Source organism: Pseudomonas corni, assembly GCF_057128765.1.
On sequence record NZ_JBSKHW010000021.1, the window covers coordinates 1 to 57,671 of the forward strand.

General features: G+C 58.7%; 48 protein-coding genes and 1 pseudogene (1 of these 49 running past the window's edge). 15 read left to right on the plus strand and 34 right to left on the minus strand.

Annotated features, from left to right (window positions below; all coding sequences use genetic code 11):
- Positions 1–618: 618 nt before the first annotated feature.
- Both ACWKV9_RS25170 and ACWKV9_RS25175 read right to left on the minus strand, forming a co-directional pair.
- Positions 619–915, minus strand: coding sequence for a DUF3509 domain-containing protein (locus ACWKV9_RS25170; RefSeq protein WP_483838926.1), 297 nt, complete (start codon positions 913–915; stop codon positions 619–621).
- 174 nt (positions 916–1,089) lie between these two features.
- Positions 1,090–1,269, minus strand: coding sequence for a hypothetical protein (locus ACWKV9_RS25175; RefSeq protein WP_483838819.1), 180 nt, complete (start codon positions 1,267–1,269; stop codon positions 1,090–1,092).
- 95 nt (positions 1,270–1,364) lie between these two features.
- On the opposite strand from ACWKV9_RS25175, the gene ACWKV9_RS25180 reads away from it, so the two are divergent.
- Positions 1,365–2,024, plus strand: a complete 660-nt coding sequence (locus ACWKV9_RS25180; RefSeq protein WP_483838820.1) for a response regulator — start codon at positions 1,365–1,367, stop codon at positions 2,022–2,024.
- On the opposite strand, the gene ACWKV9_RS25185 is transcribed toward ACWKV9_RS25180, so the two are convergent.
- From ACWKV9_RS25185 to ffh, 11 genes are all read right to left on the minus strand, one after another.
- Complete coding sequence (locus ACWKV9_RS25185; RefSeq protein WP_483838821.1) at positions 2,017–3,270, minus strand: EAL domain-containing response regulator; 1,254 nt, start codon at positions 3,268–3,270, stop codon at positions 2,017–2,019. The two genes, ACWKV9_RS25180 and ACWKV9_RS25185, sit on opposite strands and share 8 nt — an antisense overlap.
- An 84-nt stretch (positions 3,271–3,354) precedes the next feature.
- Positions 3,355–6,957, minus strand: coding sequence for a transporter substrate-binding domain-containing protein (locus tag ACWKV9_RS25190; protein ID WP_483838822.1), 3,603 nt, complete (start codon positions 6,955–6,957; stop codon positions 3,355–3,357).
- A gap of 139 nt (positions 6,958–7,096) precedes the next feature.
- Positions 7,097–8,506 carry a threonine synthase gene (gene thrC / locus ACWKV9_RS25195; RefSeq protein WP_483838823.1) on the minus strand — a complete coding sequence of 470 codons (1,410 nt, stop codon included), beginning with the start codon at positions 8,504–8,506 and terminating at the stop codon, positions 7,097–7,099.
- A gap of 105 nt (positions 8,507–8,611) precedes the next feature.
- A complete protein-coding gene (locus ACWKV9_RS25200) occupies positions 8,612–9,916 on the minus strand; it encodes a homoserine dehydrogenase (RefSeq protein ID WP_483838824.1) in 1,305 nt (434 codons plus the stop codon).
- A 134-nt stretch (positions 9,917–10,050) separates the two neighbouring features.
- A complete protein-coding gene (locus ACWKV9_RS25205) occupies positions 10,051–10,791 on the minus strand; it encodes a thioredoxin fold domain-containing protein (RefSeq protein WP_483838825.1) in 741 nt (246 codons plus the stop codon).
- 167 nt (positions 10,792–10,958) lie between these two features.
- Complete coding sequence (gene xerD / locus ACWKV9_RS25210; RefSeq protein WP_483838826.1) at positions 10,959–11,855, minus strand: site-specific tyrosine recombinase XerD; 897 nt, start codon at positions 11,853–11,855, stop codon at positions 10,959–10,961.
- A 229-nt stretch (positions 11,856–12,084) separates the two neighbouring features.
- A complete protein-coding gene (gene rplS / locus ACWKV9_RS25215) occupies positions 12,085–12,435 on the minus strand; it encodes a 50S ribosomal protein L19 (RefSeq protein WP_003175895.1) in 351 nt (116 codons plus the stop codon).
- Between the two features lie 43 nt (positions 12,436–12,478).
- Complete coding sequence (gene trmD, locus ACWKV9_RS25220) at positions 12,479–13,231, minus strand: tRNA (guanosine(37)-N1)-methyltransferase TrmD (RefSeq protein ID WP_483838827.1); 753 nt, start codon at positions 13,229–13,231, stop codon at positions 12,479–12,481.
- 3 nt (positions 13,232–13,234) lie between these two features.
- Positions 13,235–13,771, minus strand: coding sequence for a ribosome maturation factor RimM (rimM, locus tag ACWKV9_RS25225; RefSeq protein ID WP_483838828.1), 537 nt, complete (start codon positions 13,769–13,771; stop codon positions 13,235–13,237).
- A 5-nt stretch (positions 13,772–13,776) separates the two neighbouring features.
- Complete coding sequence (rpsP, locus tag ACWKV9_RS25230) at positions 13,777–14,028, minus strand: 30S ribosomal protein S16 (RefSeq protein ID WP_081565778.1); 252 nt, start codon at positions 14,026–14,028, stop codon at positions 13,777–13,779.
- Between the two features lie 247 nt (positions 14,029–14,275).
- The gene (ffh, locus tag ACWKV9_RS25235; protein ID WP_483838829.1) at positions 14,276–15,652 is read right to left on the minus strand and encodes a signal recognition particle protein; all 1,377 of its coding nucleotides are present in this window, start codon (positions 15,650–15,652) and stop codon (positions 14,276–14,278) included.
- Between the two features lie 263 nt (positions 15,653–15,915).
- Here ffh and ACWKV9_RS25240 point away from each other — a divergent pair, with 263 nt between their 5' ends.
- From ACWKV9_RS25240 to ACWKV9_RS25250, 3 genes are all read left to right on the plus strand, one after another.
- Positions 15,916–16,728 carry a cytochrome C assembly family protein gene (locus ACWKV9_RS25240; protein WP_483838830.1) on the plus strand — a complete coding sequence of 271 codons (813 nt, stop codon included), beginning with the start codon at positions 15,916–15,918 and terminating at the stop codon, positions 16,726–16,728.
- A gap of 12 nt (positions 16,729–16,740) precedes the next feature.
- Positions 16,741–17,985 (plus strand): transporter associated domain-containing protein, encoded by a 1,245-nt coding sequence (locus ACWKV9_RS25245; protein ID WP_483838831.1) that lies wholly within the window; start codon positions 16,741–16,743, stop codon positions 17,983–17,985.
- Positions 17,986–18,393: 408 nt separating this feature from the next.
- Positions 18,394–19,716, plus strand: a complete 1,323-nt coding sequence (locus ACWKV9_RS25250; RefSeq protein ID WP_483838832.1) for an MFS transporter — start codon at positions 18,394–18,396, stop codon at positions 19,714–19,716.
- A gap of 166 nt (positions 19,717–19,882) precedes the next feature.
- Here the strand turns inward: ACWKV9_RS25250 and purT are convergent, their stop codons facing one another.
- The 4 genes from purT to ACWKV9_RS25270 form a co-directional block, all read right to left on the minus strand.
- Positions 19,883–21,064 carry a formate-dependent phosphoribosylglycinamide formyltransferase gene (gene purT / locus ACWKV9_RS25255; protein WP_483838833.1) on the minus strand — a complete coding sequence of 394 codons (1,182 nt, stop codon included), beginning with the start codon at positions 21,062–21,064 and terminating at the stop codon, positions 19,883–19,885.
- A 218-nt stretch (positions 21,065–21,282) separates the two neighbouring features.
- Entirely contained in the window at positions 21,283–21,492 is a 210-nt protein-coding gene (locus tag ACWKV9_RS25260; RefSeq protein WP_483838834.1) for a DUF1289 domain-containing protein, read from the minus strand.
- Entirely contained in the window at positions 21,489–22,016 is a 528-nt protein-coding gene (locus ACWKV9_RS25265) for a gamma carbonic anhydrase family protein (RefSeq protein WP_483838835.1), read from the minus strand. Before ACWKV9_RS25265 ends, ACWKV9_RS25260 begins: the two co-directional genes overlap by 4 nt.
- Before the next feature lie 66 nt (positions 22,017–22,082).
- Entirely contained in the window at positions 22,083–22,694 is a 612-nt protein-coding gene (locus ACWKV9_RS25270) for a CoA pyrophosphatase (protein ID WP_483838836.1), read from the minus strand.
- 158 nt (positions 22,695–22,852) lie between these two features.
- Between ACWKV9_RS25270 and ACWKV9_RS25275 the strand changes: the two genes are divergently transcribed.
- The 7 genes and pseudogenes from ACWKV9_RS25275 to ACWKV9_RS25305 all read left to right on the plus strand — a co-directional run bounded on the left by ACWKV9_RS25275 (position 22,853) and on the right by ACWKV9_RS25305 (position 31,414).
- Positions 22,853–23,404 (plus strand): NUDIX hydrolase, encoded by a 552-nt coding sequence (locus tag ACWKV9_RS25275; RefSeq protein ID WP_483838837.1) that lies wholly within the window; start codon positions 22,853–22,855, stop codon positions 23,402–23,404.
- Between the two features lie 190 nt (positions 23,405–23,594).
- Positions 23,595–24,017 (plus strand): annotated as a pseudogene (locus tag ACWKV9_RS25280) (L,D-transpeptidase family protein); the annotation flags it as partial.
- A gap of 232 nt (positions 24,018–24,249) precedes the next feature.
- The gene (locus tag ACWKV9_RS25285; protein WP_483838838.1) at positions 24,250–24,981 is read left to right on the plus strand and encodes a GntR family transcriptional regulator; all 732 of its coding nucleotides are present in this window, start codon (positions 24,250–24,252) and stop codon (positions 24,979–24,981) included.
- A 27-nt stretch (positions 24,982–25,008) separates the two neighbouring features.
- Complete coding sequence (gene nagA / locus ACWKV9_RS25290; protein ID WP_483838839.1) at positions 25,009–26,115, plus strand: N-acetylglucosamine-6-phosphate deacetylase; 1,107 nt, start codon at positions 25,009–25,011, stop codon at positions 26,113–26,115.
- The gene (locus ACWKV9_RS25295; protein WP_483838927.1) at positions 26,108–27,118 is read left to right on the plus strand and encodes an SIS domain-containing protein; all 1,011 of its coding nucleotides are present in this window, start codon (positions 26,108–26,110) and stop codon (positions 27,116–27,118) included. The genes nagA and ACWKV9_RS25295 overlap by 8 nt, the downstream gene beginning before the upstream one ends.
- A 27-nt stretch (positions 27,119–27,145) precedes the next feature.
- The gene (ptsP, locus tag ACWKV9_RS25300; protein ID WP_483838840.1) at positions 27,146–29,707 is read left to right on the plus strand and encodes a phosphoenolpyruvate--protein phosphotransferase; all 2,562 of its coding nucleotides are present in this window, start codon (positions 27,146–27,148) and stop codon (positions 29,705–29,707) included.
- A gap of 69 nt (positions 29,708–29,776) precedes the next feature.
- On the plus strand, positions 29,777–31,414 hold the full coding sequence (locus tag ACWKV9_RS25305; protein WP_483838928.1) for a PTS sugar transporter subunit IIBC: 1,638 nt from the start codon (positions 29,777–29,779) through the stop codon (positions 31,412–31,414).
- 108 nt (positions 31,415–31,522) lie between these two features.
- On the opposite strand, the gene ACWKV9_RS25310 is transcribed toward ACWKV9_RS25305, so the two are convergent.
- Positions 31,523–31,834: an NGG1p interacting factor NIF3 gene (locus ACWKV9_RS25310; RefSeq protein ID WP_483838841.1), complete on the minus strand. Its 312-nt coding sequence runs from the start codon at positions 31,832–31,834 to the stop codon at positions 31,523–31,525.
- Positions 31,835–31,840: 6 nt separating this feature from the next.
- Positions 31,841–35,740, minus strand: coding sequence for a phosphoribosylformylglycinamidine synthase (gene purL / locus ACWKV9_RS25315; RefSeq protein WP_483838842.1), 3,900 nt, complete (start codon positions 35,738–35,740; stop codon positions 31,841–31,843).
- 214 nt (positions 35,741–35,954) lie between these two features.
- Between purL and mltF the strand changes: the two genes are divergently transcribed.
- Complete coding sequence (mltF, locus tag ACWKV9_RS25320; RefSeq protein WP_483838843.1) at positions 35,955–37,415, plus strand: membrane-bound lytic murein transglycosylase MltF; 1,461 nt, start codon at positions 35,955–35,957, stop codon at positions 37,413–37,415.
- 2 nt (positions 37,416–37,417) lie between these two features.
- On the opposite strand, the gene tadA is transcribed toward mltF, so the two are convergent.
- The 6 genes from tadA to ACWKV9_RS25350 all read right to left on the minus strand — a co-directional run bounded on the left by tadA (position 37,418) and on the right by ACWKV9_RS25350 (position 44,119).
- Complete coding sequence (gene tadA / locus ACWKV9_RS25325; RefSeq protein ID WP_483838844.1) at positions 37,418–37,900, minus strand: tRNA adenosine(34) deaminase TadA; 483 nt, start codon at positions 37,898–37,900, stop codon at positions 37,418–37,420.
- Entirely contained in the window at positions 37,900–39,273 is a 1,374-nt protein-coding gene (locus ACWKV9_RS25330) for a multicopper oxidase family protein (RefSeq protein ID WP_483838845.1), read from the minus strand. Before ACWKV9_RS25330 ends, tadA begins: the two co-directional genes overlap by 1 nt.
- Positions 39,274–39,435: 162 nt before the next feature.
- Complete coding sequence (gene guaA / locus ACWKV9_RS25335) at positions 39,436–41,013, minus strand: glutamine-hydrolyzing GMP synthase (RefSeq protein WP_483838846.1); 1,578 nt, start codon at positions 41,011–41,013, stop codon at positions 39,436–39,438.
- 147 nt (positions 41,014–41,160) lie between these two features.
- Positions 41,161–42,630: an IMP dehydrogenase gene (gene guaB, locus ACWKV9_RS25340; protein ID WP_483838847.1), complete on the minus strand. Its 1,470-nt coding sequence runs from the start codon at positions 42,628–42,630 to the stop codon at positions 41,161–41,163.
- 138 nt (positions 42,631–42,768) lie between these two features.
- A complete protein-coding gene (locus ACWKV9_RS25345) occupies positions 42,769–43,317 on the minus strand; it encodes a sugar ABC transporter ATPase (RefSeq protein ID WP_483838848.1) in 549 nt (182 codons plus the stop codon).
- 73 nt (positions 43,318–43,390) lie between these two features.
- On the minus strand, positions 43,391–44,119 hold the full coding sequence (locus tag ACWKV9_RS25350; RefSeq protein WP_483838929.1) for a sulfite exporter TauE/SafE family protein: 729 nt from the start codon (positions 44,117–44,119) through the stop codon (positions 43,391–43,393).
- Positions 44,120–44,424: 305 nt separating this feature from the next.
- On the opposite strand from ACWKV9_RS25350, the gene xseA reads away from it, so the two are divergent.
- The 3 genes from xseA (at position 44,425) to leuA (ending at position 48,767) form a co-directional block, all read left to right on the plus strand.
- Positions 44,425–45,804, plus strand: a complete 1,380-nt coding sequence (xseA, locus tag ACWKV9_RS25355) for an exodeoxyribonuclease VII large subunit (RefSeq protein WP_483838930.1) — start codon at positions 44,425–44,427, stop codon at positions 45,802–45,804.
- A 16-nt stretch (positions 45,805–45,820) separates the two neighbouring features.
- A complete protein-coding gene (locus ACWKV9_RS25360) occupies positions 45,821–46,672 on the plus strand; it encodes a peptidoglycan DD-metalloendopeptidase family protein (RefSeq protein ID WP_483838849.1) in 852 nt (283 codons plus the stop codon).
- A 415-nt stretch (positions 46,673–47,087) separates the two neighbouring features.
- Complete coding sequence (leuA, locus tag ACWKV9_RS25365; protein WP_483838850.1) at positions 47,088–48,767, plus strand: 2-isopropylmalate synthase; 1,680 nt, start codon at positions 47,088–47,090, stop codon at positions 48,765–48,767.
- Between the two features lie 151 nt (positions 48,768–48,918).
- On the opposite strand, the gene ACWKV9_RS25370 is transcribed toward leuA, so the two are convergent.
- The 9 genes from ACWKV9_RS25370 to ispG form a co-directional block, all read right to left on the minus strand.
- Complete coding sequence (locus ACWKV9_RS25370; protein ID WP_483838851.1) at positions 48,919–49,326, minus strand: hypothetical protein; 408 nt, start codon at positions 49,324–49,326, stop codon at positions 48,919–48,921.
- 128 nt (positions 49,327–49,454) lie between these two features.
- On the minus strand, positions 49,455–49,895 hold the full coding sequence (locus tag ACWKV9_RS25375) for a hypothetical protein (RefSeq protein WP_483838852.1): 441 nt from the start codon (positions 49,893–49,895) through the stop codon (positions 49,455–49,457).
- 59 nt (positions 49,896–49,954) lie between these two features.
- The gene (locus tag ACWKV9_RS25380) at positions 49,955–50,746 is read right to left on the minus strand and encodes an amidohydrolase (RefSeq protein WP_483838853.1); all 792 of its coding nucleotides are present in this window, start codon (positions 50,744–50,746) and stop codon (positions 49,955–49,957) included.
- Positions 50,734–51,882, minus strand: coding sequence for a pyridoxal phosphate-dependent aminotransferase (locus ACWKV9_RS25385; RefSeq protein WP_483838854.1), 1,149 nt, complete (start codon positions 51,880–51,882; stop codon positions 50,734–50,736). The genes ACWKV9_RS25380 and ACWKV9_RS25385 overlap by 13 nt, the downstream gene beginning before the upstream one ends.
- A 117-nt stretch (positions 51,883–51,999) precedes the next feature.
- The gene (gene der, locus ACWKV9_RS25390; RefSeq protein ID WP_483838855.1) at positions 52,000–53,466 is read right to left on the minus strand and encodes a ribosome biogenesis GTPase Der; all 1,467 of its coding nucleotides are present in this window, start codon (positions 53,464–53,466) and stop codon (positions 52,000–52,002) included.
- A 151-nt stretch (positions 53,467–53,617) separates the two neighbouring features.
- The gene (gene bamB / locus ACWKV9_RS25395) at positions 53,618–54,769 is read right to left on the minus strand and encodes an outer membrane protein assembly factor BamB (protein ID WP_483838856.1); all 1,152 of its coding nucleotides are present in this window, start codon (positions 54,767–54,769) and stop codon (positions 53,618–53,620) included.
- Entirely contained in the window at positions 54,762–55,403 is a 642-nt protein-coding gene (locus tag ACWKV9_RS25400) for a YfgM family protein (protein WP_483838857.1), read from the minus strand. Before ACWKV9_RS25400 ends, bamB begins: the two co-directional genes overlap by 8 nt.
- Positions 55,404–55,442: 39 nt before the next feature.
- Entirely contained in the window at positions 55,443–56,732 is a 1,290-nt protein-coding gene (hisS, locus tag ACWKV9_RS25405) for a histidine--tRNA ligase (protein WP_483838858.1), read from the minus strand.
- A 33-nt stretch (positions 56,733–56,765) separates the two neighbouring features.
- On the minus strand, positions 56,766–57,671 hold the 3' portion of the coding sequence (gene ispG / locus ACWKV9_RS25410; RefSeq protein WP_483838859.1) for a flavodoxin-dependent (E)-4-hydroxy-3-methylbut-2-enyl-diphosphate synthase. The gene runs 204 nt beyond the window's last position; the window shows 906 of its 1,110 coding nt (coding positions 205–1,110); its start codon lies beyond the right edge, outside the window; the stop codon is at positions 56,766–56,768.

Sequence of the window (57,671 nt, forward strand, 5' to 3'; positions counted from 1 at the left end):
TACAGAACCGCGCTATCTGACGCACCCCGAGCCTGTAGGAGCGAACTTGTTCGCGAGGCTTTGGACCTGACGCGCAGTAAGATCGCCTCGCCAACAAGTTGGCTCCTACAGAACCGCGCTATCTGACGCACCCCGAGCCTGTAGGAGCGAACTTGTTCGCGAGGCTTTGGACCTGACGCGCAGCAAGATCGCCTCGCCAACAAGTTGGCTCCTACAGAACCTCGCTATCTGACGCACCCCGATCCTGTAGGAGCCAACTTGTTCGCGAGGCTTTGGACCTGGCACACAGCAAGATCGCCTCGCCAACAAGTTGACTCCTACAGAACCGCGCTATCTGACGCACCTCGAACCTGTAGGAGCGAACTTGTTCGCGAGGCTTTAAACATGACGCGCAGCAAGATTGCCTCGCCAACAAGTTGGCTCCTACAGAGACGGGCGCCCGGCGATAGACCTTTCATCAAATCGCGGGCAAAAAGAAACCCCGAGCAGCGGGGAGACTACTCGGGGTAAACCGCGGCCCATATGGGGCCCGTACGACAGGTATCAACCACCGGAGCACAATGCCTGAACCTGCCGTACTGGATAGGAGCCCCAATCCGGCTTAAGGTTCCCGTGCGGCTAGACAAATGCCCTTGCGGATGCGAAAGCTGCGACCTGCGTCGCATTTTTCATGGCGGCAATCACACATGGTTCGATACGGCCTTCGGCAACCATCAGGTCACGGTGCAAACCGTCTACAACATCGGTCAACTGGCGTCTGTCGCACAGCTGCCCTGCAGGAAAGACACGTTCGATGACCGTTACACCGGCTGCATCGTACAGCGTGACCAACCGTTCGCCCCGCGCGCCGACAGGCCCGAGACGCGCTTGATAAGGTGCCAGTGCTTCACTGAGTAACAAGCTGATATTTTCCATCTGGATCACCACTCAACCGTTTGAATGCAAAGGTGCTAATCAATGACCATCGACGTAGCCGGAAAGTTCTTTACGTCGTACTCAAGGTCATTGTCGCAACCTGGCATTCGAGCATGCCTACCGAATGTGACAGACAAAATTCACCCCCATCCACCCGGCCGACGGCGCTCTGGATCAGCCAAATGCCTGAAACCGCGAAGCCAGCGCGTCGATGGTCTCCTGGCTCTGGATGCATCGATACCGGCCAATCGCTTTGCGCGTCGAGTAACGACAAGGTGTGACCCGGGCCACATAGATGACCGGCAGCGCTGACGAAGACGTGGCACACACCGTATGTTCCTTGTGAGGTCTCATCTGCGATTCCTTTCAGGTAAGTGAGCTGTCAGTCTGAGCGGCGGCGTCGTGAATGGCCTTAGGACATGTCCGAAAACTCAACTCATGGAGCCGTCATGGCCAGTGAAGCCCTACCCTTGCAGGTCATTCTTGCGGACGATCACCCGATATTTTTGATCGGGCTCAAGGTTGTAATCGAACAGGGAGAAAGGGCGAAGGTAGTTGCACAAGCCAGCTCCCCGGATGCCTTACTGCACCTTTTGAGAATCCATTCCTGCGACTTGCTGGTGACCGACTTCATGATGCCGGTCGAAGATCAAAGCGACGGCCTGCGCTTGCTTGAACGAATTCGGCGCGACCACCCCGTGCTGCCGATCATCGTGGTGACCATGCTCAACAACGCCGGGCTGTTTCGCGCCATGCTCGCCCTCGGCATTCGGGGGTTGTTGAGCAAAGGCAGCGTCGCCGCAGAGCTACCTGCTGCCATCGATAGCGTAGTCAGCGGCAATACGTTCGTCGCCGATTCGGTCAGCCGCACAATGCTTGCTGCGGGTGATTACGGCTCGGACACTCTGGTGGCCCCCGAGGACTTGTCCCCCAGAGAACTGGAAGTCATCCGTTTGCTTGCTGCCGGGCATTCCGTGGGTGCCATCGCGGCTCAGCTCAGCCGCAGCAAACAGACCGTCAGCGCTCAAAAAGTCAGTGCCATGCGCAAACTTGGGCTGGCCAACGATGCAGCATTGTTTATCTACCTTCAGGAACACGGCCTCACTTAGTACCGCTGGACTGGCTCGCCAAGGGAGGATGGCCCCGATAGCTTTCGATCCACCGTTTAAGGTCTGCCTCGTTCATGGGTCTGGCGATGAAGTAACCCTGAATGGCAGGTTTGCCCAGATGCAGTAGCGCCTGAAAATCATCAGCCGTTTCGACGCCTTCGATCACCACATCCAGCGCCATCTTCTGCGCCATATACATGGCCCCTGCGACCACTGCCGACTTACGCCGGTCATCGGCCATGCCACGCACGAATTCAGCCGGGATTTTCAACTCGTTGAACGGCATTTCCAGCAGCCGCTGAATATTTGAAGCGCCTGTGCCGAAGTCATCGATGGAAAGCCGACACCCTGTCATGCGCAGACGTAACAGATTTTCAAACTGGACCACCGCCATTTGCCGCGCCGATTGCTCGACGATTTCGAGGGTCAGCATTTGCGGGCGCACCGGAAAACGTTCCATTAGCGCCATCAGATGGGGAACGAAATCCGGCTGATCCAGCATGGCTGGCGGGATGTTCACCGCCACCGGCAAAGCGCGGCCCGTGCTGTGCAGGCGCTCGGTTGATAACGCCAGACCCAGCTCAAGCATTCGCCAGGTCAAGGCATCAAGCAGTCCTGTGTCTTCCAGCGCAGTAAGGAAATGGCCCGGAGCCAATAACCCACGTGTCGGATGCTGCCATCGGGCCAATAGCTCTACACCCAGCAACTTACCTTCCAATGAGACCTTGGGTTGAAAGTGCGCGATCCATTGGGGGTACCGTTGGCCATCTTCAGCATCTTGAGCCGCGTCACGCTGATGCAGTTCATGATCTGAAAATCCTGCATCGACAGGAGCAGCCAACGGCGTGACGGCTTCATCCTCCGGACGCTGCCAACGGCCCAGCAGCTCTCCCAAAGTTGCCACTGATGCCGGTTTTTGCAGACAGCCCAGCACGTCCATACCCTGCTGGCGCGCCAATTGGGCCACACCGTCCAGCACTGACTGCTCGGCGCTGCTGAGAATGATTAGCGCACGGGCCTGGCCGGTTTCAGCAAGATAGCGGATCAGCGAAAGGCCGTCGGGGCCGTCCATTTGCAGATCGCAAATGGCGATATCTACCCCGCCACGGTTGTTCAGCGAGCGCTGCGCCGCGTCGACGCTGTCTGCCGTCAGGACATCAAACACCTGATTGGCGTTAAGCATCTGGTGCAGCGCCATCAATTGAAAGGGATTGTCTTCAAGAATCAGAACTTTAAGCGAACGCACGCGTGAACCTCTTGGGTCGGGCAGTCTTCAGCCAGTGAACCTGTACTTTAAAGCGGCTGAAAACTGCATCGAATAGGACACGTCTTAAAATGCGGGGTTCGTGAGGTGCGGCTCAAGCCCGGCGCACAAGGACTGGATAGACGCATCCAGCTGCTCCCACGCCTGCACAAGAGATTCACTGTTCTGCTGACGCACGCTGCTGTCGAGCTGGCTGCACGCTTTGGCAAGCGGCACGGCATCGATCAGACAGGCAACGCCTTTGAGGCGATGAACGCCTGCGGCCAATGCTTTCCAATCCTGCGCGATGACAGCGACATCAATGCCACGTTGCTCGTCGAGCAAGTTTTCTTTGAGCGCGGCAAGCATGCGCTGCAGTTGCTCTTCGTTGGCCTGAGTCATGCGGTACAGCGTCCTGATATCGAAATCCGCCTCGCCGGCAGGATGTGCCGCAACGTCTTTTAGCGTGGTCACCAACTGCGCCAACGACACCGGTTTGACCAACAGGCCGTCCATGCCCGATTGCTCACAGCGTGTGCCTTCATCAAGCATGGCGTTGGCGGTGCAGCCTATGACCAGACATTGAGGGCGCTGCTCTCGGGCTTCAGTCTCACGAATCGCCTGGGCCAGGGCATAGCCCGTCATGCCAGGCATATTGCAGTCGGTGAAGACCGCCTCGAAGTCCGCGTCCTGCCACAAGGCGAGCGCCCGCTCACCGCTCTCGGCCGACACCACCGTATGACCGAGAAACTCCAATTGCTGGGTCAGCACCATTCGATTGGCCGCAACATCATCCACCACCAACACCCGCAACGCGTGCTCGGCGATACTCGGTGACATCGGCTCAACCAGTTCGGTTATCGGTGCATCCACGGCGACCAGCGGGATGTCGAGGGTCACACGCGTGCCCTGCCCGACATCGCTGACAAGACCAATGTGCCCGCCCATCAATTCCACCAATTGCTTACAGATGCTCAAGCCCAGGCCGCTGCCGCCAAAGGTTGCTGCCGTCGCGCCGTCAGCCTGAGCAAAACGCTGGAACAACCCTCGTTGTTGTTCCGCGCTCATGCCGACACCTGTGTCTTGTACGCAGATGCTCAACCCCGGTGGATGTGTCTCGACATCATCGACTTTCACCCTGACCCACACCTCACCGCCCTCGGTAAACTTCAAGGCATTGCCGATCAGGTTGTGCAGGACTTGCCGCAAACGCTGCGGATCAAACGCGTAGCAATCCTGAACCTCATCATCTATTTGAAGCGCAAGAGTGGTACCTGCGGCTGAGGCTTGGGCCTCAAAAAGCTGGCAGGTTTGCTCGAAAAAATCCCGCAGCCGCGTCGCCACCGGTGACAACTGAAGACTGCCAGCTTCGATTTTCGCCAGGTCCAGGCTTTCGCCAATCAGCGCGACCAGTTCATTGGCAGCACGACGCGCCAGTTCGAGGCCCTGCGAAGGTTGCTCACCACGCCGTATCGCCTGCTCGCGCTCCAACTCCAGCAAACCAATGATCGCGCCCATTGGCGTGCGGATGTCATGGCTCATGTTGGACAAAAACATTGTCTTGGCCTGATTCGCACTGTCAGCTCGCTGCTGAGCTTTTTTGAGCTGATCTTCAAGAAGCTTGCGTTCGGTGATGTCAATCCAGCCGCCGAGCAAGCCTTGCAACTGACCGTCTGCGCGATAAAACGGCACCGTCCACTGGTAGGCCTCAATGGGCTTGCCGAACAGCTCCATGCTACGGTCCGCAAAAACCGGCTGCTGGGTCTCTAGCAACCTCAGATAATCGCCGTGCAGTTGCTCGGCACTTGCCTTGGGGATCAGCTCCACGTCGATCAGCCGCCGGCCGTTCATCTGCTCAAAGCTGATCCCGAAGCTCTCTTCGTAACTGCGGTTGCAGGAGATCAAACGCCCTTGCAGGTCGCGCACGTAAATGGGGTTGGGAATCCCGTCCAGCAACGCCCGTTTGAAAGCCAACTGGTCACTGAGCTGTTCTTCGGCCCGCAGACGCTGACGGATCTGGTACTTCAGGCGGCTACTCCAGCCGAACGACACCAGCGCCAACAGCAACGCCACCGCAAGCGCCCAATAGACCCATGGCGGAATCCGCTGCCAGATCGAAGGCTGGGCAATCGTCGCGCCCAACCACTTCACCCGGATAGCGCGCATTTCCGCCACCGGGAATTCCTCCAGCGCCTTGTTCAGAATGCTCAGCAGTTCAGGCTGGGTCTGGACCACTGAGAATCGATCTGGCGACCAACGCCCTTCCACGCTGCGAGCGACCTTCAGCTTGCCCGGCGGATACAACCAGGCCGCTGCCTCACTCTGGATAGTGGCGGCGGCCTCGCCTGATTCGACCAACCTCCTGGCATCGTCATAGGTCTTGACCGAGCGCAGCGTGATTTGCGGGTATTCAGCGCGAATGGTGTCTTCCAGTGCGTGCCTGGCGGGCAACGCCAGCACTTTTCCGGAAAGCGCCTGAAGGCTGATTTTCGAGGACTGGTTTCCAGGCACCACGAACACCCAACTGTTTCCGCCGTACGAGTAGGTAAAATCGAGCAACTGCTTACGCTCGGCGTTTTCCGAGAGCGTGGTGTTCATGTCAGCGCCGCCGCTGCGCAAGGTGTCGAGGGTGTCCTGGGTCGATGCCATGGGTTTGTAAACGAACTGCAATCCGCTCATTCGGGAGATCCGGTTCAGCACATCGACATTCAATCCGACCCAGCGTCCATTGATATCCTGATAGATGTAAGGCGGCTGCTGACTGGCGGCGACAATGACCTGCGGATTTCGGCGTATCCAGCGTTGTTCGATGGCGTTGAAGTTAATGCGTTGACGCAACAGGTCGGCGCCCAGACCGACCGTCCACCGCCCCAATACCTCACGCGCAACCGATTCATCGAGGCCTGCCAGCGCGCGGCTCATGAGTGTGAGTAGACGTGGATCACTCTTGCGGGTAGCGAAAGTGAAACCCGTGGGCGCAAGCTTGCCTTCGAACCTGATCTGCAAGCCCAGATACGGCCGCAGAGAATTGTAGGACCGCACGATCACTTCGTTGCCGATGAAGGCGTCGACATCTCCCTGGCTCAGCGCTTCAAGGGCGGTGTAGAGAGTAGGTGCGAGTATGATTGTGCTCTGCGGATAGGCGTTGTGCAGCGAATCGGCATCGGCGTAGCCATCAAGCACTACCACGCGCTTGCCCTTTAGCGAAGGGGACAGACTGGAGTCATCGCCCCGCCCCACCACCACGGCTCTGTCCGGCATGTACTCTTGCGTGAACGCCAGGTTCCCAAAGCCTTGCTCATAGCCATTGGCGCTGGTCAAAATATCGAGCGTGCCATCGAGCAACGCTGCTACTGCCTGCTCGCGCTTGGCAAATCCCACGACTTGCACCGGAACCGACAATTTGGCGCTGACCAGACTCAAGTAGTCGGCGCTGATACCCTGATACCGGTTACGGTCGCTGGTGATGTCGATTGGCTCATAGTCGGCAATCGCGATGCCGACTCGAAGCGGTCCGCGCTCATTGAGCCATCGCCGGTCTGTGCCATCGAGCAGTAACGGTTGCAGGGTCAGGAAGGGCGCGACCAAGGTAAAAGGCAAGCTTTGCGCTGCCACACCGATCTGGCTCAGCGTACTAAGCAGCAGCAACAGTGCGGCTCCCAGCGCCCGGGGAATTGAGAGGTGCTTCATAAACGCCTCTGACGCGTACATCCTTGATTGCTTCACAGCCAATAACTCATCCGTAAGATTCTAAACTCCTGAAGTGTGGCACGCGCATATGAGAAGGCCCGCGCAATGGCGGGCCTGAACTTGTTACACGACGATACCGTTACAGTGGTTTGCCGCGGTTGCCGTGCTGGCTGACGAAGGCCTGCATGGCTTTCAGGTCGTTGGGCAACACGGTGCAACGTTCGTCTCGCTCAAACAAATCAGAAAGATGTGCAGGTAACTCGAGCGCTTTTCCTACACCGGCCTTTTGCACTGCCTCAGGGAATTTCACCGGATGCGCAGTACCAAGGATGACCATCGGCGTGTCCAGGCTGCGACGGCAGTCACGGGCGGCTTTCACGCCGATCGCGGTGTGCGGATCGAGCAATTCACCGGTGCTGGCGAACACCTCTGCGATGGTCTCGCAGGTCTGGTCGTCGGTAACCGCCAGTGAATCGAACAGCTTGCGGGTTTCAGTCCAGCGCTCTTCGTCGACGCTGAAACCGCCGCCCTGCTTGAAGTTTTCCATCAGCCCGGCAATGGCTGCGCCGTTACGCCCGTGCATGTCAAACAGGAGCCGCTCGAAGTTCGACGAGACCATGATGTCCATGGATGGCGACAACGTGGCGTGCAAGGTTTCCTTGACGTACTGATTGCCGCTCATGAAGCGGTGCAGGATGTCGTTGCGGTTGGTTGCCACGATCAACTGGTTGATCGGCAAGCCCATGTTGCGCGCCAGGTAACCGGCAAAAATATCGCCGAAGTTGCCGGTCGGCACCGAGAACGATACAGAACGCGCCGGACCGCCCAGTTGCAGCGCCGCATGAAAGTAGTAAACGATCTGGGCCATGATCCGCGCCCAGTTGATCGAGTTCACCGCTACCAGACGCGTACCTTTCAGGAAACCCTGGTCAGCGAAGCTGTTTTTGACCATTTCCTGGCAGTCGTCGAAGTTACCTTCGATGGCGATGTTATGAATGTTGTCGCCGAAGATGGTCGTCATCTGCCGACGCTGCACATCCGAAACACGGTTATTGGGATGCAGGATGAAAATATCGACGTTGTCGCAACGACGGCAGCCTTCAATCGCCGCAGACCCGGTATCGCCAGAAGTGGCACCGATAATGACAACGCGCTCGTTGCGCTTGGCCAACACGTAATCGAGCAAGCGGCCCAGCAACTGAAGGGCAAAATCCTTGAACGCCAGGGTCGGGCCATGGAACAGTTCGAGCACCCATTCGTTGCCATTCAACTGACGCAACGGGGCGACAGCGCCATGAGCAAACACACCGTAGGTTTCTTCGAGGATTTTTTTGAAATCTGCGTCAGGGATGCTGCCGGTTACAAACGGGCGCATAACCCGAAACGCCAGCTCGTGATACGGCAAGCCAGCCCAGGAAGCGATTTCTTCCTGAGTGAAACGCGGCAGGTTTTCCGGTACGTACAGGCCGCCATCACTGGCCAACCCTGCGAGCAACACGTCTTCGAAATTCAGGGCCGGTGCCTGGCCACGGGTACTGATGTAGCGCATAAAATCAAACCTTCGGTCTGAGCTGCAAGCCGCAAGTGGCAAGCTACAAGCTGAGTTTGTGTCTGGTCTGGCTTGTGGCTCGAAACTTACAGCTAGCAGCTGCTGTTAATTAAGATGTTCGACGCGTATACGCATGACTGGGCCGACCACGTCCTGCAAGGCTTCCAGCGCAGCGATTGCATCGTTCATGCGCTGCTCGACCACGCGATGAGTCAGCAGAATCATCGGCACCAGGCCGTCATGTTCTTCGACTTCTTTCTGCATGATCGATTCGATGTTGATGCCGCGCTCCGACAGAATGCTTGCGACCTGCGCCAGCACGCCCGGATGATCCTTGGCCTGAATGCGCAGGTAATAGGCGCTCTCGCAGGCCTCAATCGGCAAGATTGGATGCGCCGACAACGAATCCGGCTGGAAGGCCAGGTGAGGCACACGGTTTTCCGGATCGGTGGTCAGCGCGCGGACTACGTCCACCAAGTCAGCCACAACCGAGGAAGCAGTCGGTTCCATGCCAGCGCCAGCGCCGTAGAACAACGTCGAACCTGCGGCGTCGCCGTTGACCATCACCGCGTTCATGACTCCATTGACGTTGGCAATCAGTCGGTCGGCGGGAATCAGGGTCGGGTGCACGCGCAACTCAATACCGGCCGGCGTGCTGCGGGCGACGCCCAGATGCTTGATGCGATAGCCCAGCGCTTCGGCGTAGTTAACGTCTGCGGTGGTGAGCTTGGTGATGCCTTCGGTGTAGGCCTTGTCGAACTGCAACGGAATACCGAACGCGATGGACGCCAGTATCGTCAGCTTGTGTGCCGCGTCGATGCCTTCGACATCGAAGGTCGGATCGGCTTCTGCGTAGCCCAGTGCCTGCGCTTCAGCCAGCACGTCCGGGAAGGCACGGCCTTTCTCGCGCATTTCGGTGAGGATAAAGTTGCCAGTGCCGTTGATGATGCCTGCAACCCAATTGATGCGGTTGGCAGCCAGCCCTTCACGAATGGCCTTGATCACCGGGATGCCACCTGCAACAGCGGCTTCGAACGCAACGATCACGCCCTTCTCGCGGGCCTTGGCGAAGATTTCGTTGCCGTGCACAGCAATCAGCGCTTTGTTGGCAGTGACGACATGCTTGCCGTTTTCAATGGCTTTGAGCACCAGCTCGCGCGCGATGGTATAGCCACCGATCAGCTCGATGACAATGTCAATTTCAGGGTTGGTTGCCACGGCGAACACGTCGGTCGTGGTGGGAGTACCGGTAATCTGGCAGTTGGGGTTTGGCGTACGCATGGCAATTTGTGCCACTTCAATTCCACGCCCGGCGCGGCGGGCAATTTCCTCGGCGTTACGCTTTAGTACATTGAAGGTACCGCCACCGACAGTACCCAGCCCACAGATGCCTACTTTGACCGGTTTCACTATGAACTCCCCATAAAACGGCCGACTCGAGGCCGGCCGTGGCAACAGCCGCAGTTATCAGCGGCTCACTATTGATGAAGCGACGGCACGTGCGTCGGTTCAATGTTGGTCACGGCGCACCGCGACCAGCAGGATTACTTGACGCTCAAAGCCAGTTTGGCCACTTGCGGCGCGGGTTGGTAGCCCGGAATCACCTGGCCGTCAGCCAGGACGATGGCCGGCGTGCCGTTTACGCCGATCGACTGACCGATCTCGAACTGCTTGGTGACCGGATTGGCGCATTTAGGCGCTTGGATGTTCTTGCCGTCGACCATGCGGTCCATGGCGGCGCGTCGATCCTTGGAGCACCAGACAGCCTGCAATTGCTCATCACCCGGCGAACCCAGCCCCTGACGCGGGAAAGCAACGTAGCGCACCTCAATACCCATCTTATTCAACGCAGGCACTTCTGCGTGCAGTTTGTGGCAGTAAGGGCATGTGGTGTCGGTAAACACGGTGATATGGGATTTGGTCTCGCCGATGGCCGGGTAAACCACCATTTCACCAGCAGGGATGCCGTTGATGGTTTTCGAAATGGCCAGGCGCTCGGTCTTCTCGGTCAGGTTGACCGGCTTGCCATCCTGGATCTGAAACAGGTAGCCCTGCATCACGAATTGGCCGTCAGGGCTGGCGTACAGGACACGGCCGCCTTTGAGTTTGACTTCGTACAGACCATTCAACGGGCTGCTGCCGATGCTTTCGACGGGCAACTCCAGATTGAGCGATTCCAGGGTCTTGCGAATGGCTTTGTCAGCAACTTCGTCGGCTTGGGCGAACAGGCTGAAAGTACTTGCCAGCACAACTGCGGCGGTGGCAATAAAACGAGTCACGCGCATGAAAACTCCTCGGGCGGTGGGCAGACGGGCAAATCGAAAACAGAGGGAGAAAATGGCCCTGAAAGTTTTCGGGTGCTCCTGTCCGCGAAACCGGCAAAGCCTATCACATAAGGTTCCCAAGGCCGACGCTGAGTGATGTAAGACTCGTCGTAAATTCCCGCCGGGCACTACCCCCTTGGATGGTGTTTGGCGTGTACTTCCTGCAACCTGGCGCGAGCAATATGGGTGTAGATCTGCGTAGTCGACAGATCGCTGTGACCCAGCAGCATCTGCACAACGCGCAGGTCGGCGCCGTGGTTGAGCAAATGCGTGGCAAATGCATGACGAAGCGTGTGCGGCGACAGGGACTTGTTGATGCCCGCGACTCTGGCCTGGTGCTTGATGCGATGCCAGAAGGTTTGGCGAGTCATCTGTTCGCCACGTTGACTGGGAAACATCACGTCACTGGGGCGCCCATTAAGCAACTCATGACGCGCGTCGCGCATGTAGCGCTCCAGCCAGACGATAGCCTCCTCGCCCATCGGCACCAGCCTTTCTTTGCTGCCTTTGCCCATTACCCGTAAAACGCCCTGACGCAGATTGACCTGCTCCAGGGTGAGGCTAATCAACTCGGTTACACGCAAACCACAGGCGTAAAGCACTTCGAGCATGGCGCGATCACGCTGACCGATGGCCTCACTCAAATCAGGTGCCGCGAGCAACGCCTCAACATCGGCTTCTGAGAGGGACTTTGGCAGAGGCTTGCCAAGCTGCGGCATGTCGACCTGCAGCGTTGGATCAACCGTGATCAGCTTTTCCCGAAGCAGGTAACGATAGAACCCACGGGCACCGGACAGGAAACGAGCGGTGGAGCGCGGCTTGTATGCGTTGTCTACACGCCAGGCCAGGTGGTCGAGGATGGCATCCCGACTTATACCGAGCAGATCAATGCCTTTTTCTTGCAGCCAGCCGTTAAACAACGTCAGGTCGCTACGGTAAGCGTCGCGCGTGTTATCAGACAGCCCTTTCTCCAGCCATAAGGCGTCGAGAAAGCGGTCAATCATGGGGTGGTCGATGGCGGGCATTGGAACCAGACTTGAGCAGATGCGAAGGGTTGGCAGTTTTTCATATCCACGATGCCGATACAAAAGCGTATGGCTGTAGGAGCGCGCTTGCCCGCGATTGCGGTGGATCAGTCAAATCGATATCACGGGCGTAAAACAATCGCGGGCAAGCGCGCTCCTACAGTTCCGTAAATTTCAGGCAACAAAAAAGCAGCCCGCAGGCTGCTTTTTTTGCATCGGAACGCTGGACTTAAGCCAGTTTTTCCTTGATGCGAGCTGCTTTACCGGACAGGTCACGCAGGTAGTACAACTTGGCTTTGCGAACGTCACCGCGACGTTTCACAGCCATGCTGTCGATTTGCGGGCTGTAGGTCTGGAAAGTACGCTCAACGCCAACACCGTTGGAGATTTTACGAACAGTGAATGCACTGTTCACACCACGGTTACGCTTGGCAATTACAACGCCTTCGAACGCTTGCAGACGCGAACGGTCGCCTTCCTTCACTTTCACCTGAACGACGATAGTGTCGCCTGGGGCAAAGGTAGGGATCTCTTTGGTCATCTGCTCTGCTTCGAGTGCAAGGATGATTTTGTTAGTCATGCTGTGCTCCTAAGGTAAATCATCAGGATTTACCATCGATACGTTAACTATCGTTCCGCTCGCGGAGGTAGTCCGCCAGCAGCTTCTTCTCTTCTCCAGAAAGCGAGCGGCTTTCCAGAAGATCGGCGCGTCGTTCATAGGTCCGCCCGAGGGACTGCTGTAAACGCCAACGCCGGATGTGTGCGTGGTTGCCACTTAGCAACACGTCGGGAACACGCTGATCCGCATACACCTCCGGTCGGGTGTAGTGCGGGCAATCCAGCAGACCGTCCGTGAAGGAATCCTCCTCCGCGGAGTCCGCATGCCCTAAAGCTCCAGGCAGCAGCCGTGTAACCGCATCAATAAGGACCATTGCCGGCAGCTCGCCGCCAGACAACACATAGTCACCAATCGACCACTCTTCATCGACATGAGCATCAATAAAACGCTCGTCAATGCCTTCATAGCGACCCGCGATCAGGATGAGTGCTTCTTCCTGCGCCAGTTCGCGTACCGCAGACTGAACCAGCTTGCGGCCTTGAGGCGACAGGTAAATCACCTTCGCCTTCTCCCCTGCTGCCTGCCTGGCCTGAACCAAAGCGTCTTCCAGAGGCTTGATCTTCATCACCATGCCCGGGCCACCGCCAAACGGGCGATCGTCCACAGTGTGATGTCGATCAGTGGTGTAGTCCCGCGGATTCCAACAAGTAAGCTGCAACAGCCCTTGTTTCACCGCACGGCTGGTAATGCCGTATTCGCTGATGGCGGAAAACATCTCGGGAAACAAACTGATCACTTCTATGCGCAGGCTAGCCATTGCTTAGAAGTCCGCGTCCCAATCCACCTTCATCTCGCCTGCATTCAGGTCGACCGACAACACACAGTGCTCCGTATAGGGCAGCAAGCGTTCACGATCATCCAGACTGCCAGCGCAGGGTTTGACCACAATTACGTCGTTCGAGCCAGTTTCGAGGAGGTGATCGATTTGTCCGAGCAGTTGCCCGAGGTGGTCGATGACCTTCAAACCGACAAGCTGGTACCAGTAGTACTCGCCGTCAGTCAGTTCAGGGAACAGGTTGCGTGGCACACAGATCTCGTAACCGGCCAGAAGACGAGCTTCCTCACGATCATCAAGACCCTTGAGCTTTGCGACCAGGAACTTGTCGTTCCCTCGTCCGCTGACTAGCTCTACCTGTTTCACACTACCTTCGCGCTTGAGCGTCCAGGTCTTGTACTGCAACAGGTTTTCAGTGGGATCAGTAAAGGAATACACCTTCACTTCGCCGCGAACGCCATGAACAGAGTAAATTTTGCCGACAACGATCAAATCGTCAGCAACAGCTGGCGTCGCGTTCATATTGCTCAGGCCGCAGCCTTAGCAGATTCCTTCAACAGCGAAGCAACACGCTCAGAAGGTTGTGCACCAACGCTCAGCCAGTGGGCCAGACGCTCTTGGTTCACGGACAGACGGATTTCCTGACCACGGGCAACCGGGTTGAAGAAACCGATTTGTTCCTTGTGCGAACCGTCGCGTGGGTTACGGCTGTCGGTCACAGTCAGGTGGTAGAACGGGCGCTTCTTGGAGCCGCCAAGGGCAAGACGGATTGTTAGCATTGAACAATTTCCTGTAGTCGGAGCTGCAAATCTAAGATGCACAGCGGGCATGGGTGCCCGAAAGGCCGCATATTCTAAGGAATATCCGGATTTTTGCAAATGACTTTTTGGGTCGCCTGCAACCGCTTCATCTAGATGTGCCATGAGCCAGCCTTACAGGAAGGCCGGCGAGTCCCCGCAAATGCGGGTCAATGGGAGTGACCTCCCAAAGAATGGGTGCGCGAAAAGTAACTTCCGCGCAACGTAATTACATTTTTGGCATGCCACCGCGAGGCATCATCGAGCCCATTCCGCGCATCATTTTGGCCATTCCGCCCTTGGCGGAGAACTTCTTCATCATCTTTTGCATCTGTTTGTGCTGCTTGATCAGACGCCCGATGTCCTGCACCTGAGTGCCCGAACCCATTGCTATACGGCGCTTGCGCGAGCCGCTTATCACGTCCGGATCACGACGCTCGGCCGGTGTCATGGAGTTGATGATGGCTTCCATCTGCTTGAACTGCTTCTCTGCCGCACCTTGAGCGTTGCCCATCTGCGCCACGTTCATGCCGCCCATGTTAGGCAGTTTGTCCATGAGGCCGCCAAGGCCGCCCATGTTCTTCATCTGTTGCAACTGATCGCGGAAGTCTTCGAGATCGAAGCCCTTGCCCTTCTTCAGCTTCTTGGCCAGTTTGTCGGCCTTGTCCTTGTCGAGGGTCTGCTCGGCCTGCTCGATCAGGCTGAGCACGTCGCCCATGCCAAGGATGCGCGAAGCGATACGGTCCGGGTGGAACGGCTCAAGCGCGTCGCTTTTCTCGCCCATACCGATGAACTTGATCGGCTTGCCGGTGATGGCACGCACCGACAAAGCGGCACCACCACGGGCGTCGCCGTCGACCTTGGTCAGGATCACACCGGTCAGCGGCAATGCGTCGCCGAAGGCCTTGGCCGTGTTGGCGGCATCCTGGCCGGTCATCGCGTCGACCACGAACAGCGTTTCAGCTGGTTTGACCGCGGCATGCAACGCCTTGATCTCGCCCATCATCTCGGCGTCGATGTGCAGACGACCTGCGGTGTCGAGGATCACGACGTCGATGAACTTGAGCTTGGCTTCTTTGATAGCCGCTTCAGCGATGTCCACCGGCTTCTGACTGAGATCGGACGGGAAGAACGTCACGCCGATGTCGTTGGCCAGGGTTTCCAGTTGCTTGATGGCCGCAGGACGGTAAACGTCCGCGGACACCAGCATTACGGTTTTCTTTTTGCGCTCTTTGAGAAACTTGGCCAGCTTGCCGGCAGTAGTGGTTTTACCCGCACCCTGCAGACCTGCCATGAGAATGACCGCAGGCGGCGTGACGTTGAGGGTCAGCTCTTCATTAGCCGCCCCCATCATCTCTTCGAGTTCAGCCTGGACGATCTTCACGAACGCCTGACCCGGTGTCAGGCTACGTGATACCTCGGTACCGACAGCACGGTCTTTGATTTTGTTGACGAAGTCTTTGACGACCGGCAAGGCAACGTCGGCTTCGAGCAAAGCCATACGGACTTCACGCAGGGTGTCCTTGATGTTGTCTTCGGTCAGCTTGGCCTTGCCAGTGACCTGGCGCAGCGTCTGCGAGAGACGATCTGTCAGATTTTCAAACATTGCGTGATCCTTTAGGTTCGCGGCGAACCCCGGTTGTGCGGCCCGGCCCGTATCGACCCTGTTATATAAAGCACCGGTTGAACACAGTGCGGATGAACAGCGCTCGGCGAGCCTGTGGCTTGAGCAGGTCGCGGATTATAGCGAAGAGTCTGCCTCACGGACACCACAGGTAGTCTGCTTATGTGGTCTTTCGTGCGTGGTCTTTTGTGAAGGGTCGGTTCTATGCCAAACTCAGCGCCTTTCGGGCACGCCCACCAGGATCTATGTTCCCCTTGTCACCCAGCTTGCTTCCCAGCATCGCCGCCGCCGTCCTCTATGCCGCTGCGACTCTTTATCAGGGCCTGCGCTTGCGCCAGCGCACCAAGGTCGACAAATGGCTGCTGTGCCTGATCGGCACACTCGCCGTCGCTTGCCAGGCGAGCGCGTTGTTCGGTCAACTGGTGCGCCCGATTGGCCTGGGGCTGGACTTTTTCAGCGCCGCCAGCCTGATTGCAGTCGCAGTCATCGTAGTGACCCTGCTTGCGTGTATTCGCATTCCAGTCGAAAACCTGCTGATCCTGCTCTTCCCACTCGGCCTGCTAACTACGCTGATGGCGCAGTTCGCGCCAGCCGGTACGCTACAACCGATCGACGCCGAGCATGGCCTGATAAGCCATATCCTGCTGTCCATCCTCGCCTACGGCATGTTCACCATCGCGATGTTCCAGGCATTGTTGCTGCTGGTTCAGGATCGCCAACTGAAAAACAAACACCCCTCGGGCCTGATCAAAAACTTCCCGCCGTTGCAGACCATGGAAAGCCTGTTGTTTGGTTTTCTGTGGGCCGGCTGGACGCTGCTGTCGATGTCACTGATCTCTGGGTGGCTATTCGTCGAGAATCTGTTCGCGCAGCATCTGGTGCACAAGACGTTGCTGTCGATCCTCGCCTGGATCGTGTTCAGCGTGCTGCTGTGGGGCCGTAACAGGCTGGGCTGGCGCGGACACAAGGCGATTCGCTGGACCCTGGGTGGTTTTTGCCTGTTGATGCTGGCCTACTTCGGCAGCAAGCTGGTACGCGAATACATTCTGCACATCTGACGGGCGCTGATAATGGATAACCTGCCCCTGGGCACGATGCTCGCGGTTCTGACGTTGCTGACGCTGTGGTCGGGACTGCTGACGGCAGTAGAGGCCGCGCACCATCAATTGCGGGCTCATCATTCGAAGACCCGGTCCAACGACCCACCCAAGCCGACCCTGACATTCAACCTCAACAGTCTGGTCCTGGCCAACACGCTGATCCGAGCGTTGATCACGGTCGTTGCCACCCTCCTCGCTCTTAACACCTGGTACTTCAACGGCCCGACGATTGCGTGGCTGCTGGTCACCAGCGTGTTGCTCATCATCGCTGAGTTCATACCGCGCAAACTGGCGTCCCGTCGTCCCGAATCCATATTGCTGCTGGGCAACAGCCTGCTGCGCACGCCTATGCAACTGCTCAAGCCGTTGACCTGGCTGTACAAGAACATTGCGAAGTTGCTGTTGAGGCCGTTTTTGTCGAAGCGCCATTCGGCGTCCGATGATGATGAAGACGATGATCATGGCCCGACGGTCTATCAGGAACATACCGCGCCGCAGTCCGGCCGCGCGCAGGTCATCTCTGGCATCTACGCCCTGGACAGCATGACCGTCAATGACATCCTGGTCCCGCGCAGCGAGGTCGATGGGGTCAATCTGGACGAGAGCATCGAGCACATCATCGAGCACCTGATTATCTCGCGGCACACTCGCCTCCCGGTTTACCACAACGACATCAATCAGGTGGAAGGCGTGCTCAACACGCGCATGATCAGCCACTTGCTGCCCCATGGTCAGCTCACCAAAGAAGAGTTGATGGCCGCCTGTTATGAGCCGTACTTCGTTCCCGAGAGCACCCCGCTCCAGCTGCAGTTGTTGAATTTCCACAAGCAACAGCGGCGCATGGGCGTTGTCGTTGACGAATACGGCGAAGTGCTCGGTATTGTCAGCCTGGAGGACATTCTCGAAGAGATCGTCGGCGAATTTGAAAGCGAACAATCCATGAGCAACCCGCACATTCACCCGCAAGCCGATGGCCGGCTTGTAGTGGACGGCGCGGCGTCGATTCGCGATCTGAACAAGAGCCTTGGCTGGCATCTACCTTCCGACGGACCGAAAACCGTCAACGGCTTGATCACCGAAGCGCTGGAAAGCATTCCCGAAAGCGCGGTGTGCCTGAAGATCGGGCCCTACAGGCTCGAAACCCTCGAAACCGAGGACAACCGGGTCAAGCGCGTCATGATGTGGCAGAACACCGCCACCAAATCTGTGCACTGAAACCTGACCTGTAGGAGCGCGCTTGCCCGCGATTGCGTTTTACCGGTGCCTAACATGTGACTGATACACCGCGATCGCGGGCAAGCGCGCTCCTACAGAGTGATGTGAGATCCGGCTTGCGTTGAAACACTTGTTTCCAAACGATTCAGCTTTCTATAATCGACCGCGCTTACCCAGCCCCGCCGATCCGCGTGCTACCCGCACACAGCGTGATCCGGCCAGTCACTCAGCCTGACGTGTTCCGCATCACCCTGGCGCCCGCTCCCATCCCGAGCAGTGCCAACGCCCCCGCCCGGATCCGGGCTAGTCTGTTCAGCGCTGTACCTAAAATAATTAACGTTTGCCACAGCGCGCGTAAGAGTTTTCGACGGCGTCTGACAGGCAAGATGACTGCCCAGGGATACCCGCATGACCACAACATCCGCCTATCAACCGAGCGACGACATCGAAGTTCGGCCAGCCAACTCTGCCACTCGCGTCGCAACGGCAAGCTTCATCGGCACCGCCATCGAGTTCTACGATTTCTACGTTTACGCCACTGCGGCTGCACTGGTGATCGGGCCCGTGTTCTTCCCGCAGACCTCCAGTACCGCACAAATGCTGTCGGCGTTTCTGACGTTCGGCATCGCTTTCCTCGCACGCCCGCTGGGGTCTTTGCTGTTCGGGCACTTCGGTGATCGTATCGGGCGCAAGTCGACCCTGGTCGCATCGCTGCTGCTGATGGGAGTGTGCACGACGCTGATTGGCGTCTTGCCGGGTTACGACGTCATCGGGTCGTGGGCACCTATTCTGCTGTGCGTCCTGCGCTTCGGGCAGGGCCTTGGTTTGGGTGGGGAATGGGGCGGCGCGGCATTGCTCGCCACCGAAAACGCGCCCAAGGGCAAACGCGCCTGGTTCGGTATGTTCCCGCAGCTGGGCCCATCGATTGGCTTCCTCGCCGCAAACGGGCTGTTTCTGACACTGGCGATGACGCTAGACGACGAGCAATTCCGCGCTTGGGGCTGGCGAGTACCGTTCCTGCTCAGCGCGGTGCTGGTGATCATCGGCCTGTACGTGCGACTGAAACTGGAGGAAACACCGGTTTTTGCCAAAGCGATTGCGCGTCACGAACGGGTGAAAATGCCGATTACCGAGCTGTTCTCGCAGTATTGGGCGCCAATGCTGCTGGGCGCGGCATCGATGGTGGTGTGCTACGCGCTGTTCTATATCTCGACGGTGTTTTCTCTGAGCTACGGGGTCAAGACCCTCGGCTATACGCGAGAGACCTTCCTCGCCCTGTTGTGCTTCGCCGTGCTGTTCATGGCCCTGGCGACGCCGCTTTCGGCGTGGGCGAGCGACCGCTTCGGACGTAAGCCGGTATTGATCATCGGCGGCGTGCTGGCGATCGCCTCTGGCTTTCTGATGGAGCCGTTGCTGACCCATGGCACGACCTGGGCGGTGGCGTTGTTTCTGTCGATCGAGCTGTTCCTGATGGGCGTGACCTTCGCGCCAATGGGCGCGCTGCTGCCGGAGCTGTTTCCTACACGCGTGCGTTATACCGGCGCGTCAGCGGCCTACAACATCGGCGGTATTATCGGTGCCTCGGTGGCGCCATTCTTTGCGCAGAAGCTTGTCGAAATGGGCGGATTGAGCTGGGTAGGCGGGTATGTGTCGGCGGCGGCGTTGCTGAGTTTGATTGCCGTGCTGTGCTTGAAGGAAACCCGGGAGCGGGATCTGGATACGATTGCGTAGGATCACACATGATCTGTAGGAGCGCGCTTGCCCGCGATTGAGGTGTGTCATTCACAACAACTGAAGCTGACACACCGCTTTCGCGGGCAACCGCGCTCCTACACAAGCGGTGCACCCAAACAAAAACGGCGTCCCGAGGGACGCCGTTTTTCGTTGCGGTTGCCGCTTACAGCTGCACTTTCACCGCGCGCGATGCACGGGTCGCTTTGGCGCGAGCCGTTTCGACGGACTCATCGCGAGCCAGTGCCACGCCCATGCGGCGCTGACCGTTGACTTCAGGTTTGCCGAACAGACGCAGCGCGGTATCAGGCTCGCTCAACGCCTGCTCCAGGTTGGCGAACGCCGTCTGGGTCGATTTGCCGTCCACCAGAATCACCGCCGAGGCCGATGGCCCGAACTGGCGAATCAACGGAATCGGCAAGCCCAGAATCGCCCGTGCGTGCAGCGCGAACTGCGACAAATCCTGGGAAATCAGCGTGACCAGGCCAGTGTCATGGGGGCGCGGAGAGACTTCGCTGAACCACACCTGATCGCCTTTGATGAACAGCTCGACGCCGAACAGTCCGCGACCGCCCAATGCCTCGGTGACCGCTTTTGCCACACGCTCGGACTCAGCCAACGCGGCCGGGCTCATGGCCTGGGGCTGCCAAGACTCTTGATAATCACCGTTTTCCTGACGATGGCCGACCGGCGCGCAGAACGTGGTGCCGCCGACATGACGCACGGTCAGCAGGGTGATTTCGTAATCAAAATCGATGAAGCCTTCGATGATCACGCGGCCTTTGCCAGCGCGACCGCCTTCCTGCGCGTAATCCCAGGCTTTCTGGATGTCGGCATCGGTCTTGAGCAAGCTCTGGCCTTTTCCCGACGAGCTCATGACCGGCTTGACCACACAGGGGAAACCCAAGTCTTCGACAGCTCGCTGGTAGGCTTCAAACGTGTCAGCGAAGTGGTAAGGCGACGTCGGCAGGTCGAGCTCTTCAGCAGCCAGACGACGAATGCCTTCGCGGTTCATGGTGAGCTGCGCGGCGCGGGCAGTCGGAATGACGGTGAAACCTTCGGACTCCAGTTCCACCAGTGTGGCGGTGGCGATGGCTTCGATTTCCGGGACGATGTAATGCGGTTTTTCGGCTTCGATGACTGCACGCAAGGCGGCGCCATCGAGCATGTTGATCACATGGCTGCGATGGGCGACCTGCATGGCCGGCGCGTTGGCGTAGCGGTCCACGGCGATCACTTCAACGCCCAGGCGTTGCAGTTCGATTACCACTTCCTTGCCAAGCTCGCCGCAACCGCAGAGCAATACACGGGTCGCGGTTGGCGACAGTGGCGTTCCGATTTGAGTCATCTCAGGTCCTCGTGGAGCAGATATCGAGGGCAACCCGCCATGGGCGAGCAACCGCAGGGGAGAAAGGCGCGCAATTTACCATGAAGGCCGGGGGATGGGGTGTAGGGACAGATGGACGAGGTTTGTTGCAGGAGCGCGCTTGCCCGCGAAGACGTCGTGTGCCAGATGGATTTGTGCTGACCGGTCAATTGTTCGCGGGCAAGCGCGCTCCTACAGTTTCAGACGGTGAATAGCATGCCGCTCGCCAAAGCCCGCTCCTGACACAACCCCAAGACCACCCGCCGCGCCGCGCTGTCCATGCGGCTCCAGCCATTAATTTCGGCGGCAGTGCGCTGGCAGCCAGTACAAATATCCTGCTCGTCCAGCGCGCAGATATTCACGCAGGGCGAGCGCACAGGCTTTTCGCGAACGGGCGTTTCTGAATTCATTCTTCTTCCTGCGGCGCCAGCTCCCGCGCATAGCGCTGGGCATTCAGGACGTAATGTGCGGCGCTGGCTTCAAGCATCTTCTTTTGCAGGTCGGTCAGTTCGCGTACCACTTTGCCCGGCGATCCCATGACCAGCGAACCATCGGGGATGACCTTGCCTTCCCCGATGAGCGAATTGGCGCCGATGATGCAGTACTTGCCGATCTTTGCGCCGTTGAGGATCACCGAGTTGATGCCGATCAGCGTGTTGTCGTCCACATCGCAACCGTGAAGCATGACGTTATGGCCAATGGTGACGTTCTTGCCGATATTCAGCGGCGAGCCCATGTCGGTGTGCATCACCGTGCCATCTTGAACGTTGCTGTTTTCGCCGATATGAATCAGCTCGTTGTCGCCGCGCAACACGGCGCCGAACCACACGCTGGCGTTGGCTTCCAGCCTGACGTTGCCAATCAGCGTAGCCGTTGGCGCAATCCAGCTTTGTGGATGGGCTTGGACACGGGAATCCCCCAGGCGATATTTCATATTATTGTCCTCATGGCGCTATGGCCGCGGGTGAGCGCGTAGCTCTGAAGTGGATGAACGCAAGAATCAGGATTTCAGGATTTCGATGGCGGAGCGCTTGGGCGGCGTGTTCAGACTGATGTTGCTGTCGTACAGCACGTTCATCAGCTCGACAATCATGATGGCCGTCAGCCCCCAGATCTTGTACTCGCCGAAGCGGTAACTGGGCACGTACCAACTGCGTCCCTGGTAATCGATGCGGTGCGTGTGCTCGCGCGCATCCTGACGGAAAAACTCTAGTGGCACGCTGAACACTGCTGCGATCTCGCCATCATTGGGCGTGTATTCGACGAAGTTGGGGATGATCCCGACATAAGGCGTCACCTTGATGCCGTGCCTGGAAATCAGCGGACTGAGCGGCCCCACCACTTCCACCAGGCCTGGCGGCAAACCGATTTCTTCCTCGGCTTCGCGCAGCGCTGTGAAGATCAGATCGGGATCTTCGGGGTCGCGACGCCCACCGGGAAACGCCACTTCGCCGCCATGGGTCGACAGGCCGCTGGCGCGCAAGGTCAGCACCAGTTCCGGCTCGTCACTGCGGGTGATCGGTAACAGCACAGCCGCTTCGGGGAAACGCGCGTCGGCCTGCAACGTACCTGGCGTATGGCTGCCAATTCGGCGAAGTAGCTCGTCCAGCATGGGATTTCTCGATCTGTTGCCTACTCGGCATCATGCACCAAAGCGACGACCTGCCCAAGTCCTTGTAGGACAAGTTACCGAGAGATCTAAAAGCGCTGCTTGCCGTTCACCCACGGGGCACGCCAAGATAGCCGCTGACTCAGTCATCCGGTTCGATCATGAATTTCTGCAGCCAGTGCGGCGAACAGGTCATCCAGCGTATTCCCGAAGGCGACAGCCGTTTGCGCTACGTGTGTGAGCATTGCCACACCATTCACTACCAGAACCCGAATATCGTCGCCGGGAGTCTGCCGGTCTGGGAGGGCAAAGTGTTGCTGTGTCGCCGCGCCATCGAACCGCGCCTCGGATATTGGACGCTGCCAGCGGGTTTCATGGAGAACGGCGAAAGTGTCGAGCAGGCCGCGCGCCGTGAGACCGTCGAGGAAGCCTGCGCCACGTTGCACAATCTTCATCTGTACACACTGATCGACGTGCCGCACATCAGTCAGGTTCATGTGTTTTACCGCGCTGAGCTGCTGAGCCCGGACTTTGCTGCCGGCGTCGAAAGCCTCGACGTGCAGCTATTCGACGAAGCCGACATTCCGTGGGATGAGCTGGCTTTCCACACTGTCAGACGTACCTTAGAATGCTTCTTCGCGGACCGCCGCAAGGGCGTTTTCCCGGTTCACACCGATTGCCTTCCCGCGTCGCGCCCCACGATGACCACTTGATCATATAACCGACGCGCTAATGTGCGCTGTCTTCAGGGATACCGTTTCGATGCGTTGGTTGCTTGCCATTTTATGCCTGTCGTTCGCTTCGCTGTCGCAGGCGTCGTTCACCCAGACCATCGTCCCGAAAGGCAGTGAGCAGAAGTTCATTGGCAACAAAGTCATCAACACGGAAAACATCGCCGATCGCACCATCGATAAAATACTGGTGCTCAAATCGGCGCATCAGTTGCAGTTGATGAGTAACGGCGAGGCGCTCAAGACCTATCGGGTGTCTTTGGGCAAGGCGCCCATCGGCACCAAGCTCCAGGAAGGCGATCAACGCACCCCGGAGGGCTTTTACTGGCTGGACTGGCGCAAGACCAGTGACAACTACAACCTCTCGCTGCACATTTCCTATCCCAATATCACCGACTCGGCCCGCGCCCGCCGCGAGGGCGTCAACCCTGGCAGCATGATCATGATCCACGGCACGCCGGTGGACGAGGATTACCCCGAGTGGTATTTCCAGACGCTGGACTGGACCAACGGTTGTATCGCAATGAAGAACAGCGATATCCGTGAGGTATGGGATCTTGTCAAAGACGGGACGATGATCGAGATCCGTCCTTGAGTTGCGCCTACCTTAAGACCGCAGGCAGACCGCTGGCCTGTAGGAGCCAACTTGTTGGCGAGCCGCTGTGTCAGGTAAATCCTCTCGCGAACAAGTTTGCTCCTACAGGTTTGCAGCTTCCGTCACGGTTCAGTGACAACAAACCAGACCATTGGCATTGACGTGGTATTCAAGTGGTATTAGTTTTCGGGGCGTTGTCCGAGAATAAATAAAACCACTCCGGAAACCGCTCATGCATTCGATCCTGTCCCTGCGGCCTGACGATACCCAACCTACGCCGCTCTATCTGCAACTGGCGCGCAACCTGGAAGCCGCGATTCATGCCGGTCAGTGGAAAGCCGAACAAGCCTTACCGTCCGAGCGCAGCCTCAGCGAAACTCTGAACATCTCCCGGGTCACCGCCCGCAAAGCGCTGGAAATCCTCTTCGAACAAGGTCTGATCCGGCGCAACCAAGGCTCGGGCACCTTCATCACGCCACGCCTTGAGCAACCGCTTTCAAGGCTGTCGAGCTTCAGCGAAATGCTTCGGCTCAAGGGTTTCACGCCAAGCTCGCAATGGCTGGAGCGCGATATCGCCCTGCCCACCCATGAACAGCTGATTCGCCTGAGCCTCTCGCCCACGGAAAACGTCGCGCGCCTCAAGCGCTTGCGTAAGGCCGATGGCATCGTCATGGCCGTCGAAATGAGCGCCCTGCCCGCTTCGTTGCTGCCGGACCCGCTCGCCATCGGCGATTCGCTGTATGCCCATCTCGACGCCATTGGCCGCCCGGTGGTCCGGGCGCTCCAGCATATTCGCGCGATCAACGCATCGGCCGAGATGGCTGAGCTGGTCGGCATCGAAGCCGGCACCGCGATGCTGCTGATGACGCGGATCGGGTTTCTTGCCGACAACACGCCCATTGAACTGACCGACACCTACTGCCGCGACGATTACTACGATTTCGTCGCCGAGCTGCGTCGTTAAGCCGCGCCTTAAAACACCGGAGCCTGTATGCCCGAGCACAACATCTTTACCCCCAGCGGCTGGGTCCGCGGCCAGCTTGCGTACGGCCATGGCCGGATAACAGCGGTGATCGGCGAACCTTGCGACCCGCAGCAAAACGATCTGCCTTATGCGTTGCCCGGATTCATCGACCTGCATGTCCACGGCGGCGGCGGAAGCGACATCATGCAGGGCGCCGAAGGTTTCGCGACTATCGCCCGGACCCATCTGCGGTTTGGCACGACTTCCATGCTGGCAACCACCATGACGGCGCCGTCCGAAGAAATCGAACGGGTGCTCGCTCAATTGGGTGACTACTGCGAGCATCGCGCCCCTGAGACTGCGCGCTTTCTTGGCGTACACCTGGAAGGCCCCTACATCAATCCGGGAAAACTCGGCGCGCAACCCAACCATGCACACACCGCTTTGATCAGTGAAGTCGAGCACTACCTAGACTTGGCGCCGATCAAGGTCATCACCATCGCCCCGGAAATCGCCGGGCACCTGGAATTGATTCGCGCGCTGTCCGACAGAGGCGTGCGCCTGCAAATCGGCCACACTCTGGGCAGCTACGAAGAAGGCGTGCAGGCACTCGAAGCTGGCGCCAGCAGTTTCACCCACTTGTACAACGCCATGAGTCCGCTGCATCACCGCGAGCCAGGCATCGTCGGCGCGGCGCTGGCCCACGCGCAATACGCCGAGCTGATTCCCGATCTGTTGCATGTCCATCCCGGCGCCATTCGCGTGGCCCTTCGCTCGATCCCCTGCTTGTACTGCGTCACCGACTCCACCGCCGCGACCGGCATGCCGGACGGCGAATACAAGTTGGGCAGCCACACCGTGAACAAATGCATGGGCGGGGTGCGCCTGGCCGACGGCACGCTCGCCGGGAGCACGCTGACTATGGATCAGGCGTTGCGCAACCTGGTGAAAATCGGGGTGCCACTGGCCGAAGCCTCGCAACGCCTGTCGCAATTTCCTGCGGATTATCTGGGGATTTCTGATCGTGGACGTCTGCAAGCCGGCAGTTGGGCCGATGCGGTGTTCCTTGATCGCGAGCTGAAACTCAACGCCGTCATGGTTGAAGGAGAAACCGTTGAACTCAAAAATGCTTGATGAAGCCCTGGCTTCCAGCGACGCGGTGCAGGCTCAACTGGACCTGAGCGAGCCCCGTGTGATCGCCCTTGCTGAGCGCCTGCGCCAGACTGCCCCGCAGGTCGTCATGACAGTTGCCCGTGGCAGCTCCGATCACGCGGCCAGTTACTTTGCCTATCTGGCCATGCAACTGACCGGCGTCCCGGTAGCATCGTTGCCGATGTCGGTGGTCACGCTGCACCGATCCCGGATGCGGGTAACGGGCCAGCCAGTCATAGCGTTCTCCCAATCGGGGCAAAGCCCGGACCTGGTGGACAGCCTAAACGCCCTACGTAAAGCCGGGGCAGTGACAGCGGCGATGGTGAATGCCAATGGCTCGCCGCTGGAGCACGCCTGCGAATACCTCTTGCGGTTGAACGCAGGCGCCGAACTCAGCGTGGCCGCTACCAAAAGTTTCATCGCGACGTTGAGCGCCAGTGCCCGACTTGTCGCGCACTGGGCAAAAGACGCCGAATTACTGGCGGCGAGCCAAACGCTCCCTGAGCGTCTCCGAGAAGCGGCGCGTCAGGATTGGTCTGTGGCAATCACCGCGCTGAAAGACTGTCAGCGTTTGATGGTCATCGGTCGCGGACTTGGCTTTTCCATCGCCCAGGAAGCGGCGCTGAAATTCAAGGAAACCTCCGGCCTTCAGGCTGAAGCGTTTAGCAGCGCTGAGGTCCGCCATGGCCCAATGGCCTTGGTGGGCGAGCACTACCCGATGCTGGTATTCGCCCCGCGCGGCGCTGAACAGACGGGATTGTTGAAACTGGCGTCGGACATGCGCGAGCGCGGCGCCCGGGTATTGCTGGCAGCGCCTGCGGACATCGCCGAGCGCGACCTGACCCTGGCCTGCGCTGATCACCCCGCGCTCGACCCGATCCTCGCCATTCAGAGTTTTTACGTCATGGCCGCCGGGCTTGCACAGGCACGCGGTCTGAACCCGGATCAGCCACGCCATCTGAGCAAAATCACCCGGACTCACTGATTCGCCACGCGGCACAAGGACGACGTCATGCATAACAATAAAGAAATGACCCTCAGCGCCCCACTCAGCGGTCCAGTGATCGCGTTGGCCGATATTCCGGACCCTGTATTTTCCAGCGGCACCATGGGCGACGGGGTCGGCATCGATCCGCTGGATGATTGCCTCCACGCGCCGTGCGCCGGGGTTGTCGTCAACGTTGCCCGCACAAACCATGCCTTGACCCTGCGCGCCGACAATGGCGCCGAATGGCTGATGCACATCGGCATCGACAGCGTGACGCTCAACGGCGACGGCTTTAAAGCGCTGGTCACCGCCGGCCAGCGCGTTGCCGAAGGTCAACCGCTGCTGCGTTTTGATCTGGACAAGGTCGCGGTTCACAGCCGCAGCCTGATCAGCGCATTGATCCTGCTCAACGGAGAGGAATTTGAACTGACCCCGATCACTCACTTAACGTCAGTGAACGTCGGCGAACCTTTGTTGCACATATCGCGGCAGACTCCCGCATCCGCGAATGAAACCCCCAGCGACGCACCTGCTCAATCTTCGCGCGGCGTCGTTCGGGTCGCCCATCATGGCGGTCTGCATGCAAGACCGGCTGCGTTGGTACGCCAGACCGCCCGGCAGTTTGCCAGCCAGACTGAGCTGCATTTTGCGGGCGCCAGGGCGTCCAGCGACAGCGTGCTGGCAATCATGGGCCTGGGCGTTGCCGAGCACGATGAAGTCGAAGTGATCTGCCTGGGTCACGACAGCGAAGTGGCATTGCAGGCCCTGATCAAGGCTTTGTCGACTCGGACAGCAGATGAAAAGCCCTACACGCCTGCGCCCTCTTCACTACATCAATTGCTGCCATCGGGAGACGTCGAAAAAGGTGTGCTGACAGGCATCGCTGCATCACCCGGTCTGGTCAGCGGCCCGTTATTCCGGCTGGACGCCATTGAGTTGGAAGAAGACCTGGGCAATCACTCGGTCAACGAACAACGGCAGGCGCTAAACGGCGCGCTGGATCAGGTGCGCACCCACATCGCCGTGACGCTCCAGCAATCTCGCCCGACCGCCGACCCGCAAGCCGCTGCGATTTTCGCCACCCATTTGGCAATGCTGGAAGACCCGGCCTTGCTGGACGCTGCCTACTTGGCGATTGAACAGGGTCGTTCAGCGAGCCATGCCTGGAGTCAGGCGCTGCTTGATCAATGCGCCAGGCTCAAGGCCCTCGACAACGCGCTGCTGGCCGAACGCGCCAATGATCTACGAGACCTTCGCCAAAGAGTGTTGCGCGAACTGCTCGGCGCGAGTCGGACGCTGGACATCCCGCCCCACGCCATCGTCATTACCCAAGAGCTGACGCCCTCGGATTTGATGCTGTTGAGTGAGCAGAACATCGCCGGGGTTTGCATGGCCGAAGGAGGCGCGACGTCACACGTTGCCATTCTTGCGCGCGGCAAAGGCCTGCCGTGTCTGGTGGCGCTGGGGGACGCGTTGCTCACTTCGACTCAGGCAATGGCCGGCCAGACAGTGGTGCTCGACGCCGACAATGGGCAACTGGAGCTGGCACCTGATTCGGCGCGACTGCAACAGGTCGCGACGCTCCAGGCCCGACATCTTGAGCAACGTCGTCATTACCAGCAACAGTCCCGATTACCTGCCATCACCCTGGACGGTGTGGCTATCGATATCGCCGCCAATGTCGCGTCGAACATTGACGCGCAGCAGGCTTATGACGTCGGCGCTGACGGAATTGGTCTGCTGCGCACCGAGTTTCTGTTTGTCGAGCGACGCACCGCCCCAAGCGAGGATGAGCAGCTTGTAGCCTATCAAGCAGTGCTCGACGCAATGGGCGACAAACCCGTGATCATTCGCACTATCGACATCGGCGGCGACAAGCAGCTGGAGTATCTGCCTATGCCGTTCGAGGCCAATCCGGTGCTCGGTTTGCGCGGGATTCGCCTGGGGCAAGCGCGACCTGAACTGCTGGACCAACAGTTGCGCGCGCTGTTGCGGGTCAAGCCGTTGAGTCGGTGCCGCATTCTGCTGCCGATGATCAGCGAGGTCAGCGAGTTGCTTGCAGTTCGTCAGCGACTGGACGCGCTGGCGTCGGAAATGGGCCTGTCCAAGCGTCCGCAATTGGGCGTGATGATAGAAGTCCCTTCGGCCGCCTTGATGGCTGAACAGCTATCAGAACATGCAGATTTTCTTTCTATCGGCACCAATGACTTGTCGCAATACACCTTGGCGATGGACCGTGATCACGCGGGGTTGGCGGGACGAGTTGATGCGCTGCACCCGGCACTATTACGGCTGATTGCCATGACCTGCGCAGGCGCAGCGGGAAAATCCTGTTGGGTTGGTGTATGCGGCGCTGTGGCATCTGAACCATTGGCCACAGCCGCACTGATCGGGCTCGGGGTGCGCGAATTGTCGGTCAGCCGGCCACAAGTGGCCGAGATCAAAGCGTTGGTTCGCCAGTTGAACATACGTGATTGCGAGGGGCTGGCGCAGCGAGTCCTCAACTTGAGCAGTGCACACGCGGTTCGCCAAGCCTGCGGAGCGTTTCAACAGCAGACGTTGGCCCGGCAGGGCAATTCCCTATAACAATAATCAAGGAGAGACGCCGTGTATCAGCACTTCATCGAAGGCCTGCAACGCCTTGGCCGCGCGCTCATGTTGCCCATCGCCATCTTGCCCATCGCCGGTTTGTTGCTGCGTCTGGGCGACACCGACCTGTTGAACATCGCGATCATTCATGGGGCAGGTAACGCGATTTTCAGCAATCTGGCGCTGATTTTTGCCATCGGCATTTCGGTTGGCTTTGCCCGTGATAACAATGGCACGGCGGGTTTGGCGGGTGCCATTGGCTACCTGGTGATGACAGCGACGCTGAAGGTGCTCGATCCGCAGATCGACATGGGCATGCTCGCCGGAATTATCAGCGGGCTGCTCGCGGGCGGGCTTTACAACCGGTTCAAAGACATCGCCCTGCCTGCGTATCTGGCGTTCTTCGGCGGGCGGCGCTTTGTGCCGATCGCCACTGGTTTATCTGCGGTGTTGCTCGGACTGATCTTCGGTTTGATCTGGCCGCCGATCCAGCAAGGCATCAACAGCCTCGGTCAACTGATGCTGGAGAGCGGCAGTATCGGGGCGTTCTTTTTCGGCGTGATGAACCGCATTTTGATCATTACCGGGCTGCATCACATCCTCAACAATCTGGTGTGGTTCGTTTTCGGCACCTTCACCGATCCGGAAACCGGGCGCGTCGTAACAGGTGATCTGGCGCGTTACTTCGCCGGCGACCCCAAGGCCGGACAGTTCATGACGGGCATGTTCCCGGTGATGTTGTTCGGTTTGCCTGCGGCGTGTCTGGCGATGTATCGCAACGCCCTCCCCGGCCAGCGCAAGTTGATCGGCGGCGTTTTGCTGTCCATGGCGCTGACCTCCTTCCTGACCGGCGTGACCGAACCGATTGAGTTCGCGTTTATGTTCCTGGCGCCGCTGCTGTATGTGATTCACGCGCTGCTGACCGGGGTGTCCATGGCGCTGACCGACCTGTTGAACATTCGGCTGGGCTTCACCTTTTCCGGGGGTGCCATCGACATGGCGCTTGGCTGGGGCAAGTCCACCAATGGCTGGATGATCTTCCCCGTGGGCCTTGTGTATTTCGTCGTGTACTACGTGGTGTTTGATCAATGCATTCGCCGGCTGAATCTCAAGACGCCGGGGCGTGAGCAGGTGGTGGCAACTGCTGCACAGGTCTCAAACAGTGATCGCGCCGGGGCTTATATCTCCGCCCTCGGTGGCGCCTCCAATCTGCTGGGTATCGATGCCTGCACCACGCGGTTGCGTTTGCAATTGGCTGATCGCAGCAAAGCCAATGACGCCGAACTCAAAGCATTAGGTGCGATGGCCGTGGTCCGACCGGGCAATGCGGGCAGTTTGCAGGTAGTGGTCGGGACGATGGCGGACGGGATTGCCGATGAATTACGCAATGCGTTGCCCCACACCACCAGTGATTCGCCTCAGGAAACAGCGACGTTGCCTGTGAACATTCCGACGGTCGATCCTGGTCAAGCGTCTTTGTGGCTCAAGGCGCTGGGCGGGAAAGGCGTGGTAGCGGTGGAATGTGTCGCGCTCACCCGTCTAAGGGTGCAGCTCAAGGATGGACAGCACATCGCCGCCAGCCAGTTGGACGCGTTGGGATGTCAGGGCGTGAGAAATGTCGGAAACGGCGTATGGCACGTATTGGTGGGAGAGCGCGCGCAGGGGTTGAGCGAGGCGTTGCGGGGGTTGGTGGCAAGACATTGAACTGACGGTGAACTGTAGGAGCGAACTTGTTCGCGAAGCGGTGTGCCTGAACACACCGGGTCATTCTCTCGCCAACAAGTTAGCTCCTACAGGGGTTTGCAGCGCGCTTTAGAAATCCGCCAGCTTCCAGACTTCGTAGGCTGGCGTTTCGTAAGGGTGGCTGTGCTTGAGCGCGGCCACCGCTTGCTGAATCAGGTCATCGGCGACAACCAGCTCAACCTTCCACTCCTCCACCTGCTCGATCTGGCCAGTCTGCCCAATGAACGGCTGGCTGCCGTCCAATGGCCGAAACTGACCTTGACCGAGCACTTGCCACGCGCAGCAGTCGTAAGCCCCGATTCGCCCCGCACCGGCGGCGAATACAGCGCTTTTGACTTGCTCTACATGGCTCGGCGGCACGAAGAAGGCGAGCTTGTACATCAGCTATCAGTTCACCCAGACACGCGCATTGCGGAACATCCGCATCCAGGCGCCATCTTCGTTCCACTCTTCCGGGCGCCACGAGTTGTTGACTGCGCGGAACACACGCTCAGGGTGCGGCATCATGATGGTGACGCGCCCGTCGCGAGTGGTCAGGCCGGTGATACCGCGCGGCGAACCGTTCGGGTTGGCCGGGTAGTTTTCAGTGACCTTGCCGTGGTTATCAACGAAGCGCATGGCAACGGTGCCTGACAGATCGCTTTCCAGCAGCGATTCCGGGCTCTTGAATTCCGCATGACCTTCGCCGTGAGCAATGGCAACCGGCATGCGCGAACCGGCCATGCCCTGCAGGAAGATCGAAGCCGATTCCTGGATCTGCACCATCGCCACGCGCCCCTCGAACTGCTCGGAGCGGTTGCGCACAAAGTGCGGCCAGAACTCGCTGCCAGGAATCAGTTCGCTGAGGTTGGACATCATCTGGCAACCGTTGCACACGCCCAGCGCAAAGCTGTCCTGACGCTCGAAGAATGCCTGGAACGCATCACGCGCTCGGGTGTTGAACAGCGCCGACTTGGCCCAGCCTTCCCCCGCACCGAGCACGTCGCCGTAGGAGAAGCCGCCGCAAGCGACCAGACCTTTGAACTCGTTCAGATCGACGCGACCGGCAAGGATGTCGCTCATGTGCACGTCAACCGAAGCGAAACCGGCGCGATCGAACGCGGCAGCCATTTCTACCTGACCGTTGACGCCCTGCTCACGCAGTACCGCCACTTGTGGGCGAATGCCCTTCTTGATGTAAGGCGCGGCGATGTTGTCGTTGACGTCGTAACCCAGCTTGACGCTCAGGCCCGGATTGTCTTCTTCCAGCAGCGCGTCGAATTCCTGATCAGCGCACTCGGCGTTGTCACGCAGGCGTTGAATCTGATAGCTGGTTTCAGCCCACTGACGGTGCAAGAGACGACGCTGACCGGTGAACACAGGTTCGCCGCTGTAGCCGATGTGCACGTCGTCGTTGTTGACCGGCTGGCCGATGACCGCGACACAATCACCGCCCAGGCCTGCTGCGCTGAACTGAGCCAGCACGTCCGGCGTTGCATCCTGACGCACCTGAATTACAGCGCCCAGTTCTTCGTTGAACAGGATCGCAGCGATGGCGGCTTTGTTTTCAGCCAGGCCATCAAGTTGCAAGTTCAGGCCGCAATGACCGGCAAAGGCCATTTCCAGTACCGACACCAGCAAACCACCGTCGGAACGGTCGTGGTAGGCCAGCAAATGGCCGTCGGCGTTGAGGCCCTGAATCACGGCGAAGAACGCCTTCAGGTCTTCAGCGTCATCGACGTCCGGGGCAACTTTGCCCAACTTGCCGTGAGTCTGCGCGAGAATCGAGGCGCCCATGCGGTTCTGACCGCGGCCCAGATCAATGAGGATCAGGTCGGTAACGCCCTTGTCCATGCGCAATTGCGGCGTCAGGGTGCCGCGAATGTCAGTGACGGGCGCAAAGCCGGTCACGATCAGCGACATTGGTGAAGTGACGGTTTTTTCCGCGCCTTCGTCGCTCCAGCGGGTCTTCATGGACATCGAGTCCTTGCCCACAGGAATAGTAATGCCCAACTCCGGGCACAGCTCCATGCCGACCGCTTTCACGGTGTCATACAGACGCGCATCTTCTCCCGGGTGGCCGGCGGCGGACATCCAGTTGGCCGACAATTTGATGTCGGAAATCTTGCCGATGCGCGAGGCCGCGATGTTGGTCAGGGTTTCGCCGATTGCCATGCGCCCGGACGCCGGAGCGTTGAGCAAAGCCAGCGGCGTACGCTCGCCCATGGCCATCGCTTCACCGGTGTACACGTCGAAACTGGTAGCGGTTACAGCAACGTCGGCCACCGGCACCTGCCACGGACCGACCATTTGATCGCGATTGACCAGACCGGTGATGCTGCGGTCGCCAATGGTGATCAGGAAGCTTTTGCTGGCGACGGCCGGGTGACGCAAGACGCGCTGCACGCTTTCCTCGATGTCCAGCGTGCTTGGGTCGAAGTCATCGCCCAGCTCGGTTTCACGCACAGCCGAACGGTGCATGCGCGGGGCCTTGCCCAGCAGCACTTCAAGCGGCATGTCCACCGGGCTGTTACCGAAATGACTGTCGGTGACAGTCAGTTGCGGCTCTTCAGTGGCCTCGCCGACCACTGCAAACGGGCAACGCTCGCGTTCACAGATCGCTTTGAAACGCTCGAAGTTCTCGGCGCTGACCGCCATGACGTAGCGTTCCTGGGACTCGTTGCTCCAGATTTCCAGCGGGGCCATGCCCGGCTCGTCGTTGGGGACGTTGCGCAGTTCGAAGCGCCCGCCGCGACCGCCATCGTTGACCAGTTCCGGGAAGGCGTTGGACAGACCGCCCGCGCCCACGTCGTGGATGAAGGCAATCGGGTTCTGCTCGCCCAGCTGCCAGCAACGGTCGATCACTTCCTGGCAACGACGCTCCATTTCAGGGTTTTCCCGCTGAACCGAAGCGAAGTCCAGGTCTGCCGAACTGGTGCCGGTGGCCATGGAGGAAGCCGCGCCGCCACCCAGACCGATCAACATCGCCGGACCGCCGAGCACGATCAGCTTGGCGCCGACCTTGATTTCAGCCTTCTGGACGTGGCCCTCACGGATGTTGCCCATGCCGCCAGCAAGCATGATCGGCTTGTGATAGCCGCGCACTTCGTCGCCGTGGGGGGTGTTGATGGATTGCTCGAAAGTACGGAAGTAACCGGTCAATGCCGGCCGCCCGAATTCATTGTTGAACGCCGCGCCACCCAGCGGGCCTTCGATCATGATGTCGAGCGGAGTGACGATGCGCTCAGGCTTACCGTAAGGCTTTTCCCAAGGCTGGACGAAACCCGGGATATTCAGGTTGGACACGGTGAAGCCGGTCAGGCCTGCCTTTGGCTTGGCGCCACGGCCGGTTGCGCCTTCATCGCGGATCTCGCCGCCGGAACCGGTCGCTGCACCCGGGAACGGCGCGATGGCCGTCGGGTGGTTGTGGGTTTCGACCTTCATCAGGATGTGCACCGGCTCCTGAACGGCACCGTATTCACGGGTGTCAGGATTCGGGAAGAAACGGCCGGCGACGCTGCCGACGATAACCGAAGCGTTGTCCTTGTAAGCGGACAACACGCCTTCGCTGTGCAGGACGTAGGTGTTCTTGATCATGCCGAACAGGCTTTTTTCCTGGCTCTGGCCGTCGATGTCCCAACTGGCGTTGAAAATCTTGTGACGGCAGTGCTCGGAGTTCGCCTGGGCGAACATCATCAATTCAATATCGTGAGGGTTACGCTTGAGACCGATGAAGCTGGTGACAAGATAGTCGATTTCATCCTCGGCCAAGGCCAGGCCCAGCTCGACGTTGGCTTTTTCCAGCGCGGCGCGACCGCCACCCAGCACATCAACGGCGGTCAACGGCTTGGGCTCGGCGTGGCTGAATAAGCCAGCGGCCTGCTCCAGCGCGCCCAGTACCAGCTGCGTCATGCGGTCGTGAAGGCTGTCGGAGATCAACTGCGCGTCGGCGTCGCTGAACTGGCCTTCTACATAAAAGGCAATCCCGCGTTCCAGGCGCTGGATCTTGCTCAGACTGCAATTGTGGGCGATATCGGTGGCCTTGCTGGACCACGGAGAGATCGTGCCGAAACGCGGGAGGACCAGAAACAGGCGGCCGCGTGGCTCTTGAACCGGCACACTCGGGCCGTATTTCAGGAGACGGGCGAGGACCTGCTGCTCTTCGTCGGTCAGAACACCGGCGACCTCAGCGAAGTGGGCGAATTCAGCATACAGGCCACTGACAGCCGGAACTTTATCGTTCAGCTGCGCAAGTAATTTCTTGTGGCGGAAAGCAGAAAGGGCGGGAGCACCACGCAGGATCAACATCGTCGGGACAGCCTCGGGGAAGGGGGTGTGCTTTGAGGCCGTGCATTCTAGCGTAAAGCTCCACTTTCGGCACCCGAAACGACTGCTTACAACGCACCCGAACGTCGGCACGGCAAAGCGCGGCTGGCAAACGCGTCGAGAAGTCGCTGCTCTATCAGACGCAACCTTCGCTGTCGAGATATGGCGGTCAGGCTCCTTTGCGTATACTGCACCGATGTTTTCCCAATCAGATTTCCGCCCACGCTGCGCCAAGTGGCTCATCGCTACCGGAATCTTCCTGCTGCTCGGTGCGTGTGTTGAGAAACCCAACACACTCGAACGAGTCAAGGAGGATGGCGTCCTGCGCGTCGTTACTCGTAACAGCCCGGCTACCTATTTCCAGGATCGCAACGGCGAGACCGGTTTTGAGTATGAACTGGTCAAGCGTTTCGCCGAAGATCTCGGTGTAGAGCTGAAGATCGAAACAGCTGACAACATTGACGATCTGTTCGACAAGATGAACAAGCCCGGAGGGCCGGTGCTGGCCGCCGCAGGACTGGTCAGCACTGAGCAACGTGCGAAGCAGGTGCGTTTTTCACATCAGTATCTTGAAGTCACCCCTCAAGTCATCTATCGCAACGGCCAGAACCGGCCTACTGATCCGGGCGATCTGGTGGGCAAGCGCATTCTGGTGCTCAAAGGCAGCAGCCACGCAGAGCAACTGGCGGCGCTGAAGGTCAAATACCCCCAATTGCAGTATGAAGAGTCCGATCAGGTGGAGGTGGTTGACCTGCTGCGCATGGTCGATGAGGGCCAGATCGACCTGACACTGGTGGACTCAAACGAACTGGCCATGAATCAGGTGTATTTCCCCAATGTCCGCGTCGCCTTTGACTTGGGTGATGGCCGCGATCAACGCTGGGCCGTGGCTTTGGGCGACGACAATAGCCTGCTGAACGAGATCAACGCGTTCCTCGACAAAGTGCAGAAAAACGGCATGTTGCAGCGGCTCAAAGACCGCTATTACGGCCACGTGGACGTATTGGGTTACGTCGGCGCATACACGTTTGCCCAGCATCTGCAGGAGCGTCTGCCCAAGTACGAGAAGAGTTTTCAGTCGTCCGCCAAGGAAGAGCAGGTGGACTGGCGACTGCTGGCAGCCATCGGCTATCAGGAATCCTTGTGGCAGCCGGGCGTTACGTCGAAAACCGGTGTTCGCGGGTTGATGATGCTGACCCAAAGTACTGCTCAAGCCATGGGCGTTTCCAACCGGCTGGACGCCAAACAAAGCATCAAAGGTGGCGCAAAGTATTTTGCCTACGTAAAGGATCAGCTGGATGACAAAATTCAAGAGCCCGATCGTACGTGGCTCGCTCTCGCTTCCTACAACATTGGTGGCGGTCATCTGGACGATGCGCGCAAATTGGCGGAAAACGAGGGCCTGAATCCAAATAAATGGCTCGACGTAAAAAAAATGTTGCCCCGTTTGGCGCAAAAACAGTGGTACAGCAAAACCCGTTACGGGTACGCCCGAGGCGGAGAGCCGGTCAGCTTTGTCGCCAACATCCGCCGGTATTACGACATCCTCACCTGGGTGACTCAGCCGCAACTCGAAGGCAGCCAGGTCGCCGAGAGCAATCTGCATGTGCCGGGCGTCGACAAGACCAAGCCGCCAGAAGAGAAAACACCGCTGTAGGCTCAACCCTTCGCTCTTCTCATCCTGAAAAACTCGCTCAACATCGCCCCGCACTCTTCCCCCAGCACCCCGCCCTCGAACAACACGCGGTGGTTGAGAAACGGCTGGGTGAAGAACTGGCCCTGGCTCTGCACGATGCCTGCCTTTGGCTCAAGCGCCCCATACACCACGCGGTTGATTCGGGAATGAACGATCAAACCGGCGCACATGCTGCACGGCTCAAGGGTGACGTACAGCGTGCTGCCGGGTAACCGGTAATTGCTGAGGGCCTGGGCGGCGTTTCGGATGGCGACCATTTCGGCGTGAGCGCTGGGGTCGCTGCCACTGATTGGGCAGTTGAAACCACGGCCAATGATCTCGCCGTCCTGAACCACTACGGCGCCTACAGGCACTTCGCCCAAGACTGCGCCCTGGGCTGCGAGGGCCAGGGCTTCACGCATGAAATGTTGATCGCGGCTGCGATCAATGATTTGCGGCTGGCGCATTACGAAACCTCGATAGCTGCCATAAGACCTGTTTCCATGTGATCGATCACATGGCAGTGGAACATCCACACGCCCGGATTATCCGCCACCAGCGCAACGCGTGCGCGCTCGTTTCTGCCCAGTAAAAAGGTGTCGGTGAAATACGGAATAATCTTCCTGCGATCCGAAGCGATGACTTTGAAGCTCATGCCATGCAGGTGAATCGGATGCTGATACTGGGTCATGTTCTTCAATTCGAAGATGTAACTCTTGCCCTTTTCCAACTTGGCAATCGGACGATCCGCACAGGTCTTGTCGGTGATGTCCCACGCTTGACCGTTGATTTGCCAGAGGCTCGGCGGCTTGCCGTTATCGACATTGACCGACACGGCCCCGGCCCACTCGATATTGAAGTTGAGCTTTTCGGCTGCCTGCAGATCCGGCTCGGCAACGGGATTGGCTGGCAGCTGCGCAGGCCATTCGCCAGGTTTGTCGTTGCTGGCGACCGAACGAAACGTCCCCAATCGCACAGGGCCATTGCGCAGCGCAATCTCCTCTCCCACCGCTGGCGCCTTGATCGCCAGACAAATTCTCATGCCCGGCCCCAGCCAGTAATCTTTGCCTAGCGGGCGCGGCGCGACGGGATTGCCATCGAGCGCGTAGATCTGCGCCTCGGCGCCCGGCAGGTTCAGCCGGTAGGTCACGGTGTTGTCGAGATTGAGGATGCGCACCCGTACGATCTGCCCGGCTGGCAAATCGATGACGCCCTGAGGAATGCCGTTGATGCTCGACAGCCGCCCCGCCGTGCCTTCGCGCGCCGCCTCACGCGTAACGCTGAACGGCGTAAAAGCGCCCTCCTCATCCACGTGCCAGCTCTTGAGGCTGACCGTGCGCTCATGAGCAAACCCGGTGGGCTCGCGCTCCTCGACAATCAGCGGTCCGACAAGCCCGCGCCCCAGTTCTTCGCTGCTGCTGACGTGGGGGTGATACCAATAACTACCGGCATCGGGCACGCGAAACTTGTAGTCGAAATACTCGCCTGGCTTAACTGGCAGCTGCGATACGTAAGGCACGCCGTCCATTTCCAACGGCAATCGAATGCCGTGCCAATGGATCGTGGTCTCGACCTCCAACTGGTTGATAAAGCGCACCCGAAGCCAATCACCCTGCCTGACCCGCAATTCGGTCCCCGGCACCGAACCGCCGAATGCCCAGGCCGAGGTCTGATGGCCAGCAACCAACTCGACATCCAGCGGCGCGGCGATCAGCTCGTAATCGTATCCCTCCCCCGGACCGGCACGCCCCAGCCAATACCGCGATGCCCCGCCCGCCCCCAATCCAACGACGGCAAGACCGGCCAGACCTCCGAGTATTTGTCGACGGGTAAAAGACATGGATGAGTGGCACCTTGAAATTTCGGGAGAATGAAGCGCTGGCGAGTCAGTGCGCGAGGGGCAAATAAGATACACCCGCATTTGGAATAAAATAAGGGCAGCCTGGGCTGCCCTTATGGGTCAAAACGTTTCAGCGCCGAAATGGCTTCGGCGCTGTTTGCATCATTCCCACTCAATCGTCGCAGGCGGCTTGCTCGACACGTCGTAGGTGACGCGGGAGATGCCTTCGATTTCGTTGATGATGCGACCGCTGACGGTTTCCAGCAGCTCGTATGGCAGGTGAGCCCAACGTGCGGTCATGAAGTCGATGGTTTCAACGGCTCGCAGTGCAACAACCCACGCGTAACGACGGCCATCGCCTACAACACCCACGGATTTCACGGGCTGAAACACGACGAACGCCTGACTGACTTTGTGGTACCAGTCGGCCTTGCGCAGCTCTTCGATGAAGATGTGGTCAGCGCGACGCAGCAGGTCGGCGTATTCCTTTTTCACTTCACCCAGGATACGCACGCCCAGACCCGGCCCCGGGAATGGGTGGCGATAGACCATGTCGTACGGCAGGCCGAGTTCCAGACCCAGACGACGCACTTCATCCTTGAACAGTTCGCGCAGGGGCTCGACCAGTTTCAGGTTCATTTCTTCCGGCAGGCCGCCCACGTTGTGGTGCGACTTGATCACGTGGGCCTTGCCGCTTTTGGCGCCAGCCGACTCGATCACGTCTGGATAGATCGTGCCCTGGGCGAGGAACTTGATGTTGTCCAGCTTGCAGGACTCGGCATCGAAGACGTCGATGAAGGTGCGACCGATGATCTTGCGCTTCTTCTCCGGATCGCTTTCGCCTGCCAGGTTGTTGAGGAACTGGTCTTGAGCATTGGCACGGATCACTTTGACGCCCATGTTCTCGGCGAACATGGCCATCACTTGCTCGCCTTCATGCAGGCGCAGTAAGCCGTTGTCGACGAAGACGCAGGTCAGCTGATCGCCAATGGCCTTGTGCAGCAACGCCGCGACCACGGAAGAATCGACGCCGCCGGACAGGCCCAGCAGCACATTGTCGGTGCCGACTTGAGCGCGGACTTGAGCGATGGCGTCTTCGGCAATCTTCGAAGGGGTCCACAGCGCTTCGCAGCCGCAGATGTCGAGGATGAAGCGCGAGAGGATGCGACCGCCCTGTTTGGTATGGGTCACTTCAGGGTGGAATTGCACGCCGTAGTAACCGCGAGTGTCGTCAGCCATGCCAGCGATCGGGCAGCTTGGGGTGCTAGCCAGCAGGTGGAAGCCTTCGGGGATCTGAGTCACTTTGTCGCCGTGGCTCATCCACACGTCGAGGCCGAAAACGCCGTCTGCATCGACGTGGTCTTCGATGCCGTCGAGTACGCGGCTCTTGCCGACAACGTCGACACGGGCGTAGCCAAACTCGCGCATCTCGGAGCCTTCAACGCGACCGCCCAACTGCTCGGCCATGGTCTGCATGCCGTAGCAGATGCCGAACACCGGAACACCAAGGTCGAACACCGCCTGTGGCGCACGCGGGCTGTCAGCCATATGCACAGACTCCGGACCGCCGGCGAGGATGATCCCGCGCGGTGCGAATTCGCGAATCGCTTCATCGTCCATGTCGAACGGATGCAGCTCGCAGTAAACGCCAATCTCACGCACGCGGCGGGCGATCAACTGGGTGTACTGGGAACCGAAGTCGAGGATAAGGATACGGTGGGCGTGAATGTCGAGGGCCATGAGAGGTCTCTGATGTAGCAGCTTCAAGCCTTAAGCTTCAAGCTGCAAGGGTATTGAGGGAGCTGCAGATCCGTGGCGGCTGCGCGGTGAGGCGCTACCGCCACGGATCGCTTGTAGCTTGTGGCTTATAACTTGCGGCTGGAGGCGTTAGCCGACGCGATAGTTCGGCGCTTCCTTGGTGATCTGCACGTCGTGAACGTGAGACTCAGCCATACCAGCGCCAGTGATGCGCACAAATTCCGGCTTGGTGCGCATCTCGTCGATGTTGGCGCTGCCGGTGTAACCCATGGAAGAACGCAGGCCGCCCATCAACTGGTGAACGATGGCGGTCAGCGAACCCTTGTAGGCCACGCGACCTTCGATACCTTCAGGCACCAGCTTCTCGGCGCCATCGGACGAATCCTGGAAATAGCGGTCCGAGGAGCCTTGGGTCTGAGACATCGCGCCCAGCGAACCCATACCGCGATAAGCCTTGTACGAACGACCCTGGAACAGCTCGATTTCACCCGGTGCTTCTTCAGTACCGGCGAACATCGAACCCATCATCACGCAGTTCGCGCCAGCAACGATGGCTTTGGACAGGTCGCCGGAGAAGCGGATGCCGCCGTCAGCGATCAAGGTAACGTCAGTACCTTTCAGTGCTTCTGCCACGTTGGCGATGGCGCTGATTTGCGGAACGCCGACACCAGCAACGATGCGCGTGGTGCAAATGGAGCCAGGACCGATACCGACCTTGACGCCATCTGCGCCCGCCTCGACCAACGCGATGGCGGCAGCGGCGGTGGCGATGTTGCCGCCAATCACCTGCACGTCAGGGAAGTTCTGCTTGACCCAGCGAACGCGATCGATCACACCTTTGGAGTGACCGTGCGCAGTATCGACGACGATGACGTCTACGCCGGCCGAGACCAGTGCGCTGACGCGCTCGCCAGTGTCTTTACCGGTGCCGACTGCCGCGCCAACGCGCAAACGACCTTGATCGTCCTTGCTGGCGAGTGGGTAGGCTTTGGATTTCTCGATGTCCTTGACGGTCATCATGCCCTTGAGCGCGAACTTGGCGTCGACGATCAGGACTTTTTCCAGGCGGTGCTTGTGCAACAGATCACGTACTTCGTACTTGTCGGCGCCTTCACGTACGGTGACGAGACGTTCTTTAGGCGTCATCACTTCACGAACGGTGGCTTCCATACGGGTTTCAAAGCGCACATCGCGCGAGGTCACGATGCCGACGAGTTCGCCGTCATGCAGGACCGGTACACCGGAGATATTGTGTTGGCGGGTGAGTTCGAACAAATCGCGAACCGTAGCGTCGGCCTCGATGGTGATCGGGTCCTTCACTACGCCGGCTTCGAACTTTTTGACCTTGCGGACTTCGGCAGCTTGCTGCTCGATGGTCATGTTCTTGTGAATAATCCCGATGCCACCTTCCTGAGCCATGGCGATTGCCAGACGGGCTTCAGTGACGGTGTCCATTGCAGCAGAAACGAGGGGGATATTCAGTTCGATGCCACGGGTCAAACGGGTTTTCAGACTGACTTCGTTAGGGAGTACCTCGGAATAACCGGGCACAAGGAGAATGTCGTCGAATGTAAGAGCTTCTTGGCTGATACGCAGCATCGCGGGGGCTCCCGAGCGGGAAATTGGAAGCGCGCCATTATACCCACAGAGGTGCCGGTGCTCAATGTAAAGATCAGTCTATTTAAGAATGACCGTGATCGACGCGCTCTATCGCCAATCGCAGCTGTAACGCTGGTGTCAAAGCCGCACTTTGACGAAAGACACCGGCCGATCAAGACGCTCGGCAAAATCATCCAGAAAACTCTGCTTGAAGTCAGCTTCAAGCCAGTCATTGAAGATGAACCCAAGATTGGAGAATCCACAGGGATCAAGAAACATGAAGCCGTTGATATCGTCTTCATGCCGGCATTCGGGGCAAATAAAGTTATCGGTCTGACCCGGCATCCACTCTTCGAGACTGTCGAACAGCGCCTCACCGATCTCTCGACGACACTCGGGACAGCCCGCCTCTTCGACAAACCCCTGCTGCGGTGTATAGATGCAGCGCTTGAGCACAATCTCCAGACCATTGACCTCTTTGCCATAAGGCAGCGCATCTGGATGTTTGACGAAGCGTCTGGCGCCGGGGGCAATCGCGTAGGCCATCTTGTTATAGCTGCGTCCGCAGGTACTCAGGGCTTCTTCGACCACGTCCAGCTTTACCAGCCAGCGCAAGATGGCGCGGGCCTTGGCTTCGCGGGCCGGGAAGTTGGAGATTTGCGGGACGATGATGCTTTGGGTGTTCATGGCCTGGCCTGTCGCTGACGGTCAACTGAGTGCGGCAGCTTAATGCTGTCGTCGCTAAGGTCAAGTTTAGCCATCAGCCCGCCAGATAGCGGCCAATGAGGGTGATTCCGCTGACCAGCACCAGCCAGGTAACCAGTCGCACGAACATTTCTCGTGAGAGTTTCATGACCAGACGACGCCCGATCCAGGAGCCAATAATCATCGCAGGCAGAATGCACACAGCCAGCAACAGCAGGGAAATCTGCGCGTACACCCCGGTGATCACGAACAGGCTCAAGCGCACGATGGTGCTGCAACTGATCAGTGCATTCTGCGTAGCGCGAGCCTGACTTTTATCGGTCAGTCGCCCATTGAGGTAAATCGCATATAGAAAGCCGCCACTGCCGAAGAGCGCGCCAAACAATCCGCCTACTGTGCCCATCGGGATCGCCCAGCCTGCCGACAGCTGAGTCGGTCGGACCTTGATGGCGAGGCTGTAGACCGAGTAGGCAATGAGGAATATGCCCATGAGCAACAGCAGCAGATCGGACTTGAGATTGAGCAGAAACAGCACACCCAGCGTGCAGCCCACGGCCATGCATGGAACCATCCTCAATAGCTCGGACCTGACCACCTGTTGCCGAGAAGGTAGCAGGTGGCTGAAGGCGGCAAGAAAGTCGAGCATCACCAGCAGCGGGATGATTCGCGACAAGGGCATGAAGTGAATCAAAACAGGGCCTGCCACCAGAGCAGTGCCAAAGCCTGCGATGGCGAACACCAGATAGGCGGCGATCACGCCTAGCTCAATGATCAGCCAATCCATTGGGGTGAACCCCAGCTGATGACTGAACTCGCCCAACAGCCCGGCAACGGTCACAGCGCCTCCTTTCTGAACAGATTGACGGGAAATAATGGGGGCAGACTTTAACCACACGAAAGAAATATACATAGAAGAAATGCCGAACATGTTCTGTAGGAGCGAACTTGTTCGAGAGGGGATTTTTCGGGCTGACTTTGTAAGCGTCTCGCCAACAAGTTGGCTCCTACGGAAAATTGGCGCCGTTCTGGCAAACAGTGGCGCCCATCTCCTGTGGTGACGATCACCCCATTGCCTTTATCATGCCCGCCATGATCAAAGACCCCTTCGCAAGACTCGGCCTCGACCGGGAAGTCCTCACCGTCAGCCAGCTCAACGGCCGCGCTCGTGTGCTGCTGGAGGATGTGTTCTCCAACATCTGGGTAGAGGGCGAAATATCCAATCTGTCTCGACCCGCTTCCGGCCACGTGTATTTCACGCTTAAGGACACCGGCGCCCAGGTGCGCTGCGCGCTGTTCCGGCAGAGTGCAGCCCGAGTGCGTCAGGCATTGAAAGATGGTCTGGCCGTTAAGGTGCGCGGCAAGGTCTCGCTGTTTGAAGGCCGTGGCGATTATCAGCTGATTCTCGACACCGTTGAGCCAGCAGGTGATGGTGCGCTGCGCCTGGCCTTCGATGCGCTGAAAGAAAAACTCAGCGCCGAAGGATTATTCAGTGCCGAACGCAAGGTCGCGCTGCCGTTGCACCCACGGCGCATCGGGATCATCAGCTCACCCACAGGGGCGGTGATCCGCGACATCATCAGCGTCTTTCGTCGTCGCGCGCCGCAAGTGGAACTGACCCTCATTCCCACCGCTGTGCAAGGCCGCGAGGCCATCGCGCAAATCGTGCGTGCGCTGAAACTGGCAGACGGTCGTGGATTCGACGCGTTGATTCTCGCGCGCGGCGGCGGCTCTCTCGAAGACTTATGGTGCTTCAACGAAGAGGCAGTGGCGCGCGCCATCGACGCCTGCGTAACGCCGATTGTCAGCGCTGTAGGGCATGAAACGGATGTGTCGATCAGCGATTTCGTCGCCGACGTCCGTGCCCCTACGCCGTCAGCGGCCGCCGAACTGCTGGCACCCGACTCCAGCGACCTGCATCGCCGGGTCGACAGCCTGCAGCGTCGCTTGATCAGCCGCATGCAGGACCGGTTGATGCGCGAGCAACTGCGACTGGACGGTATTTCCCGCCGCTTGCGACATCCCGGCGAGCGTCTGCGTCAACGGGCACAGCGTCTGGACGATCTGGACATGCGCATGCGCCGCGCGTTCGAGCAACAGATGCACAAGCGCCAGGTGCGTATGAGTCATCTGCAAAGCAGACTGGCGGCGCAACATCCCGGACGCACGCTGGCTTTCCTGCGCCAGCGCCTGGATGTGTTGGCTGAGCGTCTGCCGAAAGCCATCAGGGACAATCTGAAGACCCGTCGCTTGCAGCTGCAAAATCAGGTGCAGACGCTTAACGTTGTCAGCCCGCTTGCAACGCTGGGTCGCGGGTACAGCATTTTGCTGGACGATAAAGGACATGCCATTCGCAGCGCCGGGCAGACCAAAACCGGCCAGCGCCTGACGGCAAAACTGGGCGAAGGCGAGTTGCTTGTTCGAGTCGAGGACAACCACCTCACCCCCGTTACCCTCTCTCTACTGGATTGATCTATTGATGCTCGGTATGACTCGATTTTTCACCACTGTCGCGCTGGCCGCTTGCCTGATCATGCCCGCTTTTGCCGCAGCACCCGCCGAAAGCTTTATTACCCGCGCCTTGAACAAGTCGGTTCCCGGTGGCGTCGCGGTGGTGGATCTGGGCACAGGAACCGAAGCGCCAAAAGCCTCTTATCAGGGCAAACCGGTCATGGTGGTCAAGGAGCAAGGCAACCGCTGGCTGGCGATTGTCGGCATACCGCTGACAGTCAAACCCGGTACTCAGCAATTGGTGGCCAAAGATGCGGGCGGCAACCGTAATCTGTCCTTCGTTGTGGGTAACAAGACCTACCCCGAGCAGCGCATCACGTTGAAAAACCAGCGTCAGGTGAACCCTAACCCGGATGACCTGAAACGCATCGAAGGTGAACTGGCGGTGCAGGTTCAGGCTTATCGCAGTTTCAGCCCAGGCACGCCAAGCAATCTTATTCTTGATAAACCGGTGAACGGGCCGCTGTCGAGCAAGTTTGGCGTGCGCAGGTTCTTCAACGGCGAAGAGCGCAACCCTCATGCGGGGCTGGACTTCGCCGTCCCTGCCGGTACGCCAATCAAATCACCAGCGGCGGGCAAGGTGATTCTGATCGGTAATTACTTCTTCAACGGCAATACGGTTTTTGTAGACCACGGCCAGGGTTTCATCAGCATGTTCTGCCACATGTCGAAGATCGACGTGAAGGTCGGTGATGCCGTACCTCGCGGCGGGATTGTTGGCCGTGTCGGCTCCACAGGCCGGGCAACCGGGCCGCACATGCACTGGAATGTCAGCCTGAATGATGCGCGCGTGGACCCGGCGATATTTATCGGCGCGTTCCAGCCTTAACACTTCCATCTAGAGGAGCGCGCTTGCCCGCGATAGCGGTTTTCTAGACGACGTAATGCCGCTTGGTATGACGTCATCGCGGGCAAGCGCGCTCCTACAATTGACAGCATTGCGGCGGTCGTTGGTGTGCAGCAATAAAATCTCGCTAAGCGGACGATAGACGCAGCATAATCTCGAAAACCTGCACTTTATGCACATTCTTACCAATTTTCCTCAACAGCTTGCCACCTTTCACCCCATTGGATACCGTGGCCGTTATGAAAATCTCTCACACCCTCATTCTGCTGCGTCAGCATCGCTGTCTCAGCCTCGTCAGTGCACGACTGCCAAGCTAATTGCGGTGCCTCGACCCCTGTCTATGCTTCAAGCGGCTGGCCGCCTTTTTTCGGCCCTCAGTATTTAAAGGACTGCTCACATGACCATGCTCAAAGATCCCTCGACCAAGTACCGTGCGTTCCCGGTCATCGATTTGGCCGATCGCACCTGGCCTTCCAAGACCATTACCCAAGTGCCTATCTGGTGCAGTTCTGACTTGCGTGACGGCAACCAATCGCTGATCGAGCCGATGGATGCGGTCAAAAAACTGCGCTTCTGGAAAACCCTGGTTCAGGTCGGCGTGAAGGAAATCGAAGCATCGTTCCCAGCAGCATCTCAAACCGATTTCGACTTCGTGCGCACCCTGATCGAAGACGGGCACATCCCGGACGACACCACCATTCAAGTCCTCACCCAAGGCCGTGAAGATCTGATTGCGCGGACCTTTGAATCGTTGAAGGGCGCCAAGAAGGCCATCGTTCACCTGTACAACGCCACCTCCCCTTCTTTCCGTCGCATTGTCTTCAACCAAGACAAAGCGGGCGTGAAGGAAATCGCAGTAAGCGCCGCCAAACTGTTCGTCAAATATGCGGCCCTGCAGCCAGAGACCCAATGGCAGTTCGAGTACTCCCCTGAAACCTTCAGCGCCACTGAGCTGGAGTTTGCCAAGGAAGTCTGCGACGCCGTGATTGAGGTCTGGAACGCAACGCCGCAGAACAAGGTCATCCTCAACTTGCCCGCTACGGTCGAAGTGGCCACGCCAAACATCTATGCCGACCAGATCGAATGGTTCAGCCGCAACATCACTCGCCGCGACAGCGTAATCATCAGCCTGCACACCCATAATGATCGTGGCACTGGCGTGGCAGCCACTGAACTGGGACTGATGGCCGGCGCCGATCGTGTCGAGGGTTGCCTGTTCGGCAACGGCGAGCGCACCGGTAACGTCGATCTGGTGACAGTGGCATTGAACATGTACACCCAAGGTCTGAACCCACAACTGGACTTCTCCGATATCGACGGCGTGCGCAAAGTCGTCGAAGAGTGCAACCAGATCGCGGTTCACCCACGTCACCCGTACGTGGGCGACCTGGTCCACACGGCGTTCTCCGGCTCGCACCAGGACGCCATACGCAAGGGCTTCTCGCAGCAGAAACCCGACGCCGTGTGGGAAGTGCCGTACTTGCCGATTGATCCAGCTGACATTGGCCGCAGCTACGAGGCCGTTATCCGCGTCAACAGCCAGTCGGGCAAGGGTGGCATCGCCTATCTGCTGGAGCAGGAATACGGCATCTCCCTCCCGCGCCGCATGCAGATCGAGTTCAGCCAGGTAGTTCAGGGCGAGACCGACCGTTTGGGTCTGGAAATGAGCGCCCAGCAGATTTATGCGCTGTTCAAGCAGGAATACCTGCAAGCCAACAAGCCCTACGCGCTTGTCAGCCATCGTCTGCAGGAAGAAAACGGTCACAGCGCCGTCGAAGTCGAGGTATCGGCCAAGGGCGATGGCGAGACCAACCTGCACTGGAGAGGCAAAGGCAACGGCGCCCTCGAAGCGTTGGTATCCAGCCTGCCGGTGGGCGTCGAGATCATGGATTACAACGAGCACGCGATTGGCGCTGGCACCACGGCAAAAGCTGCGGCCTACATTGAACTGCGGGTGAACGGTGATCGTGCGGTCCACGGGGTAGGCATCGACGAAAACATCACTACCGCCAGCTTCCGCGCGTTGTTCAGCGCCTTGAACCGTTCGCTGGTTCAGGCTGAAGCCAAGGCCGCCTAAGTGCTGAATCTGTAGGAGCTAACTTGTTGGCGAGGCAGCCGAAGCGGTCTGTCGGCCAAGATCTCTCGCGAACAAGTTAGCTCCTACTGAAGTCGAGAAATAAAAAGGCCCCGAAGTACAGACTTCGGGGCCTTTTTGTTGAGCAGGGCCATCAAGCGGTCGTGCTGACGCTGCCTTTCATCAACTCAAGCAATGCAGCCTGCTGTGCTGCCAGTTGGGCCATGGTGCCCGAAACCTGTTGCTGGATAGCCATTACTTGCTGGCCTTTTTCTGGCTCAGGCAACTTGCTGTTTTGCGCAACAGCCAACTGTTGCTGCTGCTCCAGTAGACGTTTCTGGGTCTCTTTGATCTGCTCCTGCAGCTGCTTGATCGCCTGCTGCGAAGGCGTGAGGCTTTCGGAGGACTCTGCCTTGCCAGCCGCCCCGGCGGGTTTCATTACGGTGCCACGCAAATCGACGCTCACTGTAGTGGCATCGCTGACTTGAGAGTTATCCGTTTTAACACCAGCAGCGAACACGCTGGAATACGACCCCAAAGAACTCGTATTAATGATGGTCATGGCTGAACTCCTGTTTTATTACAGGCGATATCGGCCATGGCACGTCAATCTGAAGTGCGCCGGTGAGTGTTTTTAATGTTGCCGATCGACGGCCTTTCTCCACGCAAAGGCCACCGTATCTACGCAGATCAAGCGGTGGTGTTGATACTCCCTGACTGCTGCAGTTGCAGGAGTGCCCCTTGCTGAGTGGCGAGCGATGCACTGGTACTCGCAACCTGAGCCTGAATAGCCATCAACCGCTGGGACTTTTCTTCGTCCGAACCTTTGCTTGCCTGAACAGCAGCCAGTTGCTCCTGTTGCTCCTGCAGAAGTTTTTCGGTTTCCTTGATTTGCTGTTCCAGCTTCTCGATCGCCGCTTCACTGGTGCTGCTGCTCGATGAACTGGAACCCCCGCTCGCCCCTGCTGCCCCGCTGGGTGCGCCGGTTTTATCGGTTGCGCCGCTAGAGTCGCTCGCTGTTGCCGAGGTAGTGGTAGCGGCGTCGGCGTCCGCGGTGGTGGCAACGTCTTTCTTCACAGTGACGTTGAAGGAGCTGGCGTAAGTGAGGGAAGAGGCGTTGATCGTGGTCATGACTGAACTCCGGGTTTGGTACTACCGGTATCGACCATCAACGCCCCGACTTCATAGCATTACTGTATCTCGAATGTATCAGCGTCGAGACATGCCGGGAATTTGGTCCGATACGCGCCAAGGCTCTCGGCCGACAGCTTGACTTGAAAGACCCCATCCGCCGCCCCTGCGTTCAGCAAGCTCTCACCTTGAAAATCCAGCACTTGGCTGTCGCCGGTGTAGGAGAAACCTTTGCCATCGGTGCCAACACGATTCACCGCCGCCACGTAGCACAGGTTTTCGATCGCCCGCGCTGGGAGCAAACGGTTCCAGTGCAGCCTTCTCGCCCCAGGCCAATTGGCGGTGTACAGCAACAGGTCCGTGTTGTGAGCGTCGCGACTCCAGACCGGAAAACGCAGGTCGTAGCAAATCAGCGGTCGAATTCGCCAACCCTTGAGCTCGAACTGCACTTGGCGCTCGCCAGCACTGTAGTGCTCATGCTCTCCTGCCATCCGGAACAAGTGGCGCTTGTCGTAGTGCAGTAACTCACCGTCGGGGCGCGCCCAAAGCAGGCGGTTGCGGTGGCTTCCATCATCGGCACGCACGATAACGCTACCTGTAACGACCGCGTTCAGCCGCCTGGCGTGAGCCAGCATCCAGGCTGAGGTCACGCCCTGTACAGGCTCGGCCAGCGTTTCGGACTCCATAGAAAACCCGGTGGTGAACATCTCCGGCAGGACCACCAGATCCACATCACGCACTTCGCTCAACAGCTCATCGAAGTGCGCGTGATTGGCCGGACAGTCGTGCCAGACCAAGGTGGTCTGCACCAACGCCAGGTTGAGATCGGGCAGCAAGCTCAGATCGCGCATAATTTCTCCGCAGCCTGGCGCAACGTCTCTTCGCGCTTGGGAAAACACAAACGAATCAAGCGTTGGCCTTCAGGCGGCTTTTGGTAGAACACAGAAATCGGGATGCTCGCGACGCCATGCTCACGGGTCATCCACAACGACATGTCGACGTCGTTCAAGTCCGGTCGAATATCCGAATAGTCGACGAGCTGAAAGTAAGTGCCCTGGGCACGCGTGAAGATAAAGCGCGACGACTCCAGCTGATTGCAGAAGAAATCGCGTTTGGCTTGATAGAACGCCGGCAGCTCCTCGACATGCTCGGGGTGCTGCGCCATGAAGTCAGCCAATGCCCACTGCAAAGGCGTGACACCACAGAAACCAACAAACTGGTGGATCTTGCGCATCTCGGCAGTCAGTGCTGGCGGCGCCACGACGTAGCCGGTCTTCCAGCCAGTGACGTGATAGGTCTTGCCGAACGAGCTGACCACAAACGCTCGCTGATACAGCTCTTCATGGGCCAAAACGCTGGCGTGCTTCACACCGTCGAACACCAGGTGTTCATAGACTTCGTCGCTGACCAGGTAGATATCGCGATCCCGAATCAACGCCGCCAACTGGTCCAGTTCGCTGCGAGTAATCAATGCACCGCTCGGGTTATGCGGCGAATTGATGATGATCATGCGCGTACGTGGGCTCAGGGCTGCACTGAGTTGTTCCCAGTCAATCGAGAAATCGCTCTGCTTGAGTTGCACATGCACGCAACGCCCACCGGCTAGTTCAACCGACGGCTCGTAACTGTCGTAGCTGGGATCGAAGACGATGACTTCGTCCCCCGCCTGAACGACGGTCTGGATCGCGCAGAAAATCCCATGGGTGGCGCCGGGCGTAATGGTTACTTCGGTGTCGACATTGACCTGACGGCCGTAGGAACGGGCAATCTTGGCTGCTACTTGCTCGCGCAGTGCAGGCAACCCGGTCATCGGCGCGTATTGGTTGTGGCCGTCCATGGTGTGACGGCAGAGCGCCTCGCGCAGCGCGTCCGGGCCGTCGAAGTCGGGGAACCCCTGGGAAAGGTTGATCGCGCCGGTTTCGGCTGCAAGCTGAGACATCACGGTGAAAATGGTGGTGCCAACGTTCGGCAATTTGCTGGTGATCATGAGGTGTCCTGCTCCACACCCGGCTCCTGGACGGCACGGGGACCCGCAGGATAGCTCAGACCGCGCGCACAAAAAAAGGCGCCATTGGCGCCTTTTCGGAGAAAGCCCGTTACATGATCAGCGCTTGTCGCGGCGCTTCTTGTCGGCTTTCTTGTGGTGCGACATCATCCGACGCTTCTTGTTGACCTGACGGTCAGTCAGCGTGTTCTTGTTGCCTTCATACGGGTTCTCGCCGCCTTTGAACTCGATGCGGATCGGCGTACCGACTAGCTTCAGAACGCGGCGATAGGTGTTTTCCAGATAGCGGACATAGGACTTAGGGACCTTGTCGACCTGGTTACCGTGAATCACGATCAGTGGCGGGTTGGCGCCACCCAAGTGCGCGTAACGCAGCTTGATGCGTCGGCTACCGACCATCGGTGGCGCATGCTCGCTGACCGCATCTTCCAGAATCTGGGTCAGGCGGCTGGTTGGCCAGCGGGTGACTGCGGACTTGAACGAGTTCTGCACCGATTGGTACAGGTTGCCCACGCCAGTCCCGTGCAGCGCCGAGATGAAATGAATGTCAGCGAAGTCGACGAAGAACAACCGGCGTTCAAGCTCGGTCTTCACGTAGTCGCGTTCGCTCGGCACCATGCCATCCCACTTGTTCAGTGCGATAACCAAGGCACGACCCGCTTCCAGAGCAAAGCCCAGCAGGTTCAAGTCGTGGTCAACCACGCCTTCGCGCGCGTCCATCACGAAGATCACCACGTTGGCGTCTTTGATCGCCTGCAGGGTTTTGACCACCGAGAACTTTTCAACTTCCTCGTGGATCTTGCCGCGTTTGCGCACACCGGCCGTATCGATCAGCGTGTACTTCTCGTCGTTACGCTCGAACGGGATGTAAATACTGTCGCGCGTGGTGCCCGGCTCGTCATACACGATGACCCGGTCTTCACCGAGCATGCGGTTGACCAGCGTCGATTTACCAACGTTGGGACGACCGATGATGGCGATCTTGATGCCGTCTTTTTCGCTCGGGCCCGGGATGCGCTTGGCTTCTTCGCCTTCAGCGACGATTTCCGGCTCGCCCTCTTCTTCGTCATCGTCTTTTGGAAACGAGCTAAGAGCGATTTCCAGCATCTGCGTGATGCCACGGCCATGCGCACCGGCAACCGGGATCGCATCGCCCATGCCCAACGGGCTGAACTCTGCCCGGGCCAGTTCCGGGTCAATGTTATCGACCTTGTTGGCCACCACGTAAGAGGTCTTGTTGCGCTTGCGCAGGTGCTCGCCAATCATTTGGTCAGCAGCAGTGAAACCGGCTTTGGCGTCAACGAGGAACAGCACGACGTCGGCTTCTTCGATGGCCAGCAGCGACTGCTCGGCCATCTTTTCGTCCATGCCGTGTTCATCACCGGAGATACCGCCGGTGTCGATCAGGATGTAGCTGCGCCCTTGCCACTTGGCCTCACCGTATTGGCGATCACGGGTCAGACCGGACAAATCGCCGACGATAGCGTCGCGAGTCCTGGTCAGGCGGTTGAACAAGGTGGACTTGCCGACGTTCGGTCGACCCACCAGGGCGATTACGGGAACCATGCGGCTCTCCACTTCGTTATTTCAGAAAATACAAAAGCCGCTGCAAGGCAGCGGCCGGAGTTCGGCGCGACACTTAACGTGTCGCGAGCCCTGCCGGAGCAAGGCTGCTGGCGGGACACCTCACTGGAAGTCCCGTCAGCATAGACAGCCACTACTTGATCGTCAGGGCTTCAAGCTTACCGCTGTTGCCAAAGACGTAAATAGTGTTGCCCGATACCAGCGGACGGGCACGCAGGCCATCGCTGTCAATCTTCTCGCGACCGACGAAACGACCGTCGACCTGGCTCAGCAGATGCAGATAGCCTTCCATGTCACCGACCGCGACGTAGCTGGAGAACACTTCCGGCGCGCCCAACTGACGGCGGGCCAACGAATCGTTGCTCCACAGTGCAGTGGAAGAACGCTCATCGATGCCTTCAACTGTGCCGTTGGCCAGGCTCACGTAAACGCTCCCAAAACCTTGAGCTACACCAGCGTAGCTCGACGCATCACGCTGCCAGAGCACGCGCCCGCTTTCCAGTTCCAGACCGGCAACACGACCCTGGTAGGTTGCGACGTAAAGCGTACCGCCAGACAACAGCAGACCACCGTCGATATCAACCACGCGATCCAGCTCAGAGCGACCTTGTGGAATCGCTACGCGCTGCTCCCACGCCGGAACACCGTTGCTGGTCTCAAGCGCAACAACCTTGCCAGTGGACAGGCCAGCAATCGCCAGGTGATTGGTGACGATAGGTGCACCGGTGCCACGCAGGGTCAGGACCGCTGGTGTGCTTTCGTAGATCCAGCGCTGAGTACCGGTGGCCGCATCGAAACCAACCACGCGGTCATCCTGAGTCTGAACCACTACCACGTCGCCGTTGGTTGATGGTGCGGCCAAGACTTCACTGGTCACACGGGCGTGCCATTTTTCTTCGCCAGTAGACTCGTCAAGAACGATGACTTCGCCCTTGAGCGTGCCGACCATGACCATGCCGAAGCCAACGCCAACGGCGCCGGAGACAGGCTTGTCGAGTTCTTTCTTCCAGACCACATCGCCGGTGGAGCGCTTGACCGACATAACGACACCGGTGGTGTCGGCGGCAAAGATGTTTTCGCCTTCGATCGCCGGAATCAGCATGTTATAGGTCTCGCCCTGACCGTCACCGACCGAGCGGCTCCATTGCTTTTGCAGAACCACTTCTTCTTTGAAGTCGGTCAGCTCGGCCGGAGGCAATTCCTTTTTGCTGTTGCTGCTGCAACCCGCGGCCAGTACGGCCAGAGCCAGCAATGCTGCATGTTTCCAACGAATCACGTCACGCATCCCCTTTCGCCAGATCGTCGAGCTTCATTTGTAGGCCACCGACCGCAGCTTCTTCAGACAGCGCGGCTTTAGCTTTTTCGTAGGCAGCGTGCGCATCGTCCGTGCGACCCAGCTGAACCAGCAGATCGCCACGCAGTTCTTCACGGGCAGCAAGGAACGCTTTATCAGCTTGGCCGTCGAGCAGTTTCAGTGCGTCTTCTGGCTTGTTCTGAGCAGCCAGAACACGGGCCAGACGCTGACGAGCGATCTCACCTAGCGTCGGGGTCGCAGGCTTGTCCGCCACGCCTTTCAGCTCAGCGGCAGCATCGTCAAGCTTGCCCGTATCAACCGCGACTTTAGCAACGAAAAGGCTGCCGTACTGGGCGTAGGGAGTCCCGCCAAAATCGCTTTTCAGCTTGCCAGCGATTTCCGCCACACGGCCGGCATCTGCCTGACCGCTTGGTGTCAGCGCGGTTTCCAGCAATTGCTGGTAGAGGGCTGAAGCGCCCTGCGACTGATTGGATTGATACTTTTGCCAGGCTTGCCAGCCCAACACCACGATCAGCGCGAGGAGACCGCCAGTTACCAGTGGCTTGCCATTACGCTGCCACCAATCCTTGACCGCCACCAGCTGTTCATCATCGGTACTCGACACCCCAATACTCCTATTCGCTAAATCCGCTGTTTGTCAGCTTCAACCCTGCACAATGCAGGTGGCCAGGTGCTCGGACAGAGCATCCCAGGCAATATTTTGTTGTTCGCCCTGACCGCGCAAAGGCTTGACGCCCACTTCCTTGCGCGCCAGTTCTTCGTCACCGAGGATCAGCGCATACAAGGCGCCGCTCTTGTCGGCCTTCTTGAACTGGCTTTTGAAGCTGCCAGCGCCAGCATTGACTTGCAGACGTAAGGCAGGAGCCTGATCACGTAGACGCTCGGACAGCGCCAGCGCTGCCAGTTCGGCAGCTTCGCCGAAGGCACACACATAAACGTCGACCGTGCGCGAAATCTCTTCGGGAACTTGCCCCAGTGTTTCAAGCAGCAGGATCAAGCGCTCGATACCCATGGCGAAACCCACGCCAGAGGTAGGCTTGCCACCCATTTGCTCGACCAGGCCGTCATACCGGCCACCGGCACACACTGTGCCCTGGGAACCCAATTGATCGGTAACCCACTCGAATACGGTTTTGCTGTAGTAATCCAGGCCGCGAACCAGCTTTGGGTTGATCACGTAGGGAATGCCAGCGGCATCCAGACGCGCTTTCAAACCTTCGAAGTGGATGCGTGACTCGTCATCCAGATAGTCAGCCAGCTTCGGCGCATCCACCAGAACAGCCTGCGTATCCGGGTGTTTGGTATCCAGCACGCGCAATGGGTTGGTTTTCAGCCGGCGTTGACTGTCTTCGTCCAACTGGCCCAGACGAGCCGAGAGGAACTCGACCAGCGCTTCGCGATAGCGACCACGCGCTTCACTGGTGCCCAGGCTGTTGAGTTCCAGTTTCACCGCATCGCGAATGCCCAACAGCTTCCACAGACGCCACGTCAAGACGATCAGCTCGGCGTCGATGTCCGGACCGTCGAGGTTGAACACTTCCAGGCCGATCTGGTGAAACTGACGATAGCGACCTTTCTGCGGACGTTCGTGACGAAACATCGGGCCAATGTACCAAAGCTTCTGAACCTGACCACCGCCGATGATGCCGTGCTCCAGCACCGCCCGAACGCAAGCTGCCGTGCCTTCAGGACGCAGGGTCAGGGAATCGCCGTTACGATCTTCGAAGGTGTACATCTCTTTTTCGACAATGTCGGTCACTTCACCGATGGAACGCTTGAACAGGTCGGTGAACTCGACAATCGGCATACGAATCTGGCGATAACCGTAGTTATCCAGCAGGCGCGCAACCGTACCTTCGAAATAGCGCCACAGCGGCGTCTGCTCCGGCAGGAGGTCGTTCATGCCACGAATGGCTTGCAGAGGCTTACTCACAAAAAATCCTTAGAAACTGGGTGGGCGGCACTGTCAGCTGCGCAAGATCAAGGCGGCGTCGGCCTCGACCTTCTCGGCCGCTCTCTGACGGATCAAACGTTCCAGCTCATCCACCAGATTGTCATTGGTCAACTTTTGCGCAGGCTTGCCGTCGATGTAGATCAGGTTCGGCGTGCCACCGGTCAAACCGATGTGCGCTTCTTTCGCTTCACCGGGACCATTAACCACACAGCCGATCACCGCAACGTCCAGCGGCACCAGCAAATCTTCAAGTCGCCCCTCCAGCTCGTTCATGGTCTTGACCACATCGAAGTTCTGCCGCGAGCAGCTCGGGCAGGCGATGAAGTTGATGCCACGGGAACGAAGGCGCAGGGACTTGAGGATGTCGTAACCGACTTTTACTTCTTCGACCGGATCAGCTGCCAGCGAAATGCGGATGGTATCGCCAATACCATCGGCGAGCAGCATACCTAGGCCGACGGCCGATTTCACTGTGCCTGAACGCAAACCACCTGCTTCAGTGATGCCCAGGTGAAGCGGTTGCACGATTTGTTTGGCCAGCAGACGGTACGCTTCGACGGCCATGAACACGTCCGAGGCTTTTACGCTGACCTTGAAGTCCTGGAAATCCAGGCGGTCGAGGTGCTCGACGTGCCGCAGCGCGGATTCTACCAGCGCTGCAGGCGTTGGCTCGCCGTACTTTTTCTGCAGGTCTTTTTCAAGTGACCCGGCGTTCACACCGATGCGGATAGGAATGCCGCGATCACGGGCAGCATCCACCACCGCGCGCACCCGGTCTTCACGACCGATGTTGCCCGGATTGATACGCAAACAGTCAACCCCAAGTTCGGCAACGCGCAGCGCGATCTTGTAATCGAAATGGATGTCGGCAACCAGCGGGACTTTGACCAGTTGCTTGATACGACCAAAGGCTTCGGC

Coding starts and splice junctions, on each gene's coding strand:
- ACWKV9_RS25380 (WP_483838853.1), bottom strand. CDS start 50,746: ATGCGCGATCTGAGCTTGCTGCCCGATCTCAACCTGGCGTTGGTGCAG.
- ACWKV9_RS25170 (WP_483838926.1), bottom strand. CDS start 915: ATGGAAAATATCAGCTTGTTACTCAGTGAAGCACTGGCACCTTATCAA.
- ffh (WP_483838829.1), bottom strand. CDS start 15,652: ATGTTTGAAAATCTGACAGATCGTCTCTCGCAGACGCTGCGCCAGGTC.
- purL (WP_483838842.1), bottom strand. CDS start 35,740: ATGTTGATCCTGCGTGGTGCTCCCGCCCTTTCTGCTTTCCGCCACAAG.
- rimM (WP_483838828.1), bottom strand. CDS start 13,771: ATGAACGCGACGCCAGCTGTTGCTGACGATTTGATCGTTGTCGGCAAA.
- ACWKV9_RS25375 (WP_483838852.1), bottom strand. CDS start 49,895: ATGACCACGATCAACGCCTCTTCCCTCACTTACGCCAGCTCCTTCAAC.
- ACWKV9_RS25330 (WP_483838845.1), bottom strand. CDS start 39,273: ATGTCTTTTACCCGTCGACAAATACTCGGAGGTCTGGCCGGTCTTGCC.
- der (WP_483838855.1), bottom strand. CDS start 53,466: ATGGTTCCCGTAATCGCCCTGGTGGGTCGACCGAACGTCGGCAAGTCC.
- ACWKV9_RS25310 (WP_483838841.1), bottom strand. CDS start 31,834: ATGTACAAGCTCGCCTTCTTCGTGCCGCCGAGCCATGTAGAGCAAGTC.
- ACWKV9_RS25250 (WP_483838832.1), top strand. CDS start 18,394: ATGACCACAACATCCGCCTATCAACCGAGCGACGACATCGAAGTTCGG.
- ACWKV9_RS25190 (WP_483838822.1), bottom strand. CDS start 6,957: ATGAAGCACCTCTCAATTCCCCGGGCGCTGGGAGCCGCACTGTTGCTG.
- tadA (WP_483838844.1), bottom strand. CDS start 37,900: ATGCGCCAGCCGCAAATCATTGATCGCAGCCGCGATCAACATTTCATG.
- guaB (WP_483838847.1), bottom strand. CDS start 42,630: ATGCTGCGTATCAGCCAAGAAGCTCTTACATTCGACGACATTCTCCTT.
- ACWKV9_RS25180 (WP_483838820.1), top strand. CDS start 1,365: ATGGCCAGTGAAGCCCTACCCTTGCAGGTCATTCTTGCGGACGATCAC.
- ACWKV9_RS25295 (WP_483838927.1), top strand. CDS start 26,108: ATGCTTGATGAAGCCCTGGCTTCCAGCGACGCGGTGCAGGCTCAACTG.
- purT (WP_483838833.1), bottom strand. CDS start 21,064: ATGACTCAAATCGGAACGCCACTGTCGCCAACCGCGACCCGTGTATTG.
- ACWKV9_RS25370 (WP_483838851.1), bottom strand. CDS start 49,326: ATGACCATCATTAATACGAGTTCTTTGGGGTCGTATTCCAGCGTGTTC.
- ACWKV9_RS25205 (WP_483838825.1), bottom strand. CDS start 10,791: ATGCGCGTGACTCGTTTTATTGCCACCGCCGCAGTTGTGCTGGCAAGT.
- thrC (WP_483838823.1), bottom strand. CDS start 8,506: ATGCGCTACATCAGTACCCGTGGCCAGGCACCGGCCCTGAATTTCGAA.
- xerD (WP_483838826.1), bottom strand. CDS start 11,855: ATGCCCGCCATCGACCACCCCATGATTGACCGCTTTCTCGACGCCTTA.
- ACWKV9_RS25350 (WP_483838929.1), bottom strand. CDS start 44,119: ATGGATTGGCTGATCATTGAGCTAGGCGTGATCGCCGCCTATCTGGTG.
- ptsP (WP_483838840.1), top strand. CDS start 27,146: ATGCATAACAATAAAGAAATGACCCTCAGCGCCCCACTCAGCGGTCCA.
- ACWKV9_RS25265 (WP_483838835.1), bottom strand. CDS start 22,016: ATGAAATATCGCCTGGGGGATTCCCGTGTCCAAGCCCATCCACAAAGC.
- ACWKV9_RS25245 (WP_483838831.1), top strand. CDS start 16,741: ATGGATAACCTGCCCCTGGGCACGATGCTCGCGGTTCTGACGTTGCTG.
- mltF (WP_483838843.1), top strand. CDS start 35,955: ATGTTTTCCCAATCAGATTTCCGCCCACGCTGCGCCAAGTGGCTCATC.
- ACWKV9_RS25305 (WP_483838928.1), top strand. CDS start 29,777: ATGTTGCCCATCGCCATCTTGCCCATCGCCGGTTTGTTGCTGCGTCTG.
- ACWKV9_RS25175 (WP_483838819.1), bottom strand. CDS start 1,269: ATGAGACCTCACAAGGAACATACGGTGTGTGCCACGTCTTCGTCAGCG.
- ACWKV9_RS25345 (WP_483838848.1), bottom strand. CDS start 43,317: ATGAACACCCAAAGCATCATCGTCCCGCAAATCTCCAACTTCCCGGCC.
- nagA (WP_483838839.1), top strand. CDS start 25,009: ATGCCCGAGCACAACATCTTTACCCCCAGCGGCTGGGTCCGCGGCCAG.
- rplS (WP_003175895.1), bottom strand. CDS start 12,435: ATGACTAACAAAATCATCCTTGCACTCGAAGCAGAGCAGATGACCAAA.
- ACWKV9_RS25285 (WP_483838838.1), top strand. CDS start 24,250: ATGCATTCGATCCTGTCCCTGCGGCCTGACGATACCCAACCTACGCCG.
- ACWKV9_RS25260 (WP_483838834.1), bottom strand. CDS start 21,492: ATGAATTCAGAAACGCCCGTTCGCGAAAAGCCTGTGCGCTCGCCCTGC.
- guaA (WP_483838846.1), bottom strand. CDS start 41,013: ATGGCCCTCGACATTCACGCCCACCGTATCCTTATCCTCGACTTCGGT.
- rpsP (WP_081565778.1), bottom strand. CDS start 14,028: ATGCTAACAATCCGTCTTGCCCTTGGCGGCTCCAAGAAGCGCCCGTTC.
- ACWKV9_RS25240 (WP_483838830.1), top strand. CDS start 15,916: ATGTTCCCCTTGTCACCCAGCTTGCTTCCCAGCATCGCCGCCGCCGTC.
- trmD (WP_483838827.1), bottom strand. CDS start 13,231: ATGGCTAGCCTGCGCATAGAAGTGATCAGTTTGTTTCCCGAGATGTTT.
- ACWKV9_RS25360 (WP_483838849.1), top strand. CDS start 45,821: ATGACTCGATTTTTCACCACTGTCGCGCTGGCCGCTTGCCTGATCATG.
- ACWKV9_RS25385 (WP_483838854.1), bottom strand. CDS start 51,882: ATGATCACCAGCAAATTGCCGAACGTTGGCACCACCATTTTCACCGTG.
- ACWKV9_RS25275 (WP_483838837.1), top strand. CDS start 22,853: ATGAATTTCTGCAGCCAGTGCGGCGAACAGGTCATCCAGCGTATTCCC.
- bamB (WP_483838856.1), bottom strand. CDS start 54,769: ATGCGTGACGTGATTCGTTGGAAACATGCAGCATTGCTGGCTCTGGCC.
- ACWKV9_RS25270 (WP_483838836.1), bottom strand. CDS start 22,694: ATGCTGGACGAGCTACTTCGCCGAATTGGCAGCCATACGCCAGGTACG.
- leuA (WP_483838850.1), top strand. CDS start 47,088: ATGACCATGCTCAAAGATCCCTCGACCAAGTACCGTGCGTTCCCGGTC.
- xseA (WP_483838930.1), top strand. CDS start 44,425: ATGATCAAAGACCCCTTCGCAAGACTCGGCCTCGACCGGGAAGTCCTC.